49 protein-coding genes, 1 tRNA gene and 1 rRNA gene (1 of these 51 running past the window's edge) are annotated in these 57671 nt (G+C 33.3%); 30 read left to right on the forward strand and 21 right to left on the reverse strand.

The window, feature by feature from the left end; genetic code table 11:
* The 7 genes from rrf to G6042_RS03500 form a co-directional block, all read left to right on the forward strand.
* Positions 1-84 (forward strand): 5S ribosomal RNA (rrf, locus tag G6042_RS03470); the annotation flags it as partial.
* A gap of 203 nt (positions 85-287) precedes the next feature.
* The gene (locus tag G6042_RS03475; protein WP_169522922.1) at positions 288-1514 is read left to right on the forward strand and encodes a Glu/Leu/Phe/Val dehydrogenase dimerization domain-containing protein; all 1227 of its coding nucleotides are present in this window, start codon (positions 288-290) and stop codon (positions 1512-1514) included.
* A gap of 60 nt (positions 1515-1574) precedes the next feature.
* Complete coding sequence (locus G6042_RS03480) at positions 1575-2279, forward strand: MotA/TolQ/ExbB proton channel family protein (RefSeq protein ID WP_169522923.1); 705 nt, start codon at positions 1575-1577, stop codon at positions 2277-2279.
* 1 nt (position 2280) lies between these two features.
* A complete protein-coding gene (locus G6042_RS03485; RefSeq protein WP_169522924.1) occupies positions 2281-2673 on the forward strand; it encodes an ExbD/TolR family protein in 393 nt (130 codons plus the stop codon).
* Between the two features lie 8 nt (positions 2674-2681).
* Positions 2682-3464 (forward strand): energy transducer TonB, encoded by a 783-nt coding sequence (locus tag G6042_RS03490; protein WP_169522925.1) that lies wholly within the window; start codon positions 2682-2684, stop codon positions 3462-3464.
* 11 nt (positions 3465-3475) lie between these two features.
* The gene (locus G6042_RS03495; RefSeq protein ID WP_169522926.1) at positions 3476-4696 is read left to right on the forward strand and encodes a bifunctional folylpolyglutamate synthase/dihydrofolate synthase; all 1221 of its coding nucleotides are present in this window, start codon (positions 3476-3478) and stop codon (positions 4694-4696) included.
* Positions 4697-4781: 85 nt separating this feature from the next.
* Positions 4782-4856 (forward strand) — tRNA-Val (locus G6042_RS03500).
* Between the two features lie 44 nt (positions 4857-4900).
* Here the strand turns inward: G6042_RS03500 and G6042_RS03505 are convergent.
* Positions 4901-5704, reverse strand: a complete 804-nt coding sequence (locus G6042_RS03505; protein WP_169522927.1) for an endonuclease/exonuclease/phosphatase family protein — start codon at positions 5702-5704, stop codon at positions 4901-4903.
* 171 nt (positions 5705-5875) lie between these two features.
* Here G6042_RS03505 and G6042_RS03510 point away from each other — a divergent pair, with 171 nt between their 5' ends.
* On the forward strand, positions 5876-6610 hold the full coding sequence (locus tag G6042_RS03510; RefSeq protein ID WP_169522928.1) for a hypothetical protein: 735 nt from the start codon (positions 5876-5878) through the stop codon (positions 6608-6610).
* 27 nt (positions 6611-6637) lie between these two features.
* On the opposite strand, the gene G6042_RS03515 is transcribed toward G6042_RS03510, so the two are convergent.
* The 13 genes from G6042_RS03515 to G6042_RS03575 form a co-directional block, all read right to left on the reverse strand.
* The gene (locus tag G6042_RS03515; RefSeq protein WP_169522929.1) at positions 6638-7147 is read right to left on the reverse strand and encodes a hypothetical protein; all 510 of its coding nucleotides are present in this window, start codon (positions 7145-7147) and stop codon (positions 6638-6640) included.
* Position 7148: 1 nt separating this feature from the next.
* Positions 7149-8897 carry a hypothetical protein gene (locus G6042_RS03520; RefSeq protein WP_169522930.1) on the reverse strand — a complete coding sequence of 583 codons (1749 nt, stop codon included), beginning with the start codon at positions 8895-8897 and terminating at the stop codon, positions 7149-7151.
* Complete coding sequence (locus G6042_RS03525; RefSeq protein ID WP_169522931.1) at positions 8894-10450, reverse strand: DUF4407 domain-containing protein; 1557 nt, start codon at positions 10448-10450, stop codon at positions 8894-8896. The genes G6042_RS03520 and G6042_RS03525 overlap by 4 nt, the downstream gene beginning before the upstream one ends.
* Complete coding sequence (locus G6042_RS03530) at positions 10443-11678, reverse strand: DUF4407 domain-containing protein (protein ID WP_169522932.1); 1236 nt, start codon at positions 11676-11678, stop codon at positions 10443-10445. Before G6042_RS03530 ends, G6042_RS03525 begins: the two co-directional genes overlap by 8 nt.
* On the reverse strand, positions 11675-12193 hold the full coding sequence (locus G6042_RS03535) for a hypothetical protein (RefSeq protein ID WP_169522933.1): 519 nt from the start codon (positions 12191-12193) through the stop codon (positions 11675-11677). Before G6042_RS03535 ends, G6042_RS03530 begins: the two co-directional genes overlap by 4 nt.
* A gap of 45 nt (positions 12194-12238) precedes the next feature.
* Positions 12239-12436, reverse strand: coding sequence for a hypothetical protein (locus G6042_RS03540; RefSeq protein WP_211161626.1), 198 nt, complete (start codon positions 12434-12436; stop codon positions 12239-12241).
* Between the two features lie 84 nt (positions 12437-12520).
* A complete protein-coding gene (locus G6042_RS03545) occupies positions 12521-12712 on the reverse strand; it encodes a hypothetical protein (protein ID WP_169522934.1) in 192 nt (63 codons plus the stop codon).
* 283 nt (positions 12713-12995) lie between these two features.
* Positions 12996-14675: a WG repeat-containing protein gene (locus G6042_RS03550; RefSeq protein ID WP_169522935.1), complete on the reverse strand. Its 1680-nt coding sequence runs from the start codon at positions 14673-14675 to the stop codon at positions 12996-12998.
* Between the two features lie 293 nt (positions 14676-14968).
* On the reverse strand, positions 14969-16000 hold the full coding sequence (locus G6042_RS03555; RefSeq protein WP_169522936.1) for a PorP/SprF family type IX secretion system membrane protein: 1032 nt from the start codon (positions 15998-16000) through the stop codon (positions 14969-14971).
* Between the two features lie 10 nt (positions 16001-16010).
* Positions 16011-22895 (reverse strand): PKD domain-containing protein, encoded by a 6885-nt coding sequence (locus G6042_RS03560; protein WP_169522937.1) that lies wholly within the window; start codon positions 22893-22895, stop codon positions 16011-16013.
* A gap of 382 nt (positions 22896-23277) precedes the next feature.
* The gene (locus G6042_RS03565) at positions 23278-23943 is read right to left on the reverse strand and encodes a response regulator (protein WP_169522938.1); all 666 of its coding nucleotides are present in this window, start codon (positions 23941-23943) and stop codon (positions 23278-23280) included.
* A 6-nt stretch (positions 23944-23949) separates the two neighbouring features.
* Entirely contained in the window at positions 23950-25593 is a 1644-nt protein-coding gene (locus G6042_RS03570) for a tetratricopeptide repeat-containing sensor histidine kinase (protein WP_169522939.1), read from the reverse strand.
* A gap of 50 nt (positions 25594-25643) precedes the next feature.
* Positions 25644-25811: a hypothetical protein gene (locus G6042_RS03575; protein WP_169522940.1), complete on the reverse strand. Its 168-nt coding sequence runs from the start codon at positions 25809-25811 to the stop codon at positions 25644-25646.
* 337 nt (positions 25812-26148) lie between these two features.
* Between G6042_RS03575 and G6042_RS03580 the strand changes: the two genes are divergently transcribed.
* The 5 genes from G6042_RS03580 to G6042_RS03600 all read left to right on the forward strand — a co-directional run bounded on the left by G6042_RS03580 (position 26149) and on the right by G6042_RS03600 (position 33488).
* Positions 26149-26979, forward strand: a complete 831-nt coding sequence (locus G6042_RS03580; protein ID WP_211161627.1) for a hypothetical protein — start codon at positions 26149-26151, stop codon at positions 26977-26979.
* A gap of 195 nt (positions 26980-27174) precedes the next feature.
* Positions 27175-27645 carry a hypothetical protein gene (locus G6042_RS03585; protein ID WP_169522942.1) on the forward strand — a complete coding sequence of 157 codons (471 nt, stop codon included), beginning with the start codon at positions 27175-27177 and terminating at the stop codon, positions 27643-27645.
* A 119-nt stretch (positions 27646-27764) separates the two neighbouring features.
* A complete protein-coding gene (locus tag G6042_RS03590) occupies positions 27765-28844 on the forward strand; it encodes an efflux RND transporter periplasmic adaptor subunit (RefSeq protein ID WP_169522943.1) in 1080 nt (359 codons plus the stop codon).
* 23 nt (positions 28845-28867) lie between these two features.
* Positions 28868-32062, forward strand: a complete 3195-nt coding sequence (locus G6042_RS03595; protein WP_169522944.1) for an efflux RND transporter permease subunit — start codon at positions 28868-28870, stop codon at positions 32060-32062.
* Positions 32055-33488: a TolC family protein gene (locus G6042_RS03600; RefSeq protein ID WP_169522945.1), complete on the forward strand. Its 1434-nt coding sequence runs from the start codon at positions 32055-32057 to the stop codon at positions 33486-33488. Before G6042_RS03595 ends, G6042_RS03600 begins: the two co-directional genes overlap by 8 nt.
* Positions 33489-33543: 55 nt before the next feature.
* Here G6042_RS03600 and G6042_RS03605 read toward each other — a convergent pair whose 3' ends face one another.
* Positions 33544-34827, reverse strand: coding sequence for a UDP-N-acetylmuramoyl-tripeptide--D-alanyl-D-alanine ligase (locus G6042_RS03605; RefSeq protein ID WP_169522946.1), 1284 nt, complete (start codon positions 34825-34827; stop codon positions 33544-33546).
* Between the two features lie 66 nt (positions 34828-34893).
* Positions 34894-36633 (reverse strand): gliding motility lipoprotein GldJ, encoded by a 1740-nt coding sequence (gene gldJ / locus G6042_RS03610; protein ID WP_169522947.1) that lies wholly within the window; start codon positions 36631-36633, stop codon positions 34894-34896.
* Between the two features lie 195 nt (positions 36634-36828).
* On the opposite strand from gldJ, the gene porU reads away from it, so the two are divergent.
* The 6 genes from porU (at position 36829) to G6042_RS03640 (ending at position 45748) form a co-directional block, all read left to right on the forward strand.
* Positions 36829-40686 (forward strand): type IX secretion system sortase PorU, encoded by a 3858-nt coding sequence (gene porU / locus G6042_RS03615; protein WP_169522948.1) that lies wholly within the window; start codon positions 36829-36831, stop codon positions 40684-40686.
* Between the two features lie 37 nt (positions 40687-40723).
* Positions 40724-41923, forward strand: coding sequence for a type IX secretion system outer membrane channel protein PorV (gene porV, locus G6042_RS03620; protein ID WP_169522949.1), 1200 nt, complete (start codon positions 40724-40726; stop codon positions 41921-41923).
* A 69-nt stretch (positions 41924-41992) separates the two neighbouring features.
* Positions 41993-42475: a cytidine deaminase gene (gene cdd, locus G6042_RS03625; RefSeq protein ID WP_169522950.1), complete on the forward strand. Its 483-nt coding sequence runs from the start codon at positions 41993-41995 to the stop codon at positions 42473-42475.
* Positions 42476-42627: 152 nt separating this feature from the next.
* The gene (gene pdhA, locus G6042_RS03630) at positions 42628-43629 is read left to right on the forward strand and encodes a pyruvate dehydrogenase (acetyl-transferring) E1 component subunit alpha (protein WP_169522951.1); all 1002 of its coding nucleotides are present in this window, start codon (positions 42628-42630) and stop codon (positions 43627-43629) included.
* A 2-nt stretch (positions 43630-43631) separates the two neighbouring features.
* Positions 43632-45266 carry a pyruvate dehydrogenase complex dihydrolipoamide acetyltransferase gene (locus G6042_RS03635; RefSeq protein ID WP_169522952.1) on the forward strand — a complete coding sequence of 545 codons (1635 nt, stop codon included), beginning with the start codon at positions 43632-43634 and terminating at the stop codon, positions 45264-45266.
* A 104-nt stretch (positions 45267-45370) separates the two neighbouring features.
* Entirely contained in the window at positions 45371-45748 is a 378-nt protein-coding gene (locus G6042_RS03640) for a PH domain-containing protein (protein ID WP_133533814.1), read from the forward strand.
* On the opposite strand, the gene G6042_RS03645 is transcribed toward G6042_RS03640, so the two are convergent.
* A complete protein-coding gene (locus tag G6042_RS03645; protein WP_169522953.1) occupies positions 45745-46812 on the reverse strand; it encodes an anhydro-N-acetylmuramic acid kinase in 1068 nt (355 codons plus the stop codon). The genes G6042_RS03640 and G6042_RS03645 overlap by 4 nt on opposite strands.
* Before the next feature lie 95 nt (positions 46813-46907).
* Here G6042_RS03645 and G6042_RS03650 point away from each other — a divergent pair, with 95 nt between their 5' ends.
* Positions 46908-48044: an acyl-CoA dehydrogenase family protein gene (locus tag G6042_RS03650; RefSeq protein ID WP_169522954.1), complete on the forward strand. Its 1137-nt coding sequence runs from the start codon at positions 46908-46910 to the stop codon at positions 48042-48044.
* A gap of 86 nt (positions 48045-48130) precedes the next feature.
* Here the strand turns inward: G6042_RS03650 and G6042_RS03655 are convergent, their stop codons facing one another.
* The gene (locus G6042_RS03655) at positions 48131-48559 is read right to left on the reverse strand and encodes a hypothetical protein (protein ID WP_169522955.1); all 429 of its coding nucleotides are present in this window, start codon (positions 48557-48559) and stop codon (positions 48131-48133) included.
* A gap of 228 nt (positions 48560-48787) precedes the next feature.
* Between G6042_RS03655 and G6042_RS14650 the strand changes: the two genes are divergently transcribed.
* The 10 genes from G6042_RS14650 to G6042_RS03700 all read left to right on the forward strand — a co-directional run bounded on the left by G6042_RS14650 (position 48788) and on the right by G6042_RS03700 (position 54998).
* A complete protein-coding gene (locus G6042_RS14650) occupies positions 48788-48874 on the forward strand; it encodes an acyl-CoA dehydrogenase family protein (protein WP_394352779.1) in 87 nt (28 codons plus the stop codon).
* 86 nt (positions 48875-48960) lie between these two features.
* Positions 48961-49638, forward strand: coding sequence for a Crp/Fnr family transcriptional regulator (locus tag G6042_RS03660; protein ID WP_169522956.1), 678 nt, complete (start codon positions 48961-48963; stop codon positions 49636-49638).
* 81 nt (positions 49639-49719) lie between these two features.
* Complete coding sequence (locus G6042_RS03665; protein WP_169522957.1) at positions 49720-50136, forward strand: DM13 domain-containing protein; 417 nt, start codon at positions 49720-49722, stop codon at positions 50134-50136.
* Positions 50137-50140: 4 nt separating this feature from the next.
* Complete coding sequence (locus tag G6042_RS03670; RefSeq protein ID WP_169522958.1) at positions 50141-51040, forward strand: hypothetical protein; 900 nt, start codon at positions 50141-50143, stop codon at positions 51038-51040.
* An 86-nt stretch (positions 51041-51126) separates the two neighbouring features.
* Positions 51127-51585, forward strand: a complete 459-nt coding sequence (locus tag G6042_RS03675) for a YHS domain-containing (seleno)protein (RefSeq protein WP_169522959.1) — start codon at positions 51127-51129, stop codon at positions 51583-51585.
* Positions 51586-51589: 4 nt separating this feature from the next.
* Positions 51590-51979 carry a DoxX family protein gene (locus G6042_RS03680; RefSeq protein WP_169522960.1) on the forward strand — a complete coding sequence of 130 codons (390 nt, stop codon included), beginning with the start codon at positions 51590-51592 and terminating at the stop codon, positions 51977-51979.
* Positions 51980-52032: 53 nt separating this feature from the next.
* Positions 52033-52521, forward strand: a complete 489-nt coding sequence (locus tag G6042_RS03685) for a DinB family protein (protein ID WP_169522961.1) — start codon at positions 52033-52035, stop codon at positions 52519-52521.
* The gene (locus G6042_RS03690) at positions 52509-53219 is read left to right on the forward strand and encodes an NRDE family protein (protein ID WP_169522962.1); all 711 of its coding nucleotides are present in this window, start codon (positions 52509-52511) and stop codon (positions 53217-53219) included. The genes G6042_RS03685 and G6042_RS03690 overlap by 13 nt, the downstream gene beginning before the upstream one ends.
* A complete protein-coding gene (locus G6042_RS03695; protein WP_169522963.1) occupies positions 53219-54253 on the forward strand; it encodes an ATP-grasp domain-containing protein in 1035 nt (344 codons plus the stop codon). The genes G6042_RS03690 and G6042_RS03695 overlap by 1 nt, the downstream gene beginning before the upstream one ends.
* Positions 54254-54359: 106 nt before the next feature.
* Positions 54360-54998, forward strand: a complete 639-nt coding sequence (locus G6042_RS03700) for a hypothetical protein (protein ID WP_169522964.1) — start codon at positions 54360-54362, stop codon at positions 54996-54998.
* A 12-nt stretch (positions 54999-55010) separates the two neighbouring features.
* On the opposite strand, the gene G6042_RS03705 is transcribed toward G6042_RS03700, so the two are convergent.
* The 3 genes from G6042_RS03705 to G6042_RS03715 form a co-directional block, all read right to left on the reverse strand.
* On the reverse strand, positions 55011-55385 hold the full coding sequence (locus G6042_RS03705; protein ID WP_169522965.1) for a hypothetical protein: 375 nt from the start codon (positions 55383-55385) through the stop codon (positions 55011-55013).
* A gap of 255 nt (positions 55386-55640) precedes the next feature.
* The gene (locus G6042_RS03710; RefSeq protein ID WP_169522966.1) at positions 55641-57089 is read right to left on the reverse strand and encodes a glyceraldehyde-3-phosphate dehydrogenase; all 1449 of its coding nucleotides are present in this window, start codon (positions 57087-57089) and stop codon (positions 55641-55643) included.
* A gap of 147 nt (positions 57090-57236) precedes the next feature.
* Positions 57237-57671, reverse strand: partial view of a S1C family serine protease gene (locus G6042_RS03715; protein WP_169522967.1) — the 3' portion only. It continues 954 nt past the right edge of the window; only the last 435 of its 1389 coding nucleotides appear in the window; the start codon falls outside the window, past its right edge — the gene reads right to left on this strand; its stop codon occupies positions 57237-57239.

Raw genomic sequence — 57671 nt, forward strand, 5'->3', positions numbered from 1 at the left:
ACCTCTTCCCATTCCGAACAGAGAAGTTAAGCCCGATTGCGCAGATGGTACTGCAATTTGTGGGAGAGTATGTCGCCGCCTTTTTTTATAAAGCCTGTCTATAATTTAGACAGGCTTTTTTTTGTTTACAAAACATTTCTTTCTTTGCGTAAAGAATAATAATGAAAAAAGTAAAGCAATTTGTAAATCTAAGTAATGGATATTTGTAAAATACTTTGTTTATAAATCTTTAGTCTTTGGCTTCACTTTTTAATTAATTATATTTGCACCTCTAACAAACTAAACTAATGAAAGATTTATTAAAAAAATTCGAAAATAAGCAACCTGAAATTGTATTCCATTGGAAAGATAATGAGACTGAAGCAGAAGGTTGGACTGTTATCAATAGCCTTCGCGGAGGTGCAGCTGGTGGAGGAACAAGAATGAGAAAAGGACTTGATTCAAATGAAGTTTTATCGTTGGCTAAAACAATGGAAGTGAAATTCTCAGTGTCTGGACCAGCGATTGGTGGTGCAAAATCGGGGATTAATTTTGATCCTAGCGATCCGCGTAAAACAGGTGTTTTACAAAGATGGTATAAAGCAGTTTCTCCATTGTTGAAAAGTTACTACGGAACTGGAGGAGACTTAAATGTGGATGAAATCCATGAAGTTATCCCAATGACGGAAGAATGTGGTGTTTGGCATCCTCAGGAAGGTGTTTTTAATGGTCATTTTAAGCCAACAGAAGCAGATAAAATCAACAGAATTGGGCAATTGCGTCAAGGTGTAATTAAAGTAATTGAGAATTCAAAATTCTCACCCGATGTGTTGAGAAAATACACTGTTGCGGATATGATTACAGGTTATGGTGTAGCTGAATCTGTTAGACATTTTTATGATATATATGGAGGAAATGTTGCTGGTAAAAAAGCTATTGTTCAAGGTTTTGGAAATGTAGGTTCAGCGGCAGCATTTTATTTAGCAGAAATGGGCGCAAAAGTTGTTGGGATTATTGATCGTGATGGTGGTTTAATCAACGAAAACGGATTTACTTTTGAAGAAATTAAAGAATTATTTTTAAATAAAGATGGGAATAAATTGGTTGCAGAAAACATGATTCCATTTGAAGAAATTAATCAAAAAATTTGGACAATCGGTGCGGCTATTTTTGCTCCTTGTGCAGCTTCAAGATTAGTAACTCAAAATCAAGTTGAAGCAATGATTTCTTCGGGATTGGAAGTTATATCTTGTGGTGCGAATGTGCCATTTGCTGATAAGGAAATTTTCTTTGGACCAATTATGGAAGCAACAGATGCCAAAGTTAGTCTAATTCCTGATTTCATTTCTAACTGCGGAATGGCGAGAGTTTTTGCTTATTTCATGGAAAAGAAAGTGCAAATGACCGATGAAGCTATTTTTCAAGATATTTCGTTAACCATCAAAAAAGCACTAGAAAATACTCATGCAAAAAACTCTAGTTCAAAAAATATTAGTGCAACTGCTTTTGAAATTGCATTAAAACAACTAGTTTAGACAATAATTATTTATTTTTATCGTTTATATAAATATATCAATCAAATTTAATTAAAGTATATGGGTTTATTTCTTCAGTCCGACTCGCTTTCGGTAGCAAAAGATGCTTTAGCAGAAGCTGTTCCAGTAGAGAAAACAATTTCGATATGGGAATTATTAACTAGTGGTGGAATTGCAGGTCAATTAATTATGATATCGCTTTTTATTATGCTGTTTTTTGCACTATATCTTTATTTTGAAAGATTAATGGCAGTTAGCGCGGCATCAAAAATAGATACTAATTTCATGATGCAAATCAAAGATCATATTTCTAATGGACGAATTGACTCGGCAAAAATGTTATGCGCGTCAACAAATTCTCCCGTATCAAGATTAATACAAAAAGGAATTTCTAGAATTGGAAATAGACTTGAAGATATTAATACTGCAATCGAGAATGCTGGAAAATTAGAAGTTTATAAACTAGAAAAAAATGTAAGTATGCTTGCTACAATTTCTGGAGCTGGACCTATGACAGGTTTCTTAGGAACGGTTGTTGGTATGGTTATGGCATTCCATAAAATGGCAAGTGGTGGCGGACAAATTGAAGTTGGAGCATTAGCAGAAGGTATTTACACCGCTATGACAACTACAGTTGTAGGCTTGATTGTAGGTTTGATAGCTTACATTGGGTACAATCATTTGGTGGTAAAAACGGATAAAGTGGTACATCAAATGGAACTAAATGCTGTAGAATTTCTAGACTTATTAAACGAGCGTAAATAGTATGAATTTAAGAGGCAGAAATAAAGTAACTCCCGAATTCAATATGTCATCAATGACGGATATTGTGTTCTTGTTGTTGATTTTCTTTATGTTAACATCAACAATGGTAACCACTAATGCCTTGGACTTAGTATTACCAAAAGCAAAAGGGAAAACCGATAGCAACAAAAGTATTTCCATTAGTATTGATAAAGATTTGAAGTTCTATTTAGATAAGACTCCGATTGAAGAAGCATCAGTAGAAGCTCAGTTATTAGCGGCTTTAGGTGGAGATAAAGAAAAACCAGTAATTCTGAGAGCTGAAGAAGGCGTGCCAATTGAAAAAGCAGTATATGTAATGGATATTGCCAATAGAAATCAGATTAAGATAGTATTAGCGGTAAGACCTAAATAAATTTAGTCATGAAATTTTTAGAAACCCCAGAAGAGAAAAAATCATTTACTATCACATCAATTATTTTTGTGATATTGTTTTTGTTGTTTTTCTTTTTCGGACTTACCTATATGGATCCGCCACCAGAAAATGGAATAGCAATTAACTTTGGTACTTCTGATGTTGGTCAAGGGGAAGTACAACCGCTAGAATCTATAAAGTCTTCGCCTCAACCAGAGTATTCTAAACCTGAAAAAGCGGTTGAAGAAGATATAGCAACACAAGATAACTCTGACGCACCCGTTATTAAAAAGAGTGAAGTTAAAAAACCAGTAAAAGAGGTAAAAGAAGAAGTAAAACCTAAAACTCCTTCAAAAAACGCCACTAGTGCTTTAGAAAGTTTAATAAATGGTCCAAAATCTACAGGTGTTGAAGCAGGACATGGTAATGATGGTATTCCTGGAGACAAAGGCGATCCTAATGGCGACCGTTATGCTAATAGTTTTTATGGTAATGGAACGGGAAATGGTGCTGGAAACGGAACAAGTTGGGGTTTAAACGGACGTAAGTTAAGCACGCCAGCTAAAGAGGTTCAAGATTGTAACGAAGAAGGCAGAGTGGTTGTTCAGGTTACCGTAAATAGAAGTGGAAATGTAATTGCTGCTAAATATTCAAAAGGAACTACAAATACCAATCCTTGTCTGGTTAATCCAGCATTATCGGCTGCTAGAAAATTTAAGTGGCAACCCGATAGCAATGCGCCAGAAACTCAAATTGGCTTTATTGTCATAAATTTCAAGTTAGGAGAATAAACTTGACAGCAATGAACTATCAAGAAACTCTCGATTGGATGTTTTCTCAACTTCCAATGTATCAAACACAAGGTGCATCTGCTTATAAGAAGGACTTAACAAATACTATTCTTCTAGCAAATCATTTAGGTAATCCTGAACAGGATTTAAAATGTATTCATGTTGCTGGTACCAACGGAAAAGGCTCAACATCTCACATGTTAGCCTCAGTTTTGCAAGAAGCTGGCTATAAAGTGGGCTTGTACACATCGCCACATTTAAAAGATTATCGTGAACGGATAAAAATAAATGGAAAAGAAATTTCTAAGCAATTTGTTTGTGATTTTATTGGGGCAAACAAAGGTTTTCTAGAACAAAATAGTCTTAGTTTTTTTGAAATGAGTGTTGGATTGGCATTTCAGTATTTCAAAGAAAAGAAAACCGATATCAATATTATAGAAGTAGGAATGGGTGGACGATTAGACTCTACCAATATTATTACGCCATTGGTTTCTGTTATTACCAATATTGGGTTAGATCATACTCAGTTTTTGGGCAATACTCTCGAAGCAATTGCCTTTGAAAAAGCAGGAATAATTAAAAGAAATGTTCCCGTTGTAATTGGGGAATATACCAGCGAAACCAAACCTGTTTTTCGATCAAAAGCAAATGAAATGCAGTCGGATGTTTATTTTGCATCCGAATTAATTTCTGAAGTTTATCCTTCTGATTTGATAGGAGATTATCAAGAGCATAATAAAAAAACCGTATTACAGGCTTTAAAAGTGCTTCAAAAGACGACTTCTTTTCAAATTCATGAAGAGAATGTCAAACAAGGTCTGCAAAAAGTTGTTAAAAACACTGGATTGCAGGGAAGATGGCAACAACTTGGAGCTAATCCAAAGATAATTTGTGATACTGCTCATAATGAGCATGGTTTAAAAATAGCCATTAATCAGTTAAAAAAGGAAAAGTTTGCAGAATTGCACATTGTTTTAGGAATGGTTAATGATAAAAAACCAAAGGATATTTTGCCGATTTTTCCTAAAAATGCAAAATATTATTTTTGTAAGCCAATAATTTCTCGAGGTCTTGATGCTTTAGTTTTGCAAAAAGAAGCAAGTGAGTTTGGATTAGAAGGAAAAATATATAATTCAGTTTCAGAAGCTTATGCGAAGGCTATGGATAATGCATCTTCGGATGACTTTATTTATGTTGGAGGAAGTACATTTGTCGTTGCAGAAATTTTATAATTTTTTTTCATTTTTGTTTGCAGAATAAAAAAAGTAGTCTATATTTGCACTCGCAATCAGGAACAATACTGAAAGCGATACATAAGGGCGATTAGCTCAGCTGGTTCAGAGCACCTCGTTTACACCGAGGGGGTCGGGGGTTCGAACCCCTCATCGCCCACAAAAACTCCAACAGAGATGTTGGAGTTTTTTTATGCCTTGTTTTTATTTCAATTCTATTGTTACGGCAAGAGGAATATGATCTGTGATTTCTCGCGCTTTATTAAAGTTAGAGAAGTCATTGTAGAAATGAATGGCTTTGGGATTTGTAACTTCTATTTTATTGGTGTTATACCAAATGTTATCAAACTCGTTAGCCAGACAATTGTTTTCTGAGCATGTTTTTTTTAAGGATGTTTTTTGATTTGTAAACACAGGCAAATACCCCATTTTTTTCAATGGATTGAAAACGGTGTGCGACTGTGGACAATTGAAATCTCCTATGAATATTAAATTCAAACTAGGGTAGGTTTCGGGTAGAAACTTGAAGTATTTGATTTCGGTTTCGGGTTGTTTGCTTTTAGTAATGGCGTGAAAATTAACTAGTGTAAATTGTTTTTTGTTGTACTCAAAAGTTGCCAAATAGGGTTCGCGGTCTATTTGATGTTGGTATTTCTTTTCGAGCCAAGCTTTACCAAATAATTTTACTTTGGCTGTTTTCCAGAGGAAGGCATAACGCTCGGTTTTGTAGCTTGAACTTTCTGTGGGGTTACTCACGGTATATTCCCATTTATTGCCTGTTCTATTGAGTTCGTAGGCTAGTTTTGCTACGGCTTGCGCACCGCCATTTCCTGCCACGATTTCCTGTAATGCTATTATATCATATTGTTTTATTACTGAAGCTATGTATTGGATAGTGCTGTCGGACTTTGAGTTGCCAAGGTTTTCTACATTCCAGGTTAGAATTTTAATTTGGGCTGAAGTAACCGAGGTTAGGAGTAGTAGCAGTAGTGATAGTATGGACTTCATTTTTCTTATTGGCGTTTTGGTTACTAATTTACGCTTATTATTGACCGACTGTCTTTTGTTTGGCATTCTATTTGATGCAATTTACTACGATATAGAGTTTATATAAATAGGTTATATAGACGACATATATATTTAGTATATTTGATTGTTATTTTCTTAAAACGTTGGGTTATGGCAAAGCAAGTTGGTATAATACCGTTGGTTGGCACTATTGATGGGGTTAATTTTTATATGCGCAAGGGTAAGCCAGTTGCTCGAAAAGCAGGTGGCGGATTTACGGGTAAGGCGATTAAAAATAGTACTAACATGGAACGTGTTAGGGAAAATAATAGTGAGTTTGGTCATTGTTCGCGGGTTAAAAAGTTATTTAAAGATAGTTTGTTTCCTTTTTTGGGTAAGCAACGCAATGAAGAGTTGCAGGGACGATTGATGCAATTATTTATTGGGATAAAGAATGCTGATTTGGTTTCTAAACGTGGTCAACGTCAAGTGGGTTTGGGTTTGCAACATGCTGATGGAAAATCTTTGCTTACAGGTTTTTGTTTTACTTCTTTTAATTTGCCAACGGAAAATGGTTTTTATGATGCTACTACTACAACTTATACTTTTACTGAATTTGCTCCCAAAAGCTTAAAGTTTGTTACTGGTGCTACTCACCTGGAGTTGCAACTAGGCGTTGTTGTTTTGGATTTAGAAGCAATGAAAGCTACTCTTTTTAGCAGTGATGCTGTTCGTGTGCTAAAAAATGGTGCTCCGCAAGCTATAAGCTTGACTACTGCAATTCCAAATGATGCTAGTGGTTATAAAATAACGGTTTTGCATTACCGCTATTTGCAGGATGTTAATGGTGCTTTTTATGGTTTTCATGAGCAAAAGGGTTTTGGGTTGATGGTTGTTGGGGTTTAGGGGTTTGTTCTATATTCCATTTTATTTTTATCTATAAAAAGGCAAATCCACAACTGGAGCAAACCATTGAAGAAAATGCTCAAATACATTTAGTAAAGAAAACACTAACAAGAATGCCAAGACTAGCTTAATAATGAACAGTCCAATATTATTATTCTCAATCTCTTGACTATCCTTAATATTTCCATAAAACAATTTCATCATGGAGGTTACAACATAATAAGACATAAATGATGCAATAAATGTAAAACCAATAAAAATCGCTATTTTTTGCATAACTTCAAAAAAAGTGTTTTCTATTGAGTTTGAAAAAATAATTATTTCTATTGCACTTTCAACTTGATTTAATGCTACCTTCAAAAGAGTGAAAAATGGAATTATGATAGAAAGTAACCAAATAACATACGAAAGATTTACTTTTCCTTCTTTATCATGTTTGAAATTCCATTTTTTAGATAAATACTGTATAATCATAAGCATTAAGAATGTAGCAACTAAAGCTACTAAGAAAGTAAAAAATAAGCTCTGTTTATTCATTTTATTTTGATTTTAAGGATATTCTCCAGTTGTTAGTATTTGAAATTTCATTTGGAATAATTCCAGGTTTGCTATTAGGAGTAGTTGTCTCCCAAAGCACATATTCTTTATTGTAATATTCGTATTTTAAACCGTTAACGGGGAAATTTAATCCCAATATTGAGTGTTTATAAAATTCACTACTCATCAATGCTACATCATAATTGTAATGAGAAAGAACAGTATATAGGAGCAGTGTTCTAGTATCACAATCGCCATTTAAATCATATAAAAATTCTATCGGGGTATTTATTCCAAAACGCTGATAACCGCAACATTTTGCATTAGGATTGGACAAGTAATTTTTTATAAATCTATCATCATATAAGTTAGGATTACAACTTTCTTCTAAAACCAATGCATAAGGAATATCTTGAACAAATGAAACTACCATTTCGGCAAATTTTATTTTAGATAATTTATTTTGAGCTTGGATGCTATCGAAAAGTTTATATAATCCATCTAACTTATTCTTATCATTTTCTTTTAAATTGAATATAATTTCATCATAGCTACGGATTGTTGATAAATCTACATTTAGATTTGCTTTATAAGATTTAGCATTTTTTATATCGCTCATTTTTAAAGTATAGTATCCGCCGTAACTATTACCATCGTAATCATTCCATTCTCGGTATTTTTTTATCAAATAATCGTTGTTATTGGTTTTGTTTGGTTCGTTTTTATTTGAATTGTTTTCAATTATTGGATTTACAGTTTCTTTTTTTTCTCTTGAATTGTCAACAATGGATGGTTTAGGTACATAACTTGATGAATTAGAAGTAAATAATTTTACAAATGAACTTACAAAAAGTATTAATAATAAAACGCCAAGTCCTCTAAAAATCCATTTTAAATAAGGTGCTAGAATACTAATTAAAAGTATAGCCAAATAAAACAATATAAAGTAACCAAGTCCAGGTAATATTGCAATTAGGAAAATTAAAAAAAGAATTACACCAATAATTCCAATTACATCTCCTAAGCAACCAGTATTAGTGTGGTATGAATCACCAAGTTTGTTTCCATTATATTCCCATTTACCCCAAATATTATCATTGTGGTTTTTACATTTGAACTCTTTTCTAACATAATTACCATCAGTTTCGGTTTTTCCAGTTTCTATATCGCTTTTTTCGCAAGGAATTGGATCTGGTAAAACTGGAGGAAAATCTGGTGTTGAAATTGGACCAATTATTTCTTCTTCCCCTTTTTTTTCATAGTCAAAAACAAAACCAGTGATATAGGCATTAAATGAGCCAAACACTTCGTTTCCTTCCGTTTGATGTAGTTTTCTAATTACTGAAAATTCAAAAATTTTAGGTTCTAAAACATTTATACCAAATGTCTTATTGTCTGTTGATATTATTACAGGAAGAACTTCTGGTAATTTACTTTTAGGGAATGGTTTGCCCTTAATCTTTTTTTTAGCGTCAATATTTTTGAAATCATTAGGGAAGATAAAAGGTAAATTCTTTCTAAAATCATCAATAGAATTACAATTAACTTCTGCTTCGTATATTTCAAAGTCATATAAATCTGATTTTTCATCATCATCGGGGATTTTATCACCACGATATTTGCCAGATATTAGTCCTTTAATATATGTTTTTCGAGGTGTTAAAATTTCTTTGGTTACTTTTATGTAATCCAATCCATCTTCACCAACAAAAGATTCTTGTTTTGTAATATTTACAATCACATTATTCATTCTGATTGTTTATTTTCCCTATCATTGTCAGAGGTGTTATAAAAGAAATCTAAAAAGCTAACAGGATCTTCAATAATCGGAGTTGTTTTTATTTTTTCGGTTCTAAAAGGGCAGTCCAACCAATATTCATACTTGACGATTTTTTCATTTTTGTATTCTTCAAAAATTTGGTCTTTAAACTCCAGATATTTATTAGAATTTATTTTCTTTAATTTTTCTACTAATATCAATAGCCTGTTTAGAGAATTTTTATTAAACCTTTTAATATTTTCAGTTAATAATTTTGAAAACTCTTTTTTTGTTTCATCATATTCTTCTAGAATTATTTTATGTTCAATCAGCATCCTTTGAAAATAATAATCAGGAGTTCTAATTTCTTTAGCGTTTATTGATTTAATTTTCTTTTCTAACCAATTAAAGTCTGTAGTATTTATTAACTCTTTTCTAAGTCTAACTAATTCTTTATTTTCTTCCAACTCATGAAGAAATAAATTAGCAGAAATATCTCTAGCTTTATACTTAAAAATAATTGGTAATAAAAACAATAAACAAATTAGAAATGTTAGTAGCCATGATAATGGATTTTCAACTAATAACAATTGAATGGTTTTTATATAGAAGTTACTTTTATTAAGCAAGTCATTAAGTTTGTTGTAATTATCTATTTTTTCAATAGTTAAGTTTATAAGTTCAGTCTTGTAATTATCGAAATCGGGTTTTAATTTTCCTAATATTGACAAGGAGTTAAGAGTGTTAATTAAATTATGGTCACTTATAATCTGATTAGAAAGTAATAAATCTATTTGATTTATAAGAGCAGCTTTTTGTCTATTTTCATTGCTGTTTAGGAATAGATGTCCTTCAATATCGTTAAGTTTATTTATTTTTTTGTTGACTAATTCGATGAAATATTTATCACCCTGAATTTTATTATCAATGTCAGTCAAGTATTGTTTTATTCTCTCAGCATCTTCACCATACAATCTTGAATTGATTATAGTATTAAACTCTTTTTGATTGTTTAGTTCGGATTGAATTAGATGCTTGTTAGTTAGCGAATACAAGGTAACACGCTCTTTTACTTTGTGTTTTTCCAAATGAGTTTCAACACTGGATGAAAGGACTGAATAATTCAACGGCTGCGCTATTATTACAGCTAAAAGCATCATAAATCCAATTCTTAAAAACATTGATAAGTTTAAAAAATGAAGTTTTGCTTCTCTTTCTATACCTATATTCTTTTTTCTTCTTTTTACTTTACAAGCTAGTGGTATAATAGCAGGTGAAATTGTATGCAATAGAAGTAAATACATATTTACCACCATTGCACCCCAAAAAATCCCAATAGGAATGCTTGTCCACTTCGCTCCCTGAAATAAAGAATAACTAAATAACATTGCGCTAAAAAAACATCCAACAAATATTAGCAAGACAAAACCACCAATCAAAGCAAAACGTTTCTGAATTACAGTATTGCATCGCTTTAAAATAAAGTTATCTTCACCCGAACAGGTAAATAGAAATTGTCTTATTTCGTTGAATGTTTTATTCATTTTTGTCAATCGACTTTATATAATCATCTAAATTATTATCAATTTTAGACATTTCACGCTCTTTGTATTTGGTAACAGCATATTTGGTTAACTCTTTTTGAATATTAGTGACCATCTTCTTTTCAAAAATTATTCGTTCAGCCTCATGATTGATCGTTAAGTGACGTTCAATACCTTCTTTGTCTTTATACTTATCATATTGAACTTCGATGCCATATTCGGCTTTAAGTAATTCATCACGATTTTCAGCCAAATAATCATAGGTAGTTTTGGTTAGCATCAATTTGAAAAAGATTGGTGTTAACTCAATTGCCATGAAAAGAAGTGTAATGAATAAAGAAATCCAAAAACCTGCCACTTCATGGGCAATTTTTATACGTTCAAGAAGTCCATCAAGTCCATTCGCAATTTTTGTGTTATTGTTCCTTTCTTTATCTTTTTCAATTCTTAATATATTTTTTCTCTCATTAAGTTCTGCTAGATTTTTACCGTTTTTTAAATCGAATAATTTAAGTTGATTGGTCAAATCATCTAATTTATTCTTAAGAGCTCCCGCTAATTTACCGTCACCAGGAACAGAACCTTCAACTCTTCCATTAAGTTGATCAATATATTCTTTCTCTGCATTTTTTATTCTTTCATTAAAATCATCTCTCTCTTTAGCAATTGATCCAAATTCTTTATCTAAAAGTTTTTCTCTATCTGAATATGTTTTATCTACCTTTTTTTGATACTCAGCTTGTTGCTCTAATTGTTTTTCACGAAGTTTAATATCAATTTCTGTTTTAAACATTCTAATTTCTACAGGTTTAGAAATTGTCATTGCTATAATCATCCCCATTAGAATACGAGGTAAAGCACTTTTCAATTCGCCTATTGTTATTGCTTCCGTTCCATCGCCTTTTCCTGTACTTGTTACAATAAATCTATCGATATTATATATCATTAATCCCCAAATTATTCCAAAAATTAATGCTAAAAAAATTGTTGGATAATGGACAGGATTTTCAATAGCAGAACCTCTTGGCTCAAAAATGGTGTAAAAAGCATATCCACCAGCTAGTCCTGCCATAGCACCAGTTGCAAACACAATTCCACCAAGACACATATATTTTATTTGGTCAGAATAGGTAGCTCGTTCTAAAAGATATCTATCTCCACCTGCACACTTCCACAGTTGGCGCATTGCCCATCCTGTTTTTGGTAATTCATAATAATCTCTTTTCATATATAGTCAGTTTGGTTAAAGGTTGTGTTTGATATTTTTATTTTGGTTTGATTTAATTCAATTTCTGTAGTAATTATAATTGGCTTTTTAATAACACAGAAAAATAATGAAGGTGTTAGTTTAGGTATAGGTTTTTCCTCTAATCTCAGAGATAGATTTAATAGTGTTGTCTTGAAACTTGAGCTGTTAAGTTTCAGCTTAGGTTCAAATCTCAACTTGTATTTCTTTTTTTGAAAAAAACCATATACTATAAAATCAAATTCTTTATCAAAATTTTGAAGGTCAAATATTTTGATTTGTTTTTGAAGTGTTCTATATTTTCCAAATCTGTAATACAAAGCATTTCTAAATCTATAATTGATAACAATATAACTCTTCTCAAAAATATGCTCCTCATCATAGTCTAATTGTAACAACTCAATACTTTTTCTTCTTCTAAAAAGAATAATAAAGAACCGAGTTGCTACAATTTTAAAAAAATGTAATTCAGAAATTAGACTATTTAATAAGTTCATTTTCAAATAAAAAAGATCTTCAAAAAAGTTAAATTTAACAAAAAACTAAGTGGTATGACATAAATTGGAACAAGTTTTACATCCATTAGATTTTGTGTAAGTTTTCTTTGCTTCTTTAACTGCTTCAGAACAATTCGAAAATTCTCCTAAATACTTTTTATCAGAAGGCAAGTAAATGCAAGTTTCTTTGTGAACTTCATGATCACCATTTGCTTGTGCTTTGTTGTTTACATAATACTTCATAATTTATCGAGATTTTATAGTTAATAATTATTTGACTTCAAACCGACCGTCTTCAACAATTTTTTTTCTAACGGAAAGGCTTTGTCAATTATTTCTTTGTTGTTTTTTTTCTTGGTGTTGTTGTTTTCTTTTTTGTTGGTTTTGAACAAACTCCACAAGTTCCACCTTCTTTTGCGCAATGTTTACATCCTGAGCAGTTTTTGCACGCTGTACAATATTCTGAACCAGAACATCCTCGCGCTTCACAGTTATTTGCCAAGAGTGTTTTTGGTTCATTTTGAGGTGCTTTGTTACAGGAAGTAATAAATAGAATTATTAAAATAGTTAGTGCCTTTTTCATAATTGAATATTTTTAAGTTGTTGTTTTTAATTAATTATTCAAACCTAGTTAAGGCTTTTGAGAGTATTTTACGGAAATCCGTAATGAGGTGCTTTTTTTCTTTATCTTATGTTATAAACTAACCTGCTTAGGATTTAGTATTATGTTTGCAACAAGAACAGCCAATAATTTTGGCTGTTCTGATGTAAACGGATTTTTTCCTTAATATCCAGGTTCATATTATTCCTCAACTGGTGCTGCGACTGTATCAACAACAGTCTCATCCATATAGTTGTTTTCATAAGTAGTTGTATCAACTTCCTCTGTTTTTTTATCTTGGATTTTACTCTTGTAGTTAGATAAATCAAAGTTTTTGTTAAGAATGTATACAATAACATTTGAAGCATTCGTTCCTGTAACTATGACTTGATTATTGTTGTTTTTATATATAGCTGTGTAGTTTTCCTCTATAAATCCCTTTTTAACTAGGGTATAGTTTTTTAGTTTGTTTTCTATTGCTTTAGTTATTGTCTCGGTTTTGGAATTTGCTTTGTTTTTAAGTATTAAATTATAAACAAATGCATCAGGTTTGTTGTTCGTAATATAATAACTGTAAGTATTCAAATTTAAATCTTTGATTTTTCCAATAACTCCAAAGGCATATTCTGCGTTTTTATTAATTTCTTTTTTTTCTATTAAAACATTGACCTCACTATATTGATTAAAATCTGTATCAACTTTATTGAATTTGTTGGCTATTTCTTGAAATGTTGATGAAAATGATAGTCCTTCTGGATTGTTGAAATTTATTATATTAGTTATGGCATTAACATCTATATAATCTGTCTCAACTGAATTGTACATTGATTTTATTTTTCCATTATTGAATAAATAAATGGCAACATCAAATGCAATTTCATCGAACTGAGGATTAACAACATATTTTCCTTGTCTGTCAATTAATCCAAATTTATCCCCAGATTTTACTAATGCTAATTCATTCATAAAAGGGAATGCATGGTCAAATTGTGGATTAATAACAAACTTACCGTTTTTGTCTATATATCCATAAGTATCTCCACTTTTTACTGGAGTAATTTCATTATTATTGAAAATGCTGGCTTCATCAAATTGAGGATTTATAATAATTTTCCCATCTAAATCAGACCATCCAATTTTATTATCTTGTGAAATTAAAATTCTTTCTTTGTCTATATCAGCATAATCATATTGTGGGTTGATTATATATTTACCATCAGAATCAATAATTCCGACTTTTTCATCAAGCTTAACAACTGATTTACCGTTTGTAAAATCGTCTGCTCCGTCAAATTGATAGTTAATAACAATTTTACCCTCTTTATCAATATATCCCCATTTCCCATCTTTATTTTTTACAGCACATTTCCCATCTGAAAATCTTCTTACTTCGCTAAATTGAGGATTAATTGAGCGTTTTCCCTTTTCATCAACAAATCCCCATTTTACATTAGATGAGTCAGGCACTGAAAATGCAGCTAAACCTTCATAATAAAGTTCAACTTTCTCCGCACCATTCAACGAAAATAGTGTTTTGCCTTCTTTGTTAATAGCAGTTGGAGAACTATTTTCTTTGACTACCCATGCAATTCCATTACTAAAAATAGTAGCCTCTTTATATTCAGCATTAATAATAAACTTTCCTGTTTTATCGATAAATCCCCACTTACCATTTTCTCCAGTTGTTTTTACTAATGCTAGATCTTCATTAAAAATTGAAGCATAGCTGAACTGAGGATTAATTACTATTTTACCTTCTAAATCAAAATAACCATACTTATCCTTTAATTTATAAGGAATTAAATCTAATGTATTTTCATTGTCAAAGTAGCTACAACTACTCATAAAGATTATCAATAATAGATAAAAAGTTGCTTTCATAAAGTTTGATTTTTAAATTAAAAATCAAACTTAAGGAAGCTGTTTGAGAGTATTTTACGGGAATCCGTAATTGGGAGAAAAAAAAGAAAAAAAAGAGAAAAGAAAAAAGAAGTTGCTTCTCGATACAACTTTAACTAATAAAAATTAGCATTTTTACTAGTTAAAATCACTCGAAGAGACGGTTGATTGTGAGTTGAGAGTTGCTTCTCGATACAATTTTACCAACTAAAAATTGACATTTTAAGTTGGCAAAATCATTAGTAGTGACGGGAAGTGGTTTTAGGATTTAGGAATTACATTTTTTGATATCCTGCTTCGCCATTTCGTTTAAGTTTAACTTTATAATTTTCGCAATTATCACATCGGTAGCGGGATTGCCAAGTTAGTGTTAGTTCATGTACGCCTTGTGTTCTTCCTATTCTTGAGGTGTTTAAATCATAGGAATAGCCAAAGCTAAATTCACCTAATTTAAATGCCATTACTGGGTTTATGGAGGTAATGAGATGACTGTTGTCGCTTTTTGCCTGTGGATTGGTAGCTGCAATTAGTCCTAGACTAAATAATGGAAATTCTAATACGGTTCCAATGTCTAGTCGGTTGTATTGTGCTTGTTGCATGTAGTTGGCGGTGAGTAGCAGAGTTGTATCTTCGGGAATGAAAGCTGAAGGTGCATTTAGAAATTCAAAATAATAACCTCCATGTAGGGAAAGAAGCATGTCTAGCGGTGTGTTTCCGTTTTCTTTGAACGAGATGTCTGGTCGTGTTAAGTGCTTTACTGATGCTCCAAACCACGCATTTTCTTGGTCGACAACAAAACCTACACTCATATCAAAGAAACTTACTTTGTTTTCTAAACCTGCTAGGCCTGGATCTTGCGAAATTGGGTTTATGGAACCATCGTTTATATTGATTTGATCTTCGAGCAAAAGGTTTCGAAAGTTGAAGTCTTTTCTACCGTAGCCTACTTCTAGTCCGAAACGCATGCGCCAATCGTAATTTAAATCTATCCTGTAGGAGGTAGCTGTATTGATTTGAAAATAGTTGTAGTTGGTAAAAACCTCATTGTGGTTGAGAACGGTTACACCAAATCCTATTTGGTCGTGTATTAAATTGTTGAAAAAACCGAATTGGGTATCAATTTTTCTATTACCATCAGGCCATTGTCTACGATGAAGAATACCTGCATTCCATGTATTTGAAATTCCAGTGAAAGCCGGATTCATTTTTTCGGGCATTAAATAAAATTGGGTGATAACTGGATCTTGTGCTTGTACTTTATAAAAAGTGAAAGCGACTAGTATGAAGAGGATGCTTTTTAATTTCATGTTGTGGCTTTTACTTGATTAATACAAAAGTTTGATTTTGGTTTATAATACTTCCGTAGAATGTTTCGGCAGTTACTTTGCTGTAATAGTTTCCGTTTTCGGCATTTACTCCTTTTATTTTTCCATCCCAACCCAGGAGTACTTCTCCTTTTTCGGAATAGATTAATGAACCCCAAGTATCATAGATGTCGAGTTGGATGTTTTTCAGTGCTTTGGTAACAGGTTTGTAGGTGTCGTTTTTAGTATCGCCGTTGGGAGTGAACGCCGTTGGAACGACAAGAATATATCCTTTTTCTACGTTTATTTCAAGTTGTTGGGTGTACACACAACCGAAAGGATAAGTGACTGTTTGTGTTACGGTATAAGAATCTTTGACATTCAAATAGGTATGTATTGGATTGACTTCTGTTGAAAAAGTTCCATCGCCAAAATCCCAAAGGACTGAAATGTAATCGCCTGTTATGGTGCTTTCAAATTGTATAGGATCACCAATTGCAAACATACCATAGTTTATAATTCCTATTGATGTGGGTTCAAAGGAAGCTGTTCCAATGACAGGATTGTTCACGTCAACGGAAAAAGTAGTGGTACATCCAATAGCATCGGTTGCTGTTACAATTACTATTCCGTTTAATTGTGTGCTCATAATTTCATTATTAGTTCCGCTAATGTTTCCACTAGACCATTGATATTGGTATGGCGGAACACCACCAGATGCTTGTGCCACAAAACTTTGATTTACTATTCTAGTAGTACAATTTGTGTCGGTTTGAGTTGTTACGGCTATTTCAAGTGGTGCTGGTCTGATTAGTGTATATGTTTTAGATGTAGAACAACCATTGGCATCGGTAATTGTTACGCCATAATTTCCAGCTGTCACTCCTGATAAATCTTCGGTGGTTGCACCATTGGTCCAAAGGAAACTATAAGGTAGTGTTCCGCCTGCAATAATCAAATCGATAGAACCAGAACTTCCATTGGTGCAATCGAGCGGATTGATTACATTAGCTGATAATACAATTGCCGCTGGTTCAATTATGGTAAACGTTCTGGAAATAGTACAAGGTTTTGAGTCTGTAATTACTACGGAATATATTCCTGGAGGAAGATTGTTTCTTGTTGTTCCTGCTGTACTTCCATCACTCCAAACTAAATTTACTGGTGCAATTCCTCCAACAAAATTGAGATTAATACTTCCATCATTCGCTCCAAAACAAGAGATATTGGAGACTACTGGAGTAACGTCAAAGATTGGTGGACTTGGTATATTTATCGATACTACTTTTTGGCATCCTACATTATCAGTAACTGTTATCACATAATCTCCGGGAGAAAGATTAGTTAAATTTAAAGAGGTTGCCAAATGACTCCATTGGTATTGGTATGGCGCCACACCTCCCGAAATCGTTGCATTTAAGGTTGCGTTATTATCTCCATAACAAACTATTGGAGTTGTTACTACGTCTATAATTATTTCAGGCGATTGAGTTATTGTAACTCCTAAATTTTGAACACATCCCAAACTATCTGTCACTACAACTTCATATTGACCGGCAGGAATATTTGAGATATCTTCTGTTATCTCCCCATTTGACCAAGCATAAGAATAAGGAGCTGTACCGCCTGAAATATTTACATCAATGGCTCCTGTAGAAAAGCCGTAACAGTCTACATTGGTCTGATTGTTTAAAGTTACTTCAAGAATTGGAGGTTGTGTTATGGTAAACATCGCTGTCTTAGGCCCACAACTATTAGTATCTGTTACCAAAACCGTATAGTCTCCTGGCGGTAAATTATTAATGTCCTGAGTAGCAGAAGTAAATCCATTAGTACTTGTCCAAGTGTAAATATAGCTTCCTGTTCCTCCTGAAATTTCTATATCTATATTCCCATTATTACTTCCAAAACAGGTAATATCATTTTCAGTATTTAAAGAAATTTGTATGTCATCAGGTTCTGTAATTGTATAAGAGCCTGAAAACGGACAACCTCCTGCGTCATTAATGGTAACATTATATTGACCGGGTTGAATATTACTTATATTTGAGGCTGTTGATATAAATCCATTAGGTCCATTCCAATTTACTGTATAAGGTGCACCTGTTGAAAATGGAATTCCACCAGTAATATTTGTTGTAATAGAAGCATTATTTACTCCATAACAACTATTGTTTGTTACTACTACATTAGGATTAATCGCAGGATTAACTGTTACTGTCACCGAAAAACTATTTCCCACACAAGTTCCAGAAACCGGAGTTACAGTATAAGTTACTGTTGCAGGACTTGAGGTTGTATTAACAAGCACTTGGCTAATCTGAGTTTGAGGCATTGTTTCGGCTGAAGCTCCTGTAACTGCTCCTGCCGGAATAATGCTTGGCGTTGTCCAGATATAAGTTGTTCCCACAGGAATTATATTCCCTCCACCAGCAATAGGTGTTACTGTAAACGATGTTGTACTACAAATTGTGGTAGCTTCGTTTGAAATCACAGGGTTTTCATTAACTGTAACTACTTTAGCATCCGTTGTAATAACGGAACAACTTCCTGTTATAGCAGAAAAATTAATCACACAATAGTAATATGTTGTACCCGCTACTACTGTTGGCGGATTGTAAGTAGCTCCGTTTGCTCCGGCAATTAACGTTCCTCCAGAATTTGAGTTTAAAGCATTGGAGTACCACTGATAAGTAGGTGTTCCTATCCCATTATTTATTGTAAATGATAAAACTGTCGCCGATTGTCCTACACAAACAGTTGAGTCCTGCGGTTGAACAACAACTACAGGTGCTAAATTAACAACAACTATCGCAATTGAAGAAGTAACACTACATCCAACTCCATTAGGCTGTGTTACTATACAATAATAGTAAAAAGTACCTGCCACATCTGATGGTGGTAAATAAGTGTTACTTGTTGCTCCTGAAATAAGAACTCCTGTTGTTGTACTATTTGTTGTCGATTTATACCACTGGTAATTATAAAGAGTTCCAATTCCTCCGGAAACTAGCACTTCTAAGAGTGAAGGTGTTGTATTTTGACATAAAGATTGAGTGTTTATAGGCTGAGAAGTAACTATAGGATCTGCAATTACATTTATTTCGGCTACATCGCTTTTTATAGCTCCGCAACCGCTTCCTGAAAAAGCTATTTCAACATAATAATAGTATGCTCCCGGAACATTAAAAGTATTAGGTAAAAATGTTGATAATGTAGCTCCGGGAATTAAAGTTCCTCCTAAATTTGAAGCTGTATTATTCGAGTACCATTGATAACTTGGTGTTCCTGTACCACCTGTAAAGGAAACGCTTAATGGATTAGTGATGGTTGCTCCGACACAAATACTTTGCTGCGGTAATGGATTTTGATCTATTGTAGCAGAAGGGATTACATTAACCAAAGCTGTATTTGTAGCGATAGTAGCGCAATTTCCTGTTATGTTTGGAAAAGTTACCAAGCAGTAATAATACAAACTTCCTATATTAGTAGCCGGTGGTGTAAAAGTTGCATTAGTTTCTCCCGGTAAAAATGTTCCTGTTGTTGTATCATCATTTGTATTGGAATACCATTGAAAAGTTGGAGAACCACTTCCTGTTGACGGAGTAACACTCAATATTGATGGAGTACCGCCAACACAAACCGTACTTGATTGGGGCTGATTTATAATACTTGGAGATGTATTTACTATTACTGCTGCTGTTTGGCTGTTTACAGAACAACCGGGAGTAGATTGTGTTACTGTACAATAATAATATATTGTTCCTACAGTAGTGGTAGGCGGAACATAATTGGCTGTTGTTGCTCCTGAAATTAAAATTCCACCTGTATTAGAATTGGATGTATTGGAATACCATTGATACAAAAGAGTACCGTTGCCTCCTGAAGCTGTTACAGTTAATATTGTTGGTGTTGCTCCTTGGCATAAGGTTTGAGTAACTAAAGGTTGATTTGTAATGATTGGGTCAGTAAAAACATTAACCTGAGCAATATTACTTGTTGCAACTCCACATCCATTTCCTGATAAAGAAATTTCGACATAATAATAGTATGTTCCTGCTAAAGTATAAACCGGAGGTAAATAGGAAGCTGTTGTTGCTCCCGAAATAGTAGTTCCTCCTGTTGTAGTATTGTTGACATTTGAAAACCATTGGTATGTTGCCGTTCCTGCTCCTCCGATATAAGAAACTGAAAGAGCAGTAGGTAATGACACTCCTACACAAAGTTCCTGAGATATTAGAGGTTGCGTTACTATAGTTGGTAAAGGATTTACGGTTACCGATGCTACACTTGAAGTTAATCCTGAACATCCTCCAGAAGCTAATGAAATCACACAATAATAATACACAACACCAACAGTATTTGAAGGAGGCATATAGGAACTATTAACAGCTCCCGATATTGCTGTTCCTCCCACAGTAGAGTTAACCGTATTGGCATACCATTGATAAGACGGTGTTACCGAAGTGCTACTCAAAGCCACTGATAATAAAGTAGGATTACCGTCTAAACAAACTGTACTGGAAACTGGTTGTGTGGTAATTACTGGTGCAGGATTAACCGTAATTACATAATTTATCGGAGTTCCTACACAGTTATTAAATGATGGTGTAATTGTGTATGTTACTGTTCCATTTGTTGTATTTGTTGTGGTAATAGTTTGTGCCGGAATAGTACTTGAAGTTCCGGAAGTAACAAAACCTGTTACTCCAGTGGTTCCAACAGCAGTCCACGAAAATGTAGTTCCAGAAGGATTAGCTGTTAAAATAACAGGAGTCGTTTGGGAACCCGAACAAATTGTTTGGGATAAAGTTGTATTAGTAATTACGGGTGCTTCATTAACCGAGAATGTTTGAGAAGCGGTATTCGAAACTCCACACTCATTCGTTACTGTTAATAAAACAGTATATGAACCTGTTGAAGTATAACTTATAGTTCCCGGATTTAGAGTATTAGCCGTTGCCGGATTTCCGCCAGGAAAACTCCAAGCATAAGTAAGTGAACTTCCTGTTGGTGCACAAGAAGCTACTGTGGCAACAGGTGTGATGTTTGCTGTTCCACAGAAGTTGTTTATTGCAGCTATTGAAACCGTTGGTGGTTTTTTTACTGTTACTGTTTGGGAAGTTGTTGTACTTCCACAGGAATTTGTTGTGGTTAATGTAATCGTATAATTTCCCGGTTCCGTAAAATTAAAAGAAGCATTTTGAGTTGTTTGATTAGGAATTGGCGTAATTGATGTGCCACAATTTGTAGGTGCATAAGCAACAGACCATTGATATGATGGAGTTGCACATTGGTTTGCTAAGTTGGTAGTATTTGTTGTTGTGACTGCTAATGGCGTGCACCCAGAAGTTGTATTTAACGTGAATTGAGGTGTTAGTTGAGGTTCGATACAAATAGTTTGAATTTTAGTCGTAATTCCACAAAAATTTTGAGCAGTCAATGTTACAGTATAGGTTCCCGGAACAGTATAAGTATGATTTATATTTTGAGGAGCTGATGGCTGTGAAGTAATAATTGGAGAACCATCACCAAAATTCCATGTGTAAATAGCACTTTGCGAACAATTCTGACCATATCCTGAAACTGTAGTATTTGTAAATAAAACACTTGTATTAACACATGCAATAGTAGCCGATGAGAAATCTGCTAAAGGTTTAGTGAGTATTGATATATTACCTAGAGTAAAAGGTGTTGTACCACAAGCATTAGTTACATTTAATTTAACCTCAAAACTAGGTGTTGGACAACTGCTCGTTGTATAAATATGAGGAATTGGATAATTAGATGAACTTGAAGGATTTGAAGAGTTATAGAAACTAGAGCTATTTAATTGACCCTGAGTTAATAATAAAGTTTCTCCATCTCCATAATCTATACTATAAGTTGTATCAAGTGAATTACTTCCCCAATTTGATATAGAAAATTGTAAGTTTGATGTAGGTGCACATAAATTTTGAGTTGAACCAGGACTGTTCAATCCTCCTAGAGGGTTAGATACATTTTTTACTATATAAGTTTTTGAATTTGAACATCCATTATTACCATTAGCCGTAATAACCATAGAATATGCGCCTATTGTAGAATAAGTATGTGAAATTGGAAAAGAAATGTTACTTTGTAGATTTCCATCTCCCCAATTAATAGAATAAGATGTTACACAGTTGGAAATTGAAGTGTTGCCAACTGTTATTGAATAAACAGGGTTTGAAGATGCATTAGAACAGTTGCTAAATGGATCAAATGGAAAATTAACATCGGAAAAACTAATGTCTGGCTTCTGCTTAACTGTAATTATTTTAGTTTTTGTAACTGTACAACCTCCTCCTGTTACTGTTAAAGTTACTGTGAAATTTTGTGTTCCACATCCTAGAGCAACAAAAATATGTGATGGGTTTTGTGCAGTAGATATTGGTGTTGAATCTCCAAAATCCCAAGAGTAGGAATATGCTATTGTTCCTGTTACAGTTGAATTGAATTGTATCGAAGTGCCTGAACAAGTATTGTCATTTGTAAAAGTAAAATCTACGGTTGGTATTGCAGTTACAATAACAGTAGTATTTCCTGTTTGCAACTGAGTAGTATTTGTGCTATCTTGAACACTTACCAAAGAATACGTAAAAGTACCTGCTGTTCCAGTGGGAGCAGAAACTGTAACTGTATTTCCCGAAGTTGTCGCCACTGTCAGATCAGGTCCATTATTTATTTTATAAGTAAACGTATAAGGTGCTGTTCCGCCGCTTCCAGTGAAAGTGATTAGTGGACTGGCTGCGTTTTGGCAGACAGTTGTTCCTCCAGTAATCGTAGCGGCTGGCGCAAGTGGTGCGGTGTTTTCTTTTGCGTTTGCATTTATGACAGAGGATAGACAAAAAAATAGTAGTACGTATAGTTGCTTCATCCGTTTTATTTTAATTTGATATTTTTTAACAGTTCTAGGTGAATTATTTGACAAAATTGGTTAATTTATAGTTAATTACGAAATTATTTTGCTTTATTTCTTGTTGTTATAGGTTTTGTTTTGAATTCAAATTACAAATACCACCGGCAGGTTTCTAAATAATAGTCTTTGCCGATGGTATTGTTACCACAAATATTATTGACAAATATAAATTGTTGGTTTGGAAGTATTTTACGGGAAACCGTAATGGAAGAAAAAAGTTTGAAAAAAGAGAAAAGAAGCAAGAGAAAAGATAATAGAAATGGCTTCTCGATACAATTTTACAAACTAAAAATTGGCATTTTCAGTTTGTAAAATCACTCGAAGAGACGGAAGGACGTGACTATATAATGCCTAAATCTTTGGTGATGGCGATTAGATGGATGTTGTTGTTGGCTTTGAAGTAATCTTTTAGTTTGGCTACTCTTTTTTCGATGGTGGATTTGCTGTTGGGTGTAATGTTTAGGTGTTTGAAAAGGGTTTCCATTTCTTCTATGGCAACACCGTTTGCTAGATGAGAAAGCAAGGTAATGTCGTAATTGTCTATTTCTTTTGCTGTTTTGTCTTGTAATGCATGGGCTAGCTCGGGAGAAATGAAAGTTTTTCCATAGAGTAGTGTTTCGATGGCCGTTTTGAGTTGGCTGATGCTGTTTCTTCCTTTTTTTACGTAGCCATTTATTTGCGCTTCGTCAAAAAGTGTTTTGATGATATAGGGTTTGTCTTCTACGGAATAGACGATAACATTTATTTCGGGGTGGATTTTTTTGATGGCTTGAATAAGTTCTTCTCCTGACGCTATTTTTACTTCGCGATAGTCTTCTACAAAAGATAAATCGCTAATTAGCAAATCAAATGGTTGGTGGTCTTGTAGTGCTTTTTTGAATTTTAGAATGGCATCATCACAATATTTGGCATATTGTATTTCTTGAACTCCCAAATCTTTTAGTGTTTGTTCTACTGCTATATTGATACTGTCAAAATCTTCGGCTATTAGGACTTTTTTGTACATACTCTTTTAATTTGGGATGGTAATTTTTACTTTGAAACCTTTATTGGGTTCGGTATCAAATGTAATAGTTCCTTTTAGTGAATGAATACGGTTTTCCGCATTTTGAAGTCCATTTTTTAAATTTAACAAATTGGAGGTTCCAATTCCGTTGTCGGAATAGGTTGCTTCTATCCTATTTTTATCTGTTTTAATGCTGATTCCAACTAATGTACACTGACTATGTTTTTTCATATTGACCAATAATTCTTGGAACACTCTATGAATGGCTACTTTGATTTCTTTGGAAGTTTTTTGGTGCTGAAATCCATCTACATTTACGATCACATTTCTATCATCCGTGTTATAACTTGCCATCATGGCTTTTAGCTTTTCAAGGTAATTTTCCCCTGTATCAATATCTCTGTTTTCTCCCGATATGTTTCTAGTTCTAGAGTAGATAGTGTCTAAATTTTCCAACAAGGCTTCTTTGTTTAGTGGATTTTCCAAGTTTTGGGTTTCGGCAAAAGCTATGGCATTGTGCACATCATTGGCTAGTTCGTCATGAAGTCTTTTGGCAATTCGAGTTTCGGTTCTATAGGCTGTTTCTTCGATTTTTTTACGATTACTTATTTTAATTCTGTAATAAATAAAAATAGCCAGTCCAGTGAGTAGTACTATTCCAAGTATAAAATATTCTTTTAACTGCTTTTGTCTTTCAAGTTCTTTTGTTGCTTTTTTGGAATCAAACTTAATTTTTGCAAATTGGTTTTTGGCTATTTGTCTTGCTTTTGTTATGCTGTCTGACAAATGGATTTGTTGTAAGGCTAATTCTTTTGCTGTATTGGGTTCACTGTTTGCAATCATTATTTTTAACGCAATTAGTTCATCGTCAGGACTATTTGTTTTATGTGAAGCTTGATAGGCTTTGTTAGCAAATTCAAAAGCCAACTGTGAATTTTTCTTTTGGTAGTAATCTGCTAGATGAACATAAGAGGTTGCTAGCTCATAATAATCATTTATGCTATCTCTAATTTTTAAAGATTGGTTCAAATAATCGACAGCTTGGGGTTGGTTTAATTTAAATAATGCAAATCCAAGATTACTTAAATTTTTAGCATATTGTAATTTATTTACTATTAGCGAATCAACTGTAATAGTATTCAAAAGAATATCAGCAGCCTTTTTATATTGTCTTTTTTCTAAATATACTACTGCTATATTATTTTTAAAGATGCATTTATTGAGGTCGCTTAATGAATCGTTAAAACATTTGTTATAATAATTTAGAGCTTCTTCATAATTATGTTGCTCTTGATAAGCAATTCCTAATAAATTATAGATATAGGGCAAATACTTTGAATTTTCTACATTTTTATAGGCTTCTGTAACGGTACTTTCCATTTCGGAAAAATCACAAAAATGTTTTTGAATTGCTGCTAATTGAAGTAAGGCATATACTTTTTGGTCTGAGTTAATTGCTGTAATTTTTGCTTTTTCATAATAGAAATAAGCACTGTCATACTTTTGATCTGTCAGCCATTTTTCGGCGAAATTAATATTTACTTTATAATCTTGATTGGAAAATAAAGCTTCTTTTTGTTTCTTTTCATTACATGAAAGAAAAAGGGTTATTAATAAAAAAATCGGGAAACTTAACCTTTTGAGTATCATTTCCCGAAGTTATTTAATTTTCTTTTATAAAAAGAAAATTATAAAAAAAATTACGGTTTTGGTGGTTTTGGAACTCCAGTTTGACCTCCAGTTCCTCCACCGCTATCGTCATCACTTACTGTTTGATTAGCAACTGTATCTTCAATTGCATCTGCTGTACAAGATGTCAATGAAGCAAAAGACATCATAAAAAACGAGAATAAAATTATTTTTTTCATTGTAATAATCATTAAGAATTAAACATAATTGTGGCTGTTCGGGTTCTGCCCGAAAGCCATAGTCAGGGCAAATGCCTGAGCTTTTTTGAGTACTCGATTGTTTTTTTGGGAAGTGAAGTGTGTTGTTACAAAACCTTATTTTTTATACTTCCCGAACAAAAATTTCGGTTTTGTACAACAACACTTTTTTAGAACTAGTTTTGTACATTTGTTCTATCGCGACGTAGAACAAGAACTAATTCTGAGGCAAAGTAAAAGCGGTTTTTGTCCAGAATTGATAAGGATTTCCGATGTTTCCGATATTTCCGAAAAATTCTGTTTAATTCATTTTCAAGACATGAAATTATCTCATATTGATTATCCAAAAGCTATCAAAAACAAGTTAAAAGAAGCTTGTGATGGTGAGTTTTCTAGTTATCTTTTGGATCCGAAATTGACTAGTTTAAGAACTATTTGTGAAATTATTGTTGACAGAGAATTATCTAAAGCAGATGAGAATACGTTTCGATTGTTTTTTAATATTGCGAAAGAAGACGATTTAAAAAAAGGCATTCAGAAATTTGACATTGATCGTTTAAAACCAATACAATTTTTCATTAAACGAGAAAATTATAACGCTGGTGTTGAGTATCTGGAGATCTTAGCTATTATGGTTGATTTTAAACCAAGACCATTAAGTAATTTTATTAAAAATGATAGTTTAGACAGCCCAAAATCAGAGAAAACTACTGATGATAGGAAAAGCACTTTTTTTGAACCTAAAGAAGATGAAAAAGGTTTTTCTAGAAAAAAGAAAATTGGGTTTTGGATTTTAGGCTTTACTGTGATGCTTTTGGCGGGTTATGGAATAAAAGAACTTGTTGTGCCTGAAAAGCAATGCATGGTTTGGAAAGGTGATCATTATGAAAAAATAGATTGTCAGGATGAGAAATTGGGATTGATTCACGAAATTGTTATACCTTTTGATGAGAACGAATTTGAACTACGGAAAATTAAAGTTTGTGATACCACTACTTTTTTAAAAAATGGGAAAGCTATTGTTTGGTATGGTAAAAAAGATGGAGAAGTCACTTTTTTCAACCAAGATGGACGAAATCCAGAGAATGGTGATGAATTAAAAGAAATTACGACTTACATGATTAATAAATATGTTGGGGAATGTGACTAAATATGAACCTTAATTAGTTTTAAGTGAATTTTAAGTGAAGGGATTTTAACGGGTTGAAGACATTGCTGTTGTTGAGTTTTGATTGATTGGTCTTAATTTTTTGAACATAGTATAGAGTGAAATTCAAACGTTATAGTTGAGAATTGCATTTAAAGCACTTGTACAGCTGATAGGCTTTCTATAATTTTGTCCAGAATGAAAAAGTGGCTTATCCCATATTATCTTGTATTTAGTATTCTTTTAGGAGGATATTTTCAGCTTCATGCACGAACGCACGGTGAGTTGGTTCGTTCTATTAATGTGTCTAGTCTGGAGGTTTTAGACGAAACACCTACAGCAAATCAACATAATCATCACCATCAAGCGTTTGTTTATACTAATTCGTCATCTGCTCTTTTTTTTATAAAAACACTTTTTGAGACTATAGATACTGAAAGTGATGAGGAACATGAAAATGAAAAGAATACTTCAAAACAAAATAAGTTATCTGCTAAGAAGCTAATAAATCTAAACTTCAATAGCTATATAGCCAGTTTATTTTATTTAAAATCTTCCGAACTACAATGTGATTCTGTATTCGAAAAAAAAGTTCCTGTTTCTGCAGGTTTTGCTTCTTTTTCTTCTGATGAGCGATTGTATGTTATTTTTGAAAATATCAGGATTTGATTTTTTCGTGCGAATGCATTACTAATTAAGCCATTTATTGTAAGCTGTTTTGCTTAATGTGGCTCGTGTGCTATGGTCACACATTACGAAAAAAATAAAAATCATACGACTTTAACATCATGAACAAAATCCTGATAATAATGGGTTTGTGTTTGCTATTGAGCAATACAAGCTGTGAATCAAAAAAAGAAGAAAAAAGGGAAGAAGCCCACTTTTTGGTAACCAATCCAATAAAAAAAGATACTGCCATTACCAAAGAATATGTGGCTCAAATTAACTCTATTCAGCATATTGAATTGAGAGCTCAAGAAAGAGGTTATCTTGAAAAAATATTTGTAGATGAAGGACAACACGTAAAAAAAGGACAGTTGTTGTTTCAAATTATGCCCAAATTGTATGAAGCCGAAATGCAAAAAGCTAAGGCCGAAGCTGATTTTGCTGAAATTGAATATAAAAATACGGAAAGACTTGCTAAAAATAATGTCGTTGCCGCTAGTGAATTGTCTATGGCTAAAGCAAAGCTTGCCAAAGCTAAAGCTGAGTTGTCGTTGACCAATGTTCATTTGCAGTTTACTCAAATTAGAGCACCATTTGATGGAATTATCGATCGTTTCCACGTGAGATTGGGAAGTTTGATAGAGGAAGGCGACTTAATTACAAACCTTTCGGATAACTCTAAAATGTGGGTTTATTATAATGTTCCTGAGGCAGAATATCTTGATTATACTGCCAAAACTCAAGGTAATGTCAAGCCAAAAGTAAGTCTGTTGATGGCTAATAATAAAACATTTGATTATCCTGGAGTAGTTGAAACTATTGAAGGAGAATTCAATAACGAAACTGGAAATATTGCTTTTAGAGCTACTTTTCCTAATCCAAAAGGTTTGCTTAGACATGGTGAAACAGGAAATATCCAAATGGAAGTTGCTGTCAAGAATGCTATACTTATTCCACAGAAAGCCACTTTTGAAGTTTTGGATAAAAAATATGTTTATATTATTGATAGAAACAATACTGTTCAATCCAAGGAGATTGAAATTGTTGCCGAATTGCCCCATCTTTTTGCCGTAAAAGGATTGTCAATAGATGATAAAATACTCCTTGAAGGTCTTCGTCTTGTAAAAGAAAATGAAAAGATTGAGTATAAGCTGGAGAAACCAGCATATGTGATGTCACATCTAGAGTTATACGCAGAATAATCGAGAACTAAAAAATAAGGTATATGTTTAGTAAATTCATACATAGACCCGTATTTGCAATAGTAATTTCGATTATGATTGTATTTATGGGTATGTTGGCCATCAAGAAATTGCCAACTTCTCAATTCCCCGACATTGCTCCAACTACGGTAAATATATTTATAGCTTATCCTGGTTCAAGTGCCGATGTATTGGTGAAATCAACGTTGATTACACTTGAAAACGCCATAAATGGTGTTCAAGATATGCGGTACATGGCTACCGATGCTACTAGTGCTGGAGAAGCTACTTTGAGAATTATCTTCGAACCTGGAACCGATCCTAATCAGGCAGTAATTAGAGTTAAAACCAGAGTAGATCAGGTAATGCCATTGTTGCCCGAGCTGGTGCAAAAAGAAGGAATCGTTATTACGCCTATTCAGCCGAGTATGTTGATGTATGTCAATTTATATTCTAAAGGAAAAAGCATGGATGAAAAATTCCTTTATAATTATGCAAATGTGAAAATGCTTCCTGAGATTAACCGAATAAAAGGAGTAGCCAGGTCACAAATATTAGGAAGTAGAACTTATGCAATGCGTATTTGGTTAAATCCAGACCGAATGAGAGCTTATAACATTTCTACTGATGAAGTGATGAAAGCACTTGGTGAGCAAAGTATTGTTGGTCGTCCTGGACGTATTGGTCAAAGTTCGGGTATCAAAGCGCAGTCATTAGAATATGTTTTGACCTATAAAGGAAGATTTAGTGAACCCGAAGAATATGAAAATGTTATTATTCGTGCCAATACCAATGGCGAAAGTGTTCGATTAAAAGATATTGGTCGAGCTGAATTGGGCAGTGAGTTTTTTGATATCTATTCCAATCTTGACGGACATCCTTCGGCTTCTATTGTGTTGAAACAGAATTATGGTAGTAATGCTAATGATGTAATTAAGGAAGTAAAAGCCAAATTGGAAGAAATGAAACAAACATTTCCTCCGGGATTGGATTATAAAATTAGTTATGATGTGTCTAAATTTCTTGATGCTTCCATAGAGCAGGTTATTGATACGTTACGCGATGCTTTTATACTTGTAGCCTTGGTTGTATTTATTTTTCTTGGCGATTGGCGTTCCACCTTGATTCCGATACTTGCTGTTCCGGTTTCGTTAATTGGAGCTTTTTTCGTCATACAGTTTTTTGGAATTACAATCAATTTAGTGACGCTTTTTGCTTTAGTATTGGCTATTGGAATTGTGGTAGATGATGCAATAGTCGTCGTCGAGGCAGTACATGCCAAGTTTGAAGAATATCCCAATATCACGCCTTATCAAGCCGTTAAAAAAGTATTAGGAGAAATCAGCGGTGCAGTAATCGCTATTACAGCCGTAATGGTGTCGGTGTTTATTCCAATTTCATTCATGACTGGTCCTGTTGGAACTTTCTACCGTCAATTTTCCATCACGATGGCGAGTTCAATCGTTATTTCGGCATTGATTGCACTTACACTTACTCCGGTATTATGTGCTATGCTGTTGAAAAATCATCATGGACATGAAAGGAAAAAGAATCTGCTTACCAAAGCACTCGATCGTTTTAATAGTGGATTTGACAAATTAACGGGGAAATATGTAACGATACTAAAATCAATAGTTAGTAGAAGACTAGTCACATTTGGGATATTGTTGGCGTTTTGTGTAGGAACATTTTTTATGAATAAATCGTTGCCTTCTGGTTTTATTCCTAGTGAAGATCAAGGAACTATTTATGCCATTATCCAAACTCCACCGGGTTCAACTTTGGAAACAACCAATCAAGTTTCGCAGAAGCTATTGAAAATTTGTGAACATGTTGATGGTGTAGAATCGGTTTCTTCTCTTGCGGGTTATGAAATTATGACTGAAGGTCGTGGTTCCAACGCAGGTACTTGTTTAATCAATCTTAAAGATTGGTCAGAGCGTCATCATGGTGTAACCGAAATTATGGAAGAATTGGAAGAAAAAACAAAAGGTCTTGGTGCAAAAATCGAGTTTTTTGAACCGCCGGCAATTCCAGGTTTTGGTTCTTCGGGTGGTTTTTCTATGCGTTTGTTAGACAAGAATACAACCGTTAATTATAAGGATTTTGATAAAATAAATAAAGATTTTATGAATGCCTTAGGAAAACGTAAAGAACTTACCGGTTTGTTTTCCTTTTTTGCTGCCGATTATCCTCAATATGAATTGGTTATCGATAATCAGTTGGCGATGCAAAAAGGAGTTTCAATAGGCAAAGCCATGGATAATTTGGACATTCTTATAGGTAGTACTTACGAGCAAGGCTTTATTAAATTTGAACGTTTTTTCAAGGTTTATGTTCAATCTGATCCTAAATTTAGAAGATTGCCTTCGGATGTTCTTAATCTTTATATTAAAAATGATCACGGAGAAATGGTGCCGTATTCGGCATTTATGAAATTGGTAAAAACACAAGGTCCAAATGAAATTACCCGCTATAATATGTACAATTCGGCAGCCATACAAGGACTTCCGGCTAAAGGTTATACAACTGCTGATGCCATACAAGCCGTTCGTGAAGTAGCCAAAGTATCATTGCCTAAAGGATATGATATTGCTTGGGAAGGTCTTTCATTTGATGAAGCCAATAAAGGAAATGAGTCTATTTACATCTTTTTGATTGTACTTTCTTTTGTGTATTTTGTTTTAGCGGCTCAATATGAAAGTTTTATCATTCCGTTTGCGGTAGTGTTGTCATTACCGGTTGGTATTTTTGGTTCGTTCTTTTTGCTTAAAATAATGGGATTACAAAATGACATTTATGCACAAATCGGACTTATTATGCTTGTTGGTTTGCTCGGTAAAAATGCGGTATTGATTGTTGAATTTGCCGTTCTCAAGCGGCACGAAGGAATGTCGATATTGGAAGCTGCTATTGAAGGAGCCAAAGTACGTTTCCGACCTATTCTTATGACCTCTTTTGCTTTTATTGCCGGATTGATTCCGTTGATGATTGCAACAGGTGCAGGCGCAATTGGTAATAGAACATTGGGTTCTGCAGCGCTTGGAGGTATGTTGTTCGGGACAGTTTTTGGAGTAATTATTGTACCGGGATTGTATTTTATTTTTGGTTCGATTGCCGACGGTAGAAAACTGATAAAAGGAGAAGAAGATAGCTCGCTTTCAGAAGAATTTGCACATAGCATGGTTAATTTTACTAATACAGAAGAAGATGAATAATACGTTTAAAAAGATAGTAGCGATTTGTATCGTAATCGCATTTGCAGGTTGTAAAACTCCTTCTGTAATTCAAAGGAATGAGAACAAAGAAGTTCCGGATTCTTTTGTTTCAAGTGAAACAATCAAAGATACCATCAATTCGGGAAAAATAAAGTGGAAAGATTATTTTAACGATCCAAAACTTGTTGCGCTTATTGAAACGGCACTTGCCAATAATCAGGAGTTGAATATTACAATGCAGGAAATTGAAATAAGCCGAAATGAAATCAGAGCCAGAAAAGGAGAATATCTTCCTTTTGTAGGGTTGAAAGGTTCGGCAGGTGTTGATAAAGTTTCGCGTTTTACTAATATCGGTGCCATGGAAGCTACTACTGAAATTAAACCTGGAAAGGAAATGCCAGAACCGCTTCAGGATTATATGTTGGGAGCTTATGCTACTTGGGAACTTGATATTTGGAACAAACTTCATAATGCAAAAAAAGCAGCTGTAAGTCGATACCTTTCAAGTGTTGAAGGCAAAAATTTTATGATGACCAATTTGATTGCAGAAATAGCCGACTCTTATTATGAGTTAATGGCATTGGATAATCAATTGGCAATAGTAGAGCAGAATAGTAGTATTCAGGAAAATGCTTTTAAAATTGTTAAGTTGCAAAAAGAGTCTGCAAGGGCAAATGAATTGGCAGTTAAACGATTTGAAGCGCAGTTGTTGAATACCCAAAGTCTTCAATATTCTATTCGTCAAAAGATTACCGAAACAGAGAATAAAATCAATTTTCTTGTTGGACGGTTTCCTCAGTCAGTGGATAGAAGTACCACAGCTTTTGTTGAGTTAATGCCTAATGCTATTCATGCTGGTATTCCTTCTCAGTTGTTGGAAAATCGTCCAGATGTTAAACAAGCTGAATTCGAGTTGGCTGCGGCAAAACTTGATGTAAAGTCTGCAAAAGCTAGATTTTATCCTTCATTAGGAATTTCGGCAGGAGTAGGTTATCGTGCTTTTAATCCTAGTTATGTTTTTAAGCCGGAATCATTATTATATTCTTTAGCAGGAGATTTAACGGCTCCACTAATCAATAGGAACGCTATTAAAGCAGCGTATTACAATGCTAATGCAAAACAATTGCAAGCGGTTTATAATTATGAACGTACTATTTTGAATGCTTATATAGAAGTTGCCAATCAAGTGGCAAAAATTGATAATATGCAAAAGAATTTTGCCCTGAAATCAAAGCAGGTTGAAGCGTTAAATCAATCTGTGAGTATTTCCAATGATTTGTTTATCTCTACAAGAGCTGATTATATGGAAGTGTTGATGACACAACGTGATGCACTTGAGTCTAAATTTGATTTGATAGAGAGTAAAATGGCTCAAATGAATGCTATGGTAAATATTTATCGTGCTTTGGGCGGAGGATGGAATTGATTTTCCTGTTTTGTTTTTTGTTAAAAAGGCTGTCTTTTTGAGACAGCCTTTTATTTTAAATATATTCTAAAGTTCTTTCTAAAGCCATGCCGCGTGAACCTTTTATTAATATAGTGTTGTTTCGCCAGTTTTTATTTTCAAGTGCGTTTGAAAACTGTTCAAAATTTTCATAGAAATGGAAGTTTGAGTTTTCGATTTTATTTTTGAAAAAATCTTTACCAACAAAATAGCATTCCAACGAATTGTTTTCGGATATAAAATCAACTATATATTTATGTTCAGCAAGACTTTCTTCTCCCAATTCATACATATCGCCTAGAATGGCAACTTTATTTTTGTTTTCTAATTGTATAAAATTTTCTAAAGCTACTTTCATGCTGCTTGGATTTGCATTATAAGCATCCAAAATGATTTCGTTAGAGTTTTTAGTTATCAACTGTGAACGATTGTTTTCGGGAATGTAGCTTTCAATTGCTTCTTTTATCTCTGAAGCTGAAATGCCAAAATGATTTCCAATGGTTATCGCTGCATTAATGTTGTTCGCATTGTATAAACCAATTAAATGTGACTTGATTTCGGTATTTAAGGTTTTAATTTTGACAAAAGGATTTGCACTAACTTCATTGATGAATACATTTGCAGAAATATCTTTTTGACTAAAGGTTATTCTGTTGAAATCAGTTGTTTTGTCATTTTGAATAGCATCATCTACGTTTACAAAAACCGTTTTATTATGCGTTTTCAAATGAGAGTACATTTCACTTTTGCCTTTGATAACTCCTTCAACGCCACCAAAACCTTCCAGATGTGCTTTTCCAAAATTGGTAATATAGCCATAATCAGGTTTGGCAATTTCGCATAGAAATTCGATTTCTTTTTGATGATTGGCACCCATTTCTACAATCCCGATTTCAGTTTCTTTGGAAAATGAAAGTAATGTCAGAGGAACGCCAATGTGATTATTAAGATTTCCTTTGGTAGCTTTGGTATTAAATTTTTTTGCCAATACAATGTAAATTAATTCTTTGGTCGTAGTCTTTCCATTACTTCCGGTTAAAGCTACAATTGGAATTTTTAGAAATTCTCGGTGATAGGTTGCTAGTTGTTGTAAAGCAGTTAAGCTATTTTCTACAAGAATTGTTTTGTCGCTAACAGCATAGGTTGGATTATCAATGATTACATATTTTGCTCCTTTTACCAAAGCTTCTTCGGCAAAGGTATTGGCATCAAAGTTTTCTCCTTTTAAAGCAACAAACATGCTGTTGTTCTCAATTTTACGAGTATCGGTTGAGATGGAGTTGCATTCTAAAAACAAGCGGTGAATTTCGGCTATAGTCATTTTATATAAATGATAAAAACAATAAAAGCCCTAAAATTAGGGCTTTTATATAGTGTGAAACAAATATTATCTTTTATTTCTAGCTGATTTTTTCTTATCAGCTTTTGGACCAACTCTTGACATTGCACATCTAAAACCAATGTAATCAGTAGCAATATCTTGAGGGAAATATCTTCTTTGAGCTGGGTCTAACCAATACGCTCTATCTCTCCAAGAACCACCTTTGTAAACTCTTACATCATCATTTACAAGCGTTGTTCTTTTGTTAGACTTGTCATATTTTCTAACCATTGAACCTAAACTATCCACAGAAACATTGTGTTTTGGAGAGTCGTACATTCTTTGGTTGTCGTTTAATTTTCCTTTTTCGTCTCCTTCTTCAGAACTTCCAAATTTGAAATAACGGCTTGATTGTTTGTCACCATCTCTGTAATTTCTGTTGTCAGATTTGTCAAAGTTTTGTCTTAAATATGTTTCGTTTTCGTCAACTGGCACTTGAGCAATTTCTCCAGGGAAGTTCCTTGCGATAATCTTACCGTTTGATAAAGTGTCAAATTTTTGATTTTCAGCAGTAACAAGTTCTACTTTTCCGTCTTCACCAATTTTGTTTTTCATGTAAACGTTTCCTCTGTAATAGTTGAAATCGTTTGCTTCATCATCAACAATTGGTCTATAAACGTCAGCAACCCATTCAGCTACGTTTCCTGCCATATCATACAAACCGAAATCGTTTGGCGGATATGATTTTACTTTATTAGTGATGTCAGCACCATCGTCAGACCAACCTGCAATACCACCGTAGTCACCTTTTCCTTGTTTGAAGTTAGCCAATTGATCACCTCTAACTTGTCTTTTTCCAGAACGCGTGTAGCTTCCAGACCAAGGGTATTTCTTTTGTCCTTTGTAGATATTGTATTCTCTTTGACCTACATCAGCAGCAGCAGCATATTCCCATTCAGCTTCAGTTGGAAGTCTATAATCAGGTAAAATTAAACCTGAGCTTCTTGTTGCATATACGTTTTTAGGATCATTTCCACCAGTTGGTTGTGCATTTGCTGCACCATCAGTTGAACCAGAAGATTTTTTAGCCGCGCCTCTACCTTTACCTCTTTGTAATACAATTTCAGAGTCACCACCAACAGCTTGATTAGGAACTGCTAAATAAGTTTGTGTACTAAATACTTTTCCAGCTTCAGTGTTGGTTACTTTAGCGTCTTTTTTCAAATATCTTTGTTCTTCAAGAATTTTTTCGTTTACACGATCGGTTCTCCATCTTGAAAATTCAGTTGCTTGTATCCAGTTAACACCAACTACAGGATATTCTCCATAAGCAGGATGTCTTAAATAGTTTTCGGTCATCGTTTCGTTATATCCTAAACGATTTCTCCATACTAGTGTATCTGGTGATGCACCTTCATAGATGTTTTTGTAGTTTTCTTGATCTGGTGGATAAACTCTTTTTAACCAATCAAGATATTCCATATACATCATGTTGGTAACCTCAGTTTCATCCATGTAAAAAGATTGAACGTGCTGTTGATTTGGAGTGTTGTTCCAATCGTGCATTACGTCATCTTGTACTTTACCCATGGTAAAAGTTCCACCTTCTACTAAAACAAGTCCTGGACCAGTTGCTTGTTTTTTAAATTTTGAGGCATACTGAAAACCACCTTTTTTGTCGTTGATTTTCCATCCAGTAGCTTTTGAACCACCTTTTGAATCAGATTTTTTGCTACAAGATGCAATACTGATTGTTAATGCTAACAATAGTAGTAGTCTAGTATTCATAACTTTATTTACTTTCATACTTTTAGTAGGTAACTATTTCGTGGCGCAATTTAAGAATTAACCTTTAATTTGCAACATCTTTTTTAAATTAATACTAAATTCGCTCTTAAAAATTGTGAGCTTGTTATATAAACGCAAAAATATATTTTTTATTGTGTTATCCTAAAAAAAATTACACAATATTTTTAGTATAATTACGTTCTACTTATTGTTATGAAAAAGAATATACTGTTTTTACTGTTTGTTTTGGTGTGCTTTGTTGGGTTTGCTCAAGAACAAAGCACTGTTTCTGTGGTTTGGAAGCCAAAATCAAGCTATGCTATTGGCGATAATTCCTATTTGTTGCCTCAGTTTAATGTTGAAAATTTTCAATTTAATGCTGTTGAAAATAGCATTGTTTTTTCTAAAACCATTCCAGCAACATCACTTTATGATGAAAAAAACGCATTAGAAATCTCAAATGTTGTCTATGAATCTATTTCCGAAAGCGAACTTGGAGATATAGTTAAGAAGAATTTACCTTCGACTTTGCAATATTGGACTCAAACGTATCGCGCCAGAGATAAATTCTATCTTCAATTTTTTGTTTCTCCTATTATAAGTGAAAACGGAGTTTATAAAAAAATCGTTTCTTTTTCCTATCGTGTTAATCAATCGGCTAAGCGAAGTAATTTTTCTACTCAATCTAATTTGAATATAGAAAATTCAGTTTTAGCAACAGGAGATTGGTATCGTTTTTACGTAAAAAAATCGGGAGTTTATCGATTGTCAAAGACTTTTTTACAAGGTTTAGGCTTGAATACGAATGTTGATCCGAGACGAATTAAAATATATGGAAACGGTGGACGAATGGTTCCGTTGCGAAATTCTGAATATTATCCTAATGATTTGACCGAAAACGCAATACAGTTTGTAGGTGAAAATGACGGTGTTTTTGATAATCAGGATTACATTCTTTTTTATGCAGAAGGCGTTGATAATTGGAGCCAAGAAAATTTCACTAATCTGAATTTATATGAAGAGAAGTCTTATTATTATGTAACCGTTAGCGGTGATTTAGGAAAAAGAATTCCCGAAATGTCGCAACCAACAGCAAATCCAACGACAACCATTACCACTTTTGATGATTATCAGTTTCACGAAGTAGATAATACTAATGTTCTGGAATTGGGTAGGATTTGGTTTGGCGAATCGTTTTCGATTACTGATGAACGAACGTTTGATTTTACGTTTCCTAATCTAGTTACGACAGTTCCGGTTGATTTTAATATGCATTTTGTCACTGAATCTTCGGTGGCAACTGTTTTTTCAGCGGAAGCTAATGGTCAAATTATAGGAAGTCAGTCTTTTTCAGCGGTAAATCCGGATAGTAGTGTTAAAGCTATTAATGCGAGTATCAAAAATGCAATTCCGCTAAGTTCTGATAATATTGCGGTTAAAATAAAATATGACAATAATGGTGTTCCTAGTTCAAAAGCCTATTTAAATTTTATCCGAGTGAAAGCCAAACGAAATTTAACGGGTTATAACAAACAGTTCCGTTTTCAAGCAGCCGAAGCTGGAACCAATATTGGTGTTGGCGAATATCAAATTTCAAATGCTTCGTCCATCAATCAGGTTTGGGATATTACCGATATATATAATGTACAAAAAATTGAAAATACTTCGGGTAGTGGATTTGCTTTTAGAACCAATCTTGGAGAAATAAAAAAATATATTGCTGTTGATGGCAACGATTATTATTCGCCATTAAAAGATTCTAAGTCAAAAGTAGAAAACCAAAACCTAAAAGGAACTGTTTTTAAAAACAGTCAAGGTCAGTTTCAAGATGTCGATTACCTTATTATTACGCCAAAAAATTTAGCTACTCAAGCCGAAAAATTGGCTAATTTTCATCGAAACTATTCTCAGATGAATGTAAAAGTTATTCATTTGGAAAACATTTATCAAGAATTCTCATCAGGTAAGCAAGATATAGGTGCGATTAGAAATTTTGTTAAATATGTTTATTTCAACGCGTCATCGTCAGATAAAAGAGTGAAATATGTAAATCTTTTTGGTGATGCTTCGTTTGATTTTAAAAACAGAATTCAGCAAAATACCAATATTGTTCCCATTTATCAATCAGCAAATAGTTTTACAGATAGTGAACAATCGTTTGCTTCTGATGATTTTTTTGGGCTAATGGATGATGATGAAGGTCGAATAGATTATTATACTGAAAACGGAAGTTGGACCAGTTCAATAAAAGGATTGGATATTGCTGTGGGAAGAATGATTGCTGGTTCAACTCAACAGGCAGATGAATTGGTTAATAAAGTTATAGAATACCACGACATTAAATCCTATGGGAATTGGCGTAACAATTATGTTTCAATTTCGGATGATTCTGATAAAATTTCGGATGCATCATTGCAATTCAGACAGAATAACCTATCCGATATTATTGTAGCTCAAAAACCATTTATAAACGTCAAAAAGATTTTGATGGATTCCTATGTTCAAGAAGCATCAGCAGGAGGAAAACGATATCCAAAAGCAAGAGAAGAACTTTTTGCTGCTTTCGAAAAAGGTGCTTTGGTCTTCAATTATCTTGGACATGGTGGTGAAGATGGACTTTCGGGCGAGCGAATTTGGGAGAAATCCGATGGTCAAAATTTGAATAATCGATACAAGTATCCATTGTTTATAACCATTACGTGTTCTTTTTCTAGATTTGATAATCCAACTAGACCAACCGCTGGAGAATATACTTATTGGAATCCAAAAGGTGGCGCAATTTCTATGATTACAACAGTACGTTCTATTGGTCAAGGTCCAGCAGAAGTTTTTAATGATAAATTAGCGGAGTATATTTTTTCATATAATGCTAATAATGAAAATTCGATTGCTGAAAATTTGCGTTTGGCAAAAAATTTCAGTCCAGGTTCGGCAACCAACGTCGTTTTTTATCTTGGCGATCCAGCGTTAAAACTTGCTATGGCTAGTCCAAAGGTTGTTTTAACCAAAGTAAACGATATTGCTATAACTGATGCTATTCCTGATTTTCAATCGTTGGCTTATGTAAAAATAAGTGGCGAAGTTCAAGCAGATAATGGTAGTTTGTTAACAGCCTATAACGGAGAATTGGCTATTAATATTTTTGACAAAGAAATCACTAGAGCAACACTTAATAATGATAATTTTAGTCCGCCAATCAATTTTAGAGTACTTGGCGAAACTATTTTTAGAGGAAATGCTTCTGTTGTTAATGGTAAATTTGAGATTAATTTTGTGGTTCCAAGAGATATTAGAATTCCAGTTGGAAATGGAAAAATTAGTTTTTATGCTAAAAGAAATCAAATTCATTTAGATAAAACAGGTTACAATACCGATATCAAAATTGGTGGAATAAATACCAATGCAGTTGCGGATAATACTGGTCCAAGAGTTAAATTATATATGAACGATGAAACGTTTGTCAATGGCGGAATTACAAATTCGTCTCCTTTTTTATTAGCCTTGTTAGAAGATGAAAATGGAATCAACACAGCAAGCGGAATTGGTCATGATATTGTTGGGATTTTGGATGGCGATGAAACCAATCCTTATATAATGAATGATTATTATGAAACCGAATTAGATGATCATACTAAAGGTAGAGTGTATTTTCCTTATCGAAATCTTGCACCAGGATTGCATACCATAACTTTCAAAGCTTGGGATGTTTACAATAATCCTATTACTGCCGAAATTCAGTTTGTCGTAGTTGGCGATGAAACGATTACCTTAAAAAACGTACTTAATTATCCTAATCCATTCGTTAGCTATACCGAGTTTTGGTTTTCACACAATCGACCATTTGAGCCGTTAGAAGTTCAAGTTCAAGTGATGACTATAACGGGGAAAATTGTTTGGACAAAAAATCAAACGGTTATTAATGAAGGCTTCTTGTCTCGCGATATTATTTGGGACGGAAAAGATGATTTTGGCGATAGAATAGGGAAAGGAGTTTATGTTTACAAACTGACTGTAAAGTCCACTTTATCAAATAAACGTGCAGAAAAAATCGAAAAACTTGTAATCCTATAGGAAAATAGTATATTTGTTAACTTTTTATAAAATGAAAATGAAAAAAATTGCAGTATTATTATTACTTACCACAATACAAATAGTTAATGCCCAAAACGCCGATGCCAGTCGAGTAATTACCACTGGAGTTCCGTTTCTTCTTATTGCTGCCGATGCTCGTGCTGCTGGTATGGCAGATCAAGGTGTGGCAACATCAGCCGATACGTATTCACAACAATGGAATCCTGCAAAATATGCTTTTGCAATAGACAAACAAGGTTTTTCAGTGAGTTATACGCCTTATTTGACTGAGCTTGTAAACGATATATCGCTAGGGCAAGTTACCTATTACAACCGTATTAATGAAAGAAGTGCCTTTGCAGGAAGTTTGCGTTATTTTGGAATGGGAGAAATCGAGTTAAGACAAAATGCAGAAGACGAAGCCCAAATTGTTAAACCATTTGAATTAGCGTTAGATGGTTCGTATGCGTTGAAGTTAAGTGAGCGTTTCTCTATGTCGGTTGCTGGTCGTTATATCCGTTCGCAGTTAAGAATTCCAGTAGGCGAAGGTTCGAGTGATGCTAAACCAGCAAGTACATTTGCATTTGATTTAGCAGGTTTTTATCAATCAGAAGAAGATGCTTATGGCGATTTCAACGGAAGATGGCGTGCTGGATTTAATTTTCAAAATTTAGGACCAAAAATCAATTATGATGCAGGTGCATCTGATGATAATAGTGCTAACTTCTTGCCAGCCAACATGAGACTTGGCGGAGGTTTTGATTTTATTTTTGATGATTACAATAAAGTATCGTTAAATCTTGAAGTGACAAAACTGTTAGTTCCAACACCTCAAAATGCTGATATTAATGGTGATGGAGTTATTTCAGGTCAGGATGAATTGGATTTAAGAGAACAAAATAACTTAGAATATAACAAAGTAAACTGGGTTTCGGGTATTTTTAAATCGTTTGGTGATGCGCCAGGTGGATTTAGCGAAGAGTTAAAAGAGTTGACTTATTCAGCTGGAGCAGAATATTTGTACCAAGACTCATTTGCTATGCGATTGGGTTATTTTCATGAAAGTCCATTAAAAGGAGCAAGACAATTTTTCTCACTTGGAGCAGGATTTAAGTATAACACAGTTAAAATAGATGTTTCTTATTTATTCTCTGCGTCAAAAGTGAAAAATCCGTTAGAAAACACACTTCGTTTCTCATTGACGTTTAACTTTGGTGATCAATACGAAGAATATTAATAAAAAATAAAGTAAAATAATTATCCAAATTTCTCTTTTGAAATTTGGATTTTTTTTCCCCTATATATAATGAAAGAAATCAGTATCAATACCTCGTTTACAGTGTATCAATCTGTTGCAGAACTTCCTCAAGACGTACAATCTTTAATGGAACAAGCAATAGAAATTAGAAAAAAAGCCTATGCGCCATATTCTAAATTTAGAGTTGGAGCAGCGCTTTTGCTTGATAATGGAAAAGTAGTTTTAGGTTCTAATCAAGAAAATGCGGCTTATCCGTCAGGACTTTGTGCAGAACGTGTAGCTATTTTTCAGTCGGGTGCAATTTATCCTGAAGCAAAAATTGTAAAAATGGCAGTTTCGGCAGCATCAGATACCAATAAAACGACTACGCCAATTCCACCATGTGGAGCATGTCGCCAATCTATTTCGGAATATGAGTTTAAACAAGAATATCCAATAGAAATTTATTTTATGGGAGAAAGTGGTGAAGTTTATTTATCGAAATCGATTTCGAATTTGTTACCACTTACTTTTGATAAAAACTTCTTGTAAAAAGGTAAAAATTACAGTTTTAAATTTTACTTCTTACTCGGAATGTTTTACTTTTGCATTCCGACGTTTTCGGGACGCAAATTTGAGTGAGGAAACTATTTGCTTTTTATTACTAGTAAGAACATTAAAAATGCGCTTTAGCGAATAATCAGATGAGAGAAATTACAAAAGATGTTTATTTAAAATGGTATGAAGACATGCTATTTTGGAGAAAGTTTGAAGACAAACTTGCAGCACTTTATATTCAACAAAAAGTTAGAGGATTTCTACACTTATACAATGGGCAAGAAGCTGTTTTAGCGGGTGCTTTACATGTTATGAATCTAGGCGGAAAAGATAAAATGATTACTGCCTATCGTAACCACGTTCAGCCAATTGGAATGGGTGTTGACCCAAGAAAAGTAATGGCAGAACTTCTAGGAAAAGTAACGGGAACATCTAAAGGAATGGGTGGATCGATGCACATTTTTTCAAAAGAACACGGATTTTATGGTGGTCATGGTATCGTTGGAGCGCAAATTCCAGTTGGTGCAGGAATGGCTTTTGCCGATAAATATTTTGAAACTGGCGGAGTAACCTTGACCTATTTTGGTGATGGTGCAGCACGTCAAGGTTCACTTCACGAAGCGTTCAACATGGCAATGTTGTGGAAACTTCCAGTAGTATTTATTTGTGAAAACAATGGATATGCAATGGGAACTTCGGTAGAAAGAACAGCGAATCATACAGATATTTGGAAACTTGGTTTAGGGTACGAAATGCCTTGTGGACCAGTGGATGGAATGAATCCAGTAAAAGTTGCTGAAGCAATGCACGAAGCCATGGAAAGAGCTCGTCGTGGCGAAGGACCAACATTCTTAGAAATGAAAACGTACCGTTACAGAGGTCATTCTATGTCGGATGCGCAATTGTATCGTTCAAAAGAAGAAGTTGATGAGTATAGAAAAATAGATCCAATTACTCAAGTGTTGGATGTTATCAAAGAAAAAAACTACGCTACTGATGCAGAGATTGAAGCGATTGACAAAAGAGTGAAAGATTTAGTAGAAGAATGCGCCACATTTGCCGAAGAATCTCCTTTCCCAGAAGCTCAACAATTGTATGATGTGGTTTACGAACAAGAAAATTATCCTTTCATTCCTCATAGATTATAATTATGGCAACAAAAATAACAATGCCGCGTTTAAGCGACACCATGACGGAAGGAACAGTTGCCACTTGGTTAAAAAAAGTAGGCGATAAAGTTTCGGAAGGCGATATTTTAGCAGAAATTGAAACTGATAAAGCGACCATGGAATTTGAATCATTCAATTCAGGTACTTTATTATATATAGGAATTAATGAAGGCGAAACAGCTGCCGTAGATTCGCTTCTTGCCATCATAGGAAAAGAAGGAGAAGATATTTCAGGATTAATTTCTGGAACAGCTACAGAAACAAAATCTGAAACTGTTGCTACAAGTTCAGAAGTGGTTTCAGAGCCATCAACTGTCACACCGAGCGCAGTTGAGGTGCCAAAAGGAGTTGTAGTGGTAACAATGCCACGTTTAAGCGACACCATGACCGAAGGAACAGTTGCTACTTGGTTGAAAAAAGTAGGCGATAAAGTTTCGGAAGGCGATATTTTAGCGGAAATCGAAACCGATAAAGCTACCATGGAATTTGAATCGTTTAATGCTGGTACTTTATTATATATAGGAATTAACGAAGGACAATCGGCACCAGTAGATAGCGTTTTGGCTATTATTGGTCCAGCAGGAACAGATATTACAGGAGTTGCTGAAAACTTTAAAAAAGGTGGAACAACAACAGCTGCACCAGCAAAAAGTTTAGAAGAAACAACTACTTCAAATGTTGCTGTGGCTTCAACAGAAGTTGCAGAAGCCGTAAAGAGTGGAAGAATTTTCGCTTCGCCATTAGCAAAACAAATAGCGAAAGACAAAGGAATTAATCTTTCTCAAGTTAAAGGTTCAGGTGAAAATGGTCGTATTACAAAAAGTGATGTGGAGAATTTCACACCGCAATCGGTTGCTCAAAGCCAAGTTGCTCAACCCGAAACTCAAAAATCGCAACCTGAAACTGTGGTAAAACCATTCGTTCCTGCAGGGGAAACTTTTTCTGAAGAAATCAAAAATTCGCAAATGCGTAAAACCATTGCGAAACGTTTATCAGAATCAATTTTTACAGCACCACATTTCTATTTAACGATAGAAGTTACTATGGACGAAGCAATGAAATCTAGAGCAGTTATCAATTCGGTTCCAGATACTAAAGTTTCCTTCAACGATATGGTAATCAAAGCCTGTGCGATGGCATTGAAAAAACATCCAAAAGTAAATTCGCAATGGAAAGAAGATGCCATTACTATTAATCATCATGTGAATGTTGGTGTAGCTGTAGCTGTTGAAGATGGATTAGTAGTTCCAGTATTGCGTTTTACCGATCAAATGAGCTTATCTCAAATTGGTGGAAATGTAAAAGATTTAGCTGGAAAAGCTAAGAACAAAAAATTACAACCAGCCGAAATGGAAGGAAGTACTTTTACGGTTTCTAACTTAGGAATGTTCGGAATTCAGTCGTTCACTTCCATTATCAATCAACCAAACTCTGCGATTTTATCAGTTGGAGCTATTGAAGAAAAGCCAGTAGTTAAAAATGGTCAAATTGTTGTTGGAAACACAATGATGTTAACTTTAGCTTGCGACCACAGAACAGTTGATGGTGCAACCGGAGCACAATTTCTTCAAACACTTAGACAGTATTTGGAAAATCCAGTGACGATGTTAGCGTAAATAAATAAAAAATCAATTTATATAAATCCTATTCAATTTGAATAGGATTTTTTTGTACTTTGGTGTGAACAAAACAATACTAAAATTTATAAATAAACAAAACTATGGGAATTTTTTCAGCCTTGTTAGGCAATGCAGGTTCGGTAAACCAAGAAGATTTAATCAAACAATATGGACAACTTTTAATTGATGGCGAAACAGTAGAATTAGGTTTTAAATTGATTAGAGATACGTTCATCTTTACCTCAAAACGATTGATTTTAATTGAAAAACAAGGAATTACAGGTTCGAAAGTAGAATACAAATCAATTGCCTATAAAAGCATAACACGATTTAGTATTGAAACCGCTGGAACATTTGAACTTGATGCCGAATTGAAAATTTGGGTTTCTAGCGAATTAAATCCTAGTGTTGTAAAACAATTTAATCGTTCGGTTAACGTTTATGATGTTCAAAAAGTTTTGGCCTATCATATTCTTTAGATTGGATAAATTTTTCCACTACTATGGTCTTTTTTTGCACCTGTAACGCTACTTAAAACGTTAATTTCTTTTCGGAGTTTCAAAATTCCGAGTAAAGCAAAAATCAACGCTTCTTTATATTCTAACGTTTTTGCATCGGGAACGACTAGATTCATTTCGGGTAAATAATTTTGCATGGATTCTAATAGAAAAGTATTGTAAGCTCCGCCGCCAGTAATCAAGATTTTTCCGCTTCTATCGGGTAAAGCAAAAGCGGTTTGTTTGGCTATATGTTTGACAAACGTATGCAATTTGTCTTCGATACTTATGTCATAGCTTTCCATTAAAGGCAGTACAACAGTTTTTACAAATTCAAATCCTAATGACTTTGGAAAAGGTTTTTGATAATAAGACAAAGCATCTAATTCTTCCATCAAGTTGAGGTCGGTTTCGCCACTTCGGGCAATTTTTCCTTTATCGTCATAAGCCAAACCTAATTTATTCGTATAAAAATTCAAAACGGTATTGACAGGCGAAATGTCGAAAGCAATTCGTTTTCCATTTTCTTCGAATGAAATATTGGAAAATCCACCTAAATTCAAACAATAATCATATTCAGAAAATAAAATTCGGTCACCAATTGGAACCAACGGCGCACCTTGTCCACCAAGTTTTACATCCTGAACTCTAAAATCGCAAACAACGGTTACGCCAACAATTTCTGCAATTTCGGGAAGATTACCTATCTGCAATGTGTAACCATTTTGAGGTTGATGCAAAATAGTATGACCATGACTACAAACGGCATCGAGATTGTTTAATTTATGTTTTTTGATAAATGATTTAATAGTATTTCCCAAGAGAAAAGTATAATCTTCGTTGAGTTTTGTTAATTCATTTGCAGAAAAATCAACAGCGACTTTCAATTTTTCTAACCATTCTGATGTATAAGCAATCGTTTCGCATTCAAGAATGTCATACTGCCATTTTTTGTTTTCATTATGAAAATGGATATGTGCTATATCAATACCGTCAAGCGATGTGCCCGACATAATTCCCAATACATTGTAACTTTCTTTAAACATATTCTAAATTTACGAAATCGTTTGAAATTTCAACTTTAATATTCTATTTTTGCCCATCAAAAATAAAGAAACAACTATCATAATCAATACATACTATGGATTTTAATTTAACCGAAGAACATTTAATGATTCAACAAGCTGCCAAAGATTTTGCTGCCGCTGAATTATTACCAGGTGTAATCGAAAGAGACGAACACTCAAAGTTTCCAACCGAACAAGTGAAAATGATGGGAGAATTAGGTTTCATGGGTATGATGGTCGATCCAAAATATGGTGGTTCAGGTTTAGATAGCGTTTCTTATGTTTTGGCAATGACTGAAATTGCAAAAGTTGATGCTTCGGCTGCCGTAATTATGTCGGTAAATAACTCTTTGGTTTGTGCAGGAATGGAAAAATACTGTTCGGAAGAGCAAAAAATGAAATATTTAGTTCCGCTAGCTAAAGGTGAAGTTATTGGCGCTTTTTGTTTATCAGAACCAGAAGCAGGAAGCGATGCTACTTCGCAAAAAACAACTGCTATCGACAAAGGTGATTACTATTTGTTAAACGGAACAAAAAACTGGATTACTAATGGTTCAACGGCTTCGACTTATTTGGTTATTGCGCAAACCGATGTAGAAAAAGGGCACAAAGGTATCAACGCATTTATAGTAGAAAGAGGTTGGGCTGGTTTTGAAATTGGTCCAAAAGAAAAGAAAATGGGAATTCGCGGAAGTGACACACATTCGCTGATGTTTACTGATGTGAAAGTTCCAAAAGAAAATAGAATTGGTGCAGACGGTTTCGGATTTTCGTTTGCGATGAACGTTTTAAATGGCGGAAGAATTGGAATTGCTTCACAAGCATTAGGAATAGCAACTGGCGCTTATGAATTGGCTTTGAAATATTCGAAAGAAAGAAAAGCATTCGGTAAAGAAATATTCAATCATCAAGCGATTGCGTTTAAATTAGCCGATATGTACGTAAAAGTTACAGCGGCAAAATTATTAGTAATGAAAGCGGCTGCAGAAAAAGACGAAGGTAAAGATATTGCACATTCTGGAGCAATGGCAAAATTATATGCTTCTGAAATCGCTTTAGAAGTGGCAAACGAAGCCGTTCAAATTCATGGAGGAAATGGTTATGTAGCTGAATACCATGTAGAACGAATGATGCGCGATTCTAAAATCACTCAAATCTATGAAGGAACTTCTGAAATTCAACGCATTGTAATTTCTAGAGGATTGATATAGTTTAGAATAGTTATAATAAAAATTAACCCTTTCAAAGAATGAACTTTGAAAGGGTTTTTTTCTTTAAAATAGTAAAAATGAAGCTCTTAATTTGGTTCTATTTTTTCGTAACGAATTATATCACATAAGCCATCATCGAAACAGGACAGTTTTAATACATTTTCTGATAAAAAATATATTTTTGAATTTCCAGGTTCAGTACTTAGACCAATTTGATTTGGATCATAAGTTAAAATTAGTTTGTTTGCATTATTAACTGAAAACATTCCAGTATATTCAAGGTTGTCAATAATTTGTTTGAAATTTTTATTTTCGTAAAAAGTAATAAAACCACCATTTTCATAAGCAGTGTACAAAGGCATATCATTTTCGTCAACAACATCAAATGAATATATTCCTTTAAATTGCCAAGTTCCAATTAATTCTGCTGGGATAGTAGTGTTTTCATTAGTGTCACTATTTGAACAACTTAGTATTGTTGTCACTGTAAAAAAAAGTAAAAATATATTTTTCATTTTATTATTATTATCATTAATTCTGCAATGATTACTTTTTGAGAAAATCTTCATTAGATTTTTTTTTAAATTGAAGATATAATTATCTACAGAAATCATAATTATCAAAATTAATCTTTTTGTTTTACTTTTTTAAAAGCTGTATTGATTTTATCAAAACTAAAAACTTTAATTTTAAATTTTTTTATTGTGACTAAAGGTTTGCTTATAAAAAACTTGTCTAGATAAATTAAAAGCGATTCTAAAATCAATTATATTTATGAAGGAACTTCAGAAATTCAACGCATTGTAATTTCAAGAGGATTGACTTTGTAAAAAAAAAATGCTCATAATTGAAACCCTTTCTTTTTTAATGGAAAGGGGTTTGTTTTTTTTATACTTTTACTAAAGATTTTGTTTTTATGTACGACGAATTAAAATATTGGTATTTGCGTGACCATAAATTGTTTTGGACATTGAGCATGTCACAAATCAAACAGTTGTGTATTATAACGGGTTTTAAAAAAGCTAACAAAGGCGATATTATTTATTTTTCATCGTCAGATTTGCCACGAATTTATTTGCTAAAAAAAGGAAACATTAAAATAGTTTCTGTGGATGAAGAAGGCAACGAAACTATAAAAGAAATTCTTCAAAAAGGAGATTTATTTGGCGAATTGTCCTTAGAAAATGATGGCGACGTCAATGAATATGCTAAGGTTTTAACCGATGAAGTTTCAATTTGTAGTTTTTTATTATCGGATTTTGAAGATTTATTGGTTCGAAATCCATCACTAGCGTTGTCTTACACCAAGTTTGTTGGACTGAAAATGAAACGTTTTAAGAACAATTATTCCAATTTGGTTTCCAAAGACGCAAGAACCAGATTGATTTCATTTATAAAAGATTGGGCAGAACGCGAAGGAATTCAGGAAGGAAAAAAATATACAATTAGTAATTATTTAACCCAAACCGATATCGCTCAAATCATTTGTACTTCTAGGCAAACCGCCACTTTATTGTTAAATGAATTGGAAGAAAAAAACCTTATTTACTACAACAGAAAAGAAATTATTATTGAGGATATCAGTAAATTATAGCTTTCTTACTCCTTTTGTAAAGTAGCCGACAAAACTTAAATAGGTCTTTTTTTAAGTTTGTATCAATAAAATGATACAGCTATGAAAAAACTATTTTTTATTTTATCGATTTTGGTTCTTTTTTCTTGTGAAGAAGAAGGAATTCTTACTAAAAATGTAGGACAAGTTCCAGTTAATGAAGAACTTGCGGTACTAAAATACAGTGGTACTTTTGAAACTACTTCGGGAATTTCAGGTGAAGGAAAAACAAAAATTTTTCTCGAAGGAAATCAATACAAATTGATTCTCGAAGACTATTCTATTGAAAACGGTCCCGATTTGAAAGTCTATCTTTCCAAGACAAACTCTCCAGATGATTTTGTAAACTTGGGCAACCTAAATCCAGCTGCAGTTTATTTGATACCAACATCGGTTAATATGACCGAATATCCATTTGTTTTAATTCATTGTCAGCAGTATAACCATCTTTTTGCCATAGCGCAATTAGTTCAAAACTAGTAAAATGAAAACACTAAAATTTGGAATTGTACTATTTTTTGTAACCTCGTTTTTACATGCGCAAGGTTGCAGCGATGCAGGAATTTGTTCTATTGGAAAAGCATTTCAAGAAGAAACAAAAACGTTTAAAAACAGCTTTGAAATCAATTCAATACTTGGTCAAGGCGATGGAAATGTGTCCATTTTTACACAAACGCTATCGTACACAAGAAAATTCACGGAGCAATTTTCTCTGGGTTCGCGAGTTACTTACAATCTTGCTAACGGCAATTTTGGAACTCGTGGTCAGTTTGGCGATGCTTATTTAATAGGAAATTATCAGTTTAAAGAAAAAAACAACAAGCAATGGAGTGTTTTGTTGGGTTGGAAATTTCCATTCACAACAGCTAATGCAAAGATTAACAATGTTTCATTGCCAATGGATTATCAAGCAAGTTTGGGAACATTTGATTTGTTTCTCGGAACAAATTTGAATTACAAAGCTTGGGATTTTAATTTAGCGGTTCAAATTCCGGTGTTCAATAACAACAAAAACTCCTATTTTGATGAACTTTCTGTTTCCGATGATTTTCCTACCACGAATTTATTTGAAAGAAAATCGGATGCACTTTTCAGAACAATTTATACCTTAAAAACAACCAATAACAAGTTTTTATTCAAGCCGAATGTTTTATTTATTTATCATTTAGGCGAAGATACTTTTGAAAATCAGTTTAGCAACAGAGAGACAATCAAAGGTTCTGACGGATTAACCATCAACGGAAATTTGATTGGTATTTACAACATCAACTCAAAAAACAGCATTGAACTCTCAGTGGCAACACCTTTTGTAGTTAGAGATGTTCGTCCAGATGGATTGACTAGAAGCTTTGTTTTAGGATTGAATTATCGGTTTTTATTTTAATTCAAGTCAAATGTAAACTAGCAGACAAAGTGACTTTGGAAGCCAATTTATCTTTGTATTATAAAATTTTAAAACAATTTAGTATCATGAAAAACATTTTTTTATTGACCATTGCTTTCCTTTCAATGACAACATTTGGTCAAAATGCCGCTAAAAGAATTAGCAATTATAATTTAGAAAAAAAAGTAGCCATTCAAGGTTATGATCCAGTAGCTTATTTTGTTCAAAAGAAAGCGGTAAAAGGAAAGTCAACTCTAGCTTCAACACATGATGGTGTTGTTTATTATTTTTCAAGTCAAGCCAATAAAGATTTATTTTTAAAAAACCCATCAAGTTATGAGCCGCAATATGGTGGTTGGTGTGCTTTTGCGATGGGCGATTATGGCGAAAAAGTAGAAATCAATCCAGAGACTTTTAAAATTATTGACGGGAAATTGTATCTGTTTTACAATGCGTTTTTTAATAATACACTCAAGAGTTGGAATAAAGACGAAACCAATTTGAAGAAAAAAGCAGATACTAATTGGAAAAAAATATACAACTAAACCAATGAAAAACACTTTATTTATTTGGATTATTAAACTTGTAGCGGTTATAATCTTACTACAAACATTATATTTTAAATTCACTGCTGCACCCGAAAGTGTCTATATTTTTAGTACACTAGGAATAGAACCTTTTGGAAGAATTGGTTCGGGAATTGTAGAATTAATTGCCTCTATTTTAATCTTAATTCCAAGAACAACTTTGCTTGGTGCAGTTTTAGGATTCGCAACGATGCTTGGTGCTATTTTTTCACATATATTTGTACTTGGAATTGAGATTCAAAACGATGGAGGAACATTATTTGTCTTAGCAGTAATTACACTTTTGTGTTGTTTAATTTTAATTTTTAATCAAAAAGATAAAGTTCCGAATTTGTTACGACTAGAATTCTAAAACCAGTGCAGTCTTTAAATCGTAAATAACACTATTAAACAATTTATTTCCATATGTTGATTGCCTCTATAACCAAAACATTAAACGAACTTTTAGATTTATTGTCGCAAATTTCAGATACTGATTATTCTTGTCCTTGTCATCAATTAAGCAATGCAACCATTGGAGAACATACACGACATAGTATTGAAATGTTTCAATGTCTTGAAAATCAATATGAAAACGGAATAGTGAATTACGATATTCGAAAAAGAGATTATCATATTCAAACCAATACGGATTTTGCTCAAAAATGCATTTTGCAAATTCTAAATCAAATTGAAAAACCAAACAAATCGCTTCAATTGCAACAAATCATTGATGGTGAAGAATTATTAATCGATACCAACTATAATCGCGAATTGTTGTATAATTTAGAACATTGTATTCATCATCAAGCCTTAATAAAAGTGGCAGTTATTCAATCAGAAACAATTAAAATTGATGAAAATTTTGGCGTTGCACGTTCTACAATCGAATACAGAAAACAATGTGCACAGTAAGTTTTGTTTCTTCCAATGGCAAAACCATCATTACGTCCAATCGTGATGAAAAGGTACTCAGACCATCAGCCATTGAACCCAAAAATTATCAAATTAATACTAAGAATGTTTTTTTTCCAAAAGATCCAAAAGCTGGCGGAACTTGGTTTGCTGTAGATGAAAATTCCAATGTTCTAGTATTACTCAATGGTGCCGAAGAAAAGCATATTCTCAAAGAAAAATACAACAGAAGTAGAGGTTTAATTGTGCTTGAGTTGATAGGTGAAACTTCGCCTTTAGAAATGTGGCAAACTATTGATTTAGAAAATGTTGAACCCTTTACGTTGGTGCTTTTTGAAGACCAAAAGTTATACCAATTGCGCTGGAATGAAATCGAAAAAACTACTCTAGCATTAGATGTCACTCAAAATCATATTTGGTCATCATCAACGTTGTATTCGGCAGCAATTAGAGAAAAAAGAGCCAATTGGTTCAATACTTTCCTAGACACGAAGCCAGAAGTAAACGAAGCGGAACTATTTAATTTTCATCGCTATACCGAAGAAGAAAATACAGAACATGGTTTAGTTATCAATCGGAATGATGCGCTAAAAACACTTAGTATAACTCAAGCAGTAGTTGAAAAGAATAAAGTTCAAATTTCACATTACGATTTGATGAAAAATGATTCGTTTAACCATGCTTTTATCATTATTTAATGAAATTATTTTTCCACAAATTGTTCCATTGGGAATATTGGCCTTTTCAAATTGTTTACATTCCGATTTATTTTCTTTGGGCATTTTATGCGATAAAAGCACGAACGATTTTCTTCTTCAATGCTAGTAATCCAACCATGAAAAACGGCGGATTTATTATGGATAGTAAGAAAGAAATTTATGGTTTAATTCCGCAGAAATTCTATCCCAAAACAGATTACATTAAAGAAGATTTACCTTTTGAGGAAGTCGAAAATATACTAAAAAAATCAAAAATTGATTTTCCTTTTATAACCAAACCAGATATTGGTTTACGCGGTTCGGCAGTGAAAAAAATTCAGAATATAGAAGACTTAAAAAACTACCACACGAAAGCAAATTTTGATTATTTACTCCAAGAATTAATTCCTTTCCCAAATGAAGTTGGTATTTTCTATGTTCGTTTTCCAAATGAATTGCACGGAAAAATTACAGGAATTGTTGCCAAAGAATTTTTAATCGTTGAAGGCGATGGGAATGCAACCATTTTAGATTTAATTCTAAAAAATCCAAGATATGAACTCCAATTAAACGCATTGATGAAAGAATATGGTTGGGGTTTGAATGAAATTTTACAAAAGGGTGAAAAACGCAATTTAGTTCCTTATGGCAATCATGCTCGCGGTGCTAAATTTTTGGATTACAGCCATTTGATTTCTGAAAAATTGACTAAAGTTATTGATGAAATGTGTCTGCAAATGAATGAATTTTACTTTGGTCGCATGGATGTAATGTACAATTCTTGGGACGAACTTGAAGAAGGCAAAAACTTTCTGCTTGTAGAAGTGAACGGTGCAGCAAGCGAACCAACCCACATTTATGATCCAAAGCATTCCATCTTTTTTGCTTGGAAAGAATTAGCCAGACACATTTCGTATATGTATAAAATTAGTGTTCAAAATCACCAACGTGGTTTTCCGTATCTTACTCATAAAGAAGGAATGAAACAATATCGTTTGCATTTAGAACAGAGTAAAAAAATAGTTAATTTTTAATTTGTAAAGCATTTTTATGTCATTCCGACGAAGGAGGAATCTCATAATTTTATTTTTTTTGATGTGATTTCTCCTTCGTCGAAATGAAAAGTTAGTTTAAAAAAGTGTGATAAAAATAAAAAACATATTCATAGGATTTTTAATCAGTTTCATTGGTTCAATTCCGTTGGGCTATTTGAATGTTGTTGGATATGATGTTTTTAAAAAATTTGGTATTAAAGAAACAGTATTTTATCTGTTAGGTGTAATTTCGATTGAGTTTTTTGTAATTTATTTTACTTTGTTATTTGCTAATCAGTTAATTGCTAATCAGAAACTGCTAAAATTTATCGAAGGATTTTCAGTTGTTTTTATGTTTGTTTTGGCTTTTGTTTTCTATACAAGCGCTTCTTCAGAAACGACAAATCCATCTGTTTTAGAACGATATGTAAACTATTCTCCGTTTGTAGTAGGATTGATTTTGAGTAGTTTAAACTTTATCCAAGTTCCGTTTTGGACGAGTTGGAATTTGTATTTATTGAATGGAAATTTTATCGAAATTTCTAAAAATAAAAAATATTTCTACGTTTTTGGAACTGTTTTTGGAACATTTTCAGGAATGCTAGTTTTGATTTTTTCACTTAACTACCTAACTTTAGAATTTGAATTCTTTAAACTGTTTTTATTCCAGTTTATTATTCCTATCGTTTTTGTAATATTGGGAATTTTTCAAGGATTTAAGTTTTATAAAAAATATTGTAAGTAGTTTGAGATGTTTTTATCCTATATATTTTTTATACACTTCTATCAATCCTGAATACCATTCTACTTTTTCATAATGAAATTCAATGGCAATTAGATTGTTTCTTTTTTTAATAATGCATTTTCCAGTAACATTAGCTTGATTGCCATTGATAGTATATTTAGTGTTGTCTTGCAATTTATTTTCAGTAAAAAGCGAATATACTTTTTGAGCAATTTCTTCTCTAATAGTTGGCTTGGAATTAAATGTACTAATGATGACTACATTTTTGGAACTTTTAGCAATTAATTCCATTCCGTTGTAGCCATAATAGTAGGTTTGGATTTTTTTGCCGTCTTGTGCAAAAGCGATTTGAGTTAGCAAGAAAATGCTAAGAACCATTTTTTTCATTAGTAGTTAGTTGAGTGGGTTGGTGTTACAATAGTATAAAATTAATTTTATCATTGCAATTTTTTTTCGCATTATTTAAACTAAAAAATCTTACTTAATATGTCAAGTCTTGCTGTTTAACGATTTTGAATGTTTTTTAGCGGAATTATTTGGTTTAAAAGTAAGTTTAAGTTTATGATTTTTAAATAAAGACATAAAAAAACCGTCTCGTTATAACGCGACGGTTTTTACTTGAACTAATAATTTCTTTTTCTACTAATAGTAAGTATAGCGTCTTACTTTTGCTATGTATTTAGCCAAACGAATTACTTGATGACTATAACCGTATTCGTTGTCATACCAAACATACATTACGATGCTTTTTCCATCGGGAGAAACAATCGTAGCATTGCTATCATAAATGGATGGTTGCGCAGATCCAACTATATCTGATGAAACCAATTCGTTGTTTAATGAATATCTGATTTGTTCTACAAGATTGCCTTCTAAAGCATATTTTTTCATGATTGAATTTACTTCTTCTAGTGAAGTTTCTTTTTCAACTTCTAAATTCAAAACAACCAACGAACCATTTGGAACAGGAACACGAATAGCATTTGAAGTTAATTTTCCAGCTAAACTCGGTAATGCTTTTGCAACAGCACTTCCAGCACCAGTTTCGGTGATAACCATGTTTAATGCTGCTGAACGACCACGACGGTATTTTTTGTGCATATTGTCAACCAAATTTTGGTCATTAGTATAAGCATGTATCGTTTCGATATGACCTTTTACCACGCCAAGCGTTTCTTCGATAACGGCTAAAACTGGCGTAATAGCATTGGTTGTACACGAAGCGGCTGAATAGATAGTTACATCGTCAGGATTATAATCTTCGTGGTTAACACCATAAACAATGTTTGGAATACCTTTTCCTGGTGCTGTTAATAATACCTTTTCAACACCTTTTGAAGTTAAATGTCTTTTCAGAGCTTCTTCTGTGGTATATGCACCAGTATTGTCGATTAATAATGCATCGTCAATTCCATATTGAGTATAATCAATTTCTTCGGGAGAATTTGCAGTAATGATGTGAACGGTTGTTCCGTTGATAATTAACGCATTGTTTTCGATATCAGCAGAAACCGAACCTTCAAAATCGCCGTGAACCGAATCGTATCGTAATAATGAAGCTCTTTTTTCTAAAAGAACGGCATCATTTTTATCTCTAGTAACGATTGCTCTAAGACGAAGTTGTTGTCCTTTTCCAATTTTGCTCATCATTTCGCGAGCTAACAATCGACCAATTCTACCAAAACCATACAGTACAACGTCTTTTGGTTTTTGGATTTTAAACTCTTTGGCATTTCTTAATTTGTCGATAACAAAAGCTTTGCTATCGTTGTATTTATTATCTTCTAAATGATATTCATAAGTCAATTTTCCAATGTCAATTCGCGATGGCGGTAAATCTAGATTTTGAATAGCTTGTGCAATTTCAACAGAATCAAAAATATTGATTGGTTTGTTTACGAATTCGCATGCATATTCGTGAAAATTAATGATGTCACTAACGTTTCTATCGATTAATTGATTTCTAAAAAGAACTAATTCAATGGATTTGTCGTACCATAAATCGCTAATGATTTTAATTAGTTCAACGCCTGCCTTTCGACGATCAGCTTGAAAGGATAATTCTTTTTCGTATGAATTGTGATTACTCATAAAAAGATAAGTTTAAGTTGTGTGAATTAAATTTTGGCGCAAAAATAGTATAATCAAGTTACTAACGAAAACGATTTCGTTAAAATTTTTAAATAAAAAAAACCAACCCACGAATGGATTGGTTTTTCAACCTTTTATACTTAACTTTTATTGGATAATAACTTGGGATAATTGTCCCATTCTGTTAATCATTTGAATGCTAATACTTTTATCTTCACCTTTTCTATTTAAAAAAGTAGAAATGGTTTCTACATCAGTTGCTTTTTGATCATCAACTTTTAAAATAATATTTCCTTTCAATTGATTCTGATAAGGTTTCAAAGCATCGCTGGTTACATCTTTGATTTTTACGCCATAATCAATCCCGTATTTCTTTTTGTCTGAGGAATTAATATCTTCCAATTCTAAACCTTTGAATTCGGTGTTGAATAACTCTTTTTTGACCAAAGTAACTGGAACAACTTTTGTTTTTCCATCGCGAACAAAGGTAACTTGTACTTTGTCATCTGGTCGTTTTGAATTGATGTAACCTGATAATTCAGCAAAAGTGTTTATTTTTTGATTATCTAATTTTTTAATGAT

Origin of the sequence: Flavobacterium solisilvae (genome assembly GCF_012911605.1) — a bacterium.
GTDB lineage: Bacteria > Bacteroidota > Bacteroidia > Flavobacteriales > Flavobacteriaceae > Flavobacterium > Flavobacterium solisilvae.

Bases quoted from the DNA above. Each gene is read 5' to 3' on its own strand.
- G6042_RS03475 (WP_169522922.1), top strand. From the start codon at position 288: ATGAAAGATTTATTAAAAAAATTCGAAAATAAGCAACCTGAAATTGTA.
- G6042_RS03480 (WP_169522923.1), top strand. From the start codon at position 1,575: ATGGGTTTATTTCTTCAGTCCGACTCGCTTTCGGTAGCAAAAGATGCT.
- G6042_RS03485 (WP_169522924.1), top strand. From the start codon at position 2,281: ATGAATTTAAGAGGCAGAAATAAAGTAACTCCCGAATTCAATATGTCA.
- G6042_RS03490 (WP_169522925.1), top strand. From the start codon at position 2,682: ATGAAATTTTTAGAAACCCCAGAAGAGAAAAAATCATTTACTATCACA.
- G6042_RS03495 (WP_169522926.1), top strand. From the start codon at position 3,476: ATGAACTATCAAGAAACTCTCGATTGGATGTTTTCTCAACTTCCAATG.
- G6042_RS03505 (WP_169522927.1), bottom strand. From the start codon at position 5,704: ATGAAGTCCATACTATCACTACTGCTACTACTCCTAACCTCGGTTACT.
- G6042_RS03510 (WP_169522928.1), top strand. From the start codon at position 5,876: ATGGCAAAGCAAGTTGGTATAATACCGTTGGTTGGCACTATTGATGGG.
- G6042_RS03515 (WP_169522929.1), bottom strand. From the start codon at position 7,147: ATGAATAAACAGAGCTTATTTTTTACTTTCTTAGTAGCTTTAGTTGCT.
- G6042_RS03520 (WP_169522930.1), bottom strand. From the start codon at position 8,897: ATGAATAATGTGATTGTAAATATTACAAAACAAGAATCTTTTGTTGGT.
- G6042_RS03525 (WP_169522931.1), bottom strand. From the start codon at position 10,450: ATGAATAAAACATTCAACGAAATAAGACAATTTCTATTTACCTGTTCG.
- G6042_RS03530 (WP_169522932.1), bottom strand. From the start codon at position 11,678: ATGAAAAGAGATTATTATGAATTACCAAAAACAGGATGGGCAATGCGC.
- G6042_RS03535 (WP_169522933.1), bottom strand. From the start codon at position 12,193: ATGAACTTATTAAATAGTCTAATTTCTGAATTACATTTTTTTAAAATT.
- G6042_RS03540 (WP_211161626.1), bottom strand. From the start codon at position 12,436: ATGAAGTATTATGTAAACAACAAAGCACAAGCAAATGGTGATCATGAA.
- G6042_RS03545 (WP_169522934.1), bottom strand. From the start codon at position 12,712: ATGAACCAAAAACACTCTTGGCAAATAACTGTGAAGCGCGAGGATGTT.
- G6042_RS03550 (WP_169522935.1), bottom strand. From the start codon at position 14,675: ATGAAAGCAACTTTTTATCTATTATTGATAATCTTTATGAGTAGTTGT.
- G6042_RS03555 (WP_169522936.1), bottom strand. From the start codon at position 16,000: ATGAAATTAAAAAGCATCCTCTTCATACTAGTCGCTTTCACTTTTTAT.
- G6042_RS03560 (WP_169522937.1), bottom strand. From the start codon at position 22,895: ATGAAGCAACTATACGTACTACTATTTTTTTGTCTATCCTCTGTCATA.
- G6042_RS03565 (WP_169522938.1), bottom strand. From the start codon at position 23,943: ATGTACAAAAAAGTCCTAATAGCCGAAGATTTTGACAGTATCAATATA.
- G6042_RS03570 (WP_169522939.1), bottom strand. From the start codon at position 25,593: ATGATACTCAAAAGGTTAAGTTTCCCGATTTTTTTATTAATAACCCTT.
- G6042_RS03575 (WP_169522940.1), bottom strand. From the start codon at position 25,811: ATGAAAAAAATAATTTTATTCTCGTTTTTTATGATGTCTTTTGCTTCA.
- G6042_RS03580 (WP_211161627.1), top strand. From the start codon at position 26,149: ATGAAATTATCTCATATTGATTATCCAAAAGCTATCAAAAACAAGTTA.
- G6042_RS03585 (WP_169522942.1), top strand. From the start codon at position 27,175: ATGAAAAAGTGGCTTATCCCATATTATCTTGTATTTAGTATTCTTTTA.
- G6042_RS03590 (WP_169522943.1), top strand. From the start codon at position 27,765: ATGAACAAAATCCTGATAATAATGGGTTTGTGTTTGCTATTGAGCAAT.
- G6042_RS03595 (WP_169522944.1), top strand. From the start codon at position 28,868: ATGTTTAGTAAATTCATACATAGACCCGTATTTGCAATAGTAATTTCG.
- G6042_RS03600 (WP_169522945.1), top strand. From the start codon at position 32,055: ATGAATAATACGTTTAAAAAGATAGTAGCGATTTGTATCGTAATCGCA.
- G6042_RS03605 (WP_169522946.1), bottom strand. From the start codon at position 34,827: ATGACTATAGCCGAAATTCACCGCTTGTTTTTAGAATGCAACTCCATC.
- gldJ (WP_169522947.1), bottom strand. From the start codon at position 36,633: ATGAAAGTAAATAAAGTTATGAATACTAGACTACTACTATTGTTAGCA.
- porU (WP_169522948.1), top strand. From the start codon at position 36,829: ATGAAAAAGAATATACTGTTTTTACTGTTTGTTTTGGTGTGCTTTGTT.
- porV (WP_169522949.1), top strand. From the start codon at position 40,724: ATGAAAAAAATTGCAGTATTATTATTACTTACCACAATACAAATAGTT.
- cdd (WP_169522950.1), top strand. From the start codon at position 41,993: ATGAAAGAAATCAGTATCAATACCTCGTTTACAGTGTATCAATCTGTT.
- pdhA (WP_169522951.1), top strand. From the start codon at position 42,628: ATGAGAGAAATTACAAAAGATGTTTATTTAAAATGGTATGAAGACATG.
- G6042_RS03635 (WP_169522952.1), top strand. From the start codon at position 43,632: ATGGCAACAAAAATAACAATGCCGCGTTTAAGCGACACCATGACGGAA.
- G6042_RS03640 (WP_133533814.1), top strand. From the start codon at position 45,371: ATGGGAATTTTTTCAGCCTTGTTAGGCAATGCAGGTTCGGTAAACCAA.
- G6042_RS03645 (WP_169522953.1), bottom strand. From the start codon at position 46,812: ATGTTTAAAGAAAGTTACAATGTATTGGGAATTATGTCGGGCACATCG.
- G6042_RS03650 (WP_169522954.1), top strand. From the start codon at position 46,908: ATGGATTTTAATTTAACCGAAGAACATTTAATGATTCAACAAGCTGCC.
- G6042_RS03655 (WP_169522955.1), bottom strand. From the start codon at position 48,559: ATGAAAAATATATTTTTACTTTTTTTTACAGTGACAACAATACTAAGT.
- G6042_RS03660 (WP_169522956.1), top strand. From the start codon at position 48,961: ATGTACGACGAATTAAAATATTGGTATTTGCGTGACCATAAATTGTTT.
- G6042_RS03665 (WP_169522957.1), top strand. From the start codon at position 49,720: ATGAAAAAACTATTTTTTATTTTATCGATTTTGGTTCTTTTTTCTTGT.
- G6042_RS03670 (WP_169522958.1), top strand. From the start codon at position 50,141: ATGAAAACACTAAAATTTGGAATTGTACTATTTTTTGTAACCTCGTTT.
- G6042_RS03675 (WP_169522959.1), top strand. From the start codon at position 51,127: ATGAAAAACATTTTTTTATTGACCATTGCTTTCCTTTCAATGACAACA.
- G6042_RS03680 (WP_169522960.1), top strand. From the start codon at position 51,590: ATGAAAAACACTTTATTTATTTGGATTATTAAACTTGTAGCGGTTATA.
- G6042_RS03685 (WP_169522961.1), top strand. From the start codon at position 52,033: ATGTTGATTGCCTCTATAACCAAAACATTAAACGAACTTTTAGATTTA.
- G6042_RS03690 (WP_169522962.1), top strand. From the start codon at position 52,509: ATGTGCACAGTAAGTTTTGTTTCTTCCAATGGCAAAACCATCATTACG.
- G6042_RS03695 (WP_169522963.1), top strand. From the start codon at position 53,219: ATGAAATTATTTTTCCACAAATTGTTCCATTGGGAATATTGGCCTTTT.
- G6042_RS03705 (WP_169522965.1), bottom strand. From the start codon at position 55,385: ATGAAAAAAATGGTTCTTAGCATTTTCTTGCTAACTCAAATCGCTTTT.
- G6042_RS03710 (WP_169522966.1), bottom strand. From the start codon at position 57,089: ATGAGTAATCACAATTCATACGAAAAAGAATTATCCTTTCAAGCTGAT.